Origin of the sequence: Pseudoalteromonas rubra, from assembly GCF_005887095.1 — a bacterium.
GTDB classification, from domain to species: Bacteria; Pseudomonadota; Gammaproteobacteria; order Enterobacterales; family Alteromonadaceae; genus Pseudoalteromonas; species Pseudoalteromonas rubra_E.
In genome coordinates this window covers 57,672-114,343 of sequence record NZ_PNCI01000008.1, presented here as the reverse complement: position 1 = coordinate 114,343, position 56,672 = coordinate 57,672, and the positions used below count along the sequence as shown (strand labels likewise).

Annotated in this window: 58 protein-coding genes and 2 pseudogenes (2 of these 60 cut by a window edge); 32 read left to right on the top strand and 28 right to left on the bottom strand. The window is 47.6% G+C overall.

Features of this window, described 5'->3' with window-relative positions; genetic code table 11:
• Positions 1-813: the 3' portion of a tyrosine--tRNA ligase gene (gene tyrS / locus CWB99_RS03930; protein WP_054014985.1), read on the top strand. Its footprint begins 387 nt before the window's first position; only the last 813 of its 1,200 coding nucleotides appear in the window; its start codon lies beyond the left edge, outside the window; it ends in the stop codon at positions 811-813.
• Between the two features lie 60 nt (positions 814-873).
• Here tyrS and CWB99_RS03925 read toward each other — a convergent pair whose 3' ends face one another.
• The 4 genes from CWB99_RS03925 to folE2 all read right to left on the bottom strand — a co-directional run bounded on the left by CWB99_RS03925 (position 874) and on the right by folE2 (position 4,314).
• Complete coding sequence (locus CWB99_RS03925; RefSeq protein WP_249331675.1) at positions 874-1,824, bottom strand: cobalamin biosynthesis protein CobD/CbiB; 951 nt, start codon at positions 1,822-1,824, stop codon at positions 874-876.
• A gap of 1 nt (position 1,825) precedes the next feature.
• Positions 1,826-2,533, bottom strand: a complete 708-nt coding sequence (mtnN, locus tag CWB99_RS03920) for a 5'-methylthioadenosine/S-adenosylhomocysteine nucleosidase (RefSeq protein ID WP_138545356.1) — start codon at positions 2,531-2,533, stop codon at positions 1,826-1,828.
• Between the two features lie 126 nt (positions 2,534-2,659).
• Positions 2,660-3,250, bottom strand: a complete 591-nt coding sequence (locus CWB99_RS03915) for a DUF2726 domain-containing protein (RefSeq protein ID WP_138545357.1) — start codon at positions 3,248-3,250, stop codon at positions 2,660-2,662.
• A 143-nt stretch (positions 3,251-3,393) separates the two neighbouring features.
• Complete coding sequence (gene folE2 / locus CWB99_RS03910; protein WP_138550689.1) at positions 3,394-4,314, bottom strand: GTP cyclohydrolase FolE2; 921 nt, start codon at positions 4,312-4,314, stop codon at positions 3,394-3,396.
• 271 nt (positions 4,315-4,585) lie between these two features.
• Here folE2 and arcB point away from each other — a divergent pair, with 271 nt between their 5' ends.
• The gene (gene arcB, locus CWB99_RS03905; protein ID WP_138550688.1) at positions 4,586-6,913 is read left to right on the top strand and encodes an aerobic respiration two-component sensor histidine kinase ArcB; all 2,328 of its coding nucleotides are present in this window, start codon (positions 4,586-4,588) and stop codon (positions 6,911-6,913) included.
• 7 nt (positions 6,914-6,920) lie between these two features.
• On the opposite strand, the gene arcA is transcribed toward arcB, so the two are convergent.
• The 5 genes from arcA to trmB (CWB99_RS03880) all read right to left on the bottom strand — a co-directional run bounded on the left by arcA (position 6,921) and on the right by trmB (CWB99_RS03880) (position 11,882).
• The gene (arcA, locus tag CWB99_RS03900; protein WP_054014736.1) at positions 6,921-7,640 is read right to left on the bottom strand and encodes a two-component system response regulator ArcA; all 720 of its coding nucleotides are present in this window, start codon (positions 7,638-7,640) and stop codon (positions 6,921-6,923) included.
• A 107-nt stretch (positions 7,641-7,747) separates the two neighbouring features.
• On the bottom strand, positions 7,748-8,266 hold the full coding sequence (locus CWB99_RS03895; protein ID WP_249331703.1) for a YfiR family protein: 519 nt from the start codon (positions 8,264-8,266) through the stop codon (positions 7,748-7,750).
• A 5-nt stretch (positions 8,267-8,271) separates the two neighbouring features.
• Complete coding sequence (locus CWB99_RS03890; protein ID WP_138550686.1) at positions 8,272-9,894, bottom strand: ATP-binding protein; 1,623 nt, start codon at positions 9,892-9,894, stop codon at positions 8,272-8,274.
• A 176-nt stretch (positions 9,895-10,070) separates the two neighbouring features.
• A complete protein-coding gene (locus CWB99_RS03885; protein ID WP_138550685.1) occupies positions 10,071-11,108 on the bottom strand; it encodes a methyltransferase in 1,038 nt (345 codons plus the stop codon).
• Positions 11,109-11,156: 48 nt separating this feature from the next.
• Positions 11,157-11,882 carry a tRNA (guanosine(46)-N7)-methyltransferase TrmB gene (gene trmB / locus CWB99_RS03880; RefSeq protein WP_138550684.1) on the bottom strand — a complete coding sequence of 242 codons (726 nt, stop codon included), beginning with the start codon at positions 11,880-11,882 and terminating at the stop codon, positions 11,157-11,159.
• A gap of 131 nt (positions 11,883-12,013) precedes the next feature.
• Here trmB (CWB99_RS03880) and mutY point away from each other — a divergent pair, with 131 nt between their 5' ends.
• Positions 12,014-13,072, top strand: a complete 1,059-nt coding sequence (gene mutY, locus CWB99_RS03875) for an A/G-specific adenine glycosylase (protein WP_138550683.1) — start codon at positions 12,014-12,016, stop codon at positions 13,070-13,072.
• 34 nt (positions 13,073-13,106) lie between these two features.
• Complete coding sequence (locus CWB99_RS03870; RefSeq protein ID WP_054014731.1) at positions 13,107-13,379, top strand: oxidative damage protection protein; 273 nt, start codon at positions 13,107-13,109, stop codon at positions 13,377-13,379.
• A gap of 57 nt (positions 13,380-13,436) precedes the next feature.
• On the opposite strand, the gene ispB is transcribed toward CWB99_RS03870, so the two are convergent.
• A complete protein-coding gene (gene ispB, locus CWB99_RS03865) occupies positions 13,437-14,408 on the bottom strand; it encodes an octaprenyl diphosphate synthase (RefSeq protein WP_138550682.1) in 972 nt (323 codons plus the stop codon).
• Positions 14,409-14,765: 357 nt separating this feature from the next.
• On the opposite strand from ispB, the gene rplU reads away from it, so the two are divergent.
• The 6 genes from rplU (at position 14,766) to galU (ending at position 18,793) form a co-directional block, all read left to right on the top strand.
• Positions 14,766-15,077 (top strand): 50S ribosomal protein L21, encoded by a 312-nt coding sequence (gene rplU / locus CWB99_RS03860; protein WP_010383520.1) that lies wholly within the window; start codon positions 14,766-14,768, stop codon positions 15,075-15,077.
• 17 nt (positions 15,078-15,094) lie between these two features.
• Entirely contained in the window at positions 15,095-15,352 is a 258-nt protein-coding gene (rpmA, locus tag CWB99_RS03855; RefSeq protein ID WP_010383519.1) for a 50S ribosomal protein L27, read from the top strand.
• Positions 15,353-15,545: 193 nt separating this feature from the next.
• On the top strand, positions 15,546-16,694 hold the full coding sequence (gene cgtA / locus CWB99_RS03850) for an Obg family GTPase CgtA (RefSeq protein WP_138550681.1): 1,149 nt from the start codon (positions 15,546-15,548) through the stop codon (positions 16,692-16,694).
• Positions 16,695-16,784: 90 nt separating this feature from the next.
• Positions 16,785-17,276, top strand: a complete 492-nt coding sequence (gene folA, locus CWB99_RS03845) for a type 3 dihydrofolate reductase (RefSeq protein ID WP_171045253.1) — start codon at positions 16,785-16,787, stop codon at positions 17,274-17,276.
• 131 nt (positions 17,277-17,407) lie between these two features.
• Positions 17,408-17,728 carry a DUF3718 domain-containing protein gene (locus CWB99_RS03840; RefSeq protein ID WP_432760819.1) on the top strand — a complete coding sequence of 107 codons (321 nt, stop codon included), beginning with the start codon at positions 17,408-17,410 and terminating at the stop codon, positions 17,726-17,728.
• 189 nt (positions 17,729-17,917) lie between these two features.
• The gene (gene galU / locus CWB99_RS03835) at positions 17,918-18,793 is read left to right on the top strand and encodes a UTP--glucose-1-phosphate uridylyltransferase GalU (RefSeq protein WP_138550679.1); all 876 of its coding nucleotides are present in this window, start codon (positions 17,918-17,920) and stop codon (positions 18,791-18,793) included.
• A gap of 62 nt (positions 18,794-18,855) precedes the next feature.
• Here galU and CWB99_RS03830 read toward each other — a convergent pair whose 3' ends face one another.
• Positions 18,856-19,539 carry a hypothetical protein gene (locus CWB99_RS03830; protein ID WP_171045252.1) on the bottom strand — a complete coding sequence of 228 codons (684 nt, stop codon included), beginning with the start codon at positions 19,537-19,539 and terminating at the stop codon, positions 18,856-18,858.
• Between the two features lie 134 nt (positions 19,540-19,673).
• The gene (locus CWB99_RS03825) at positions 19,674-19,949 is read right to left on the bottom strand and encodes a ribbon-helix-helix domain-containing protein (protein WP_138550678.1); all 276 of its coding nucleotides are present in this window, start codon (positions 19,947-19,949) and stop codon (positions 19,674-19,676) included.
• 14 nt (positions 19,950-19,963) lie between these two features.
• Between CWB99_RS03825 and CWB99_RS03820 the strand changes: the two genes are divergently transcribed.
• Complete coding sequence (locus CWB99_RS03820) at positions 19,964-20,359, top strand: VOC family protein (RefSeq protein WP_138550677.1); 396 nt, start codon at positions 19,964-19,966, stop codon at positions 20,357-20,359.
• A 7-nt stretch (positions 20,360-20,366) separates the two neighbouring features.
• Here CWB99_RS03820 and recG read toward each other — a convergent pair whose 3' ends face one another.
• From recG to asnC, 3 genes are read right to left on the bottom strand one after another with little or no spacing between them, the layout of a single operon-like run.
• Positions 20,367-22,451 (bottom strand): ATP-dependent DNA helicase RecG, encoded by a 2,085-nt coding sequence (recG, locus tag CWB99_RS03815; RefSeq protein WP_138550676.1) that lies wholly within the window; start codon positions 22,449-22,451, stop codon positions 20,367-20,369.
• A 2-nt stretch (positions 22,452-22,453) separates the two neighbouring features.
• Positions 22,454-23,152: a tRNA (guanosine(18)-2'-O)-methyltransferase TrmH gene (trmH, locus tag CWB99_RS03810; protein WP_138550675.1), complete on the bottom strand. Its 699-nt coding sequence runs from the start codon at positions 23,150-23,152 to the stop codon at positions 22,454-22,456.
• A gap of 53 nt (positions 23,153-23,205) precedes the next feature.
• Complete coding sequence (gene asnC / locus CWB99_RS03805) at positions 23,206-23,664, bottom strand: transcriptional regulator AsnC (RefSeq protein WP_010383506.1); 459 nt, start codon at positions 23,662-23,664, stop codon at positions 23,206-23,208.
• A gap of 179 nt (positions 23,665-23,843) precedes the next feature.
• Between asnC and asnA the strand changes: the two genes are divergently transcribed.
• Complete coding sequence (asnA, locus tag CWB99_RS03800; RefSeq protein ID WP_138550674.1) at positions 23,844-24,839, top strand: aspartate--ammonia ligase; 996 nt, start codon at positions 23,844-23,846, stop codon at positions 24,837-24,839.
• 42 nt (positions 24,840-24,881) lie between these two features.
• Here asnA and CWB99_RS03795 read toward each other — a convergent pair whose 3' ends face one another.
• The 6 genes from CWB99_RS03795 to CWB99_RS03770 all read right to left on the bottom strand — a co-directional run bounded on the left by CWB99_RS03795 (position 24,882) and on the right by CWB99_RS03770 (position 31,822).
• Positions 24,882-26,492 carry a DUF342 domain-containing protein gene (locus CWB99_RS03795; RefSeq protein ID WP_138550673.1) on the bottom strand — a complete coding sequence of 537 codons (1,611 nt, stop codon included), beginning with the start codon at positions 26,490-26,492 and terminating at the stop codon, positions 24,882-24,884.
• 229 nt (positions 26,493-26,721) lie between these two features.
• On the bottom strand, positions 26,722-27,114 hold the full coding sequence (locus CWB99_RS03790) for a RidA family protein (RefSeq protein ID WP_010383501.1): 393 nt from the start codon (positions 27,112-27,114) through the stop codon (positions 26,722-26,724).
• A gap of 10 nt (positions 27,115-27,124) precedes the next feature.
• The gene (spoT, locus tag CWB99_RS03785; RefSeq protein ID WP_138550672.1) at positions 27,125-29,227 is read right to left on the bottom strand and encodes a bifunctional GTP diphosphokinase/guanosine-3',5'-bis pyrophosphate 3'-pyrophosphohydrolase; all 2,103 of its coding nucleotides are present in this window, start codon (positions 29,225-29,227) and stop codon (positions 27,125-27,127) included.
• 250 nt (positions 29,228-29,477) lie between these two features.
• Positions 29,478-29,753 carry a DNA-directed RNA polymerase subunit omega gene (gene rpoZ, locus CWB99_RS03780; protein ID WP_054014719.1) on the bottom strand — a complete coding sequence of 92 codons (276 nt, stop codon included), beginning with the start codon at positions 29,751-29,753 and terminating at the stop codon, positions 29,478-29,480.
• A 162-nt stretch (positions 29,754-29,915) separates the two neighbouring features.
• Positions 29,916-30,539, bottom strand: a complete 624-nt coding sequence (gene gmk, locus CWB99_RS03775) for a guanylate kinase (RefSeq protein ID WP_138550671.1) — start codon at positions 30,537-30,539, stop codon at positions 29,916-29,918.
• Between the two features lie 110 nt (positions 30,540-30,649).
• Positions 30,650-31,822: a MerR family transcriptional regulator gene (locus tag CWB99_RS03770; RefSeq protein ID WP_138550670.1), complete on the bottom strand. Its 1,173-nt coding sequence runs from the start codon at positions 31,820-31,822 to the stop codon at positions 30,650-30,652.
• A gap of 320 nt (positions 31,823-32,142) precedes the next feature.
• Here CWB99_RS03770 and CWB99_RS03765 point away from each other — a divergent pair, with 320 nt between their 5' ends.
• The 4 genes from CWB99_RS03765 to CWB99_RS03750 all read left to right on the top strand — a co-directional run bounded on the left by CWB99_RS03765 (position 32,143) and on the right by CWB99_RS03750 (position 35,067).
• Complete coding sequence (locus CWB99_RS03765) at positions 32,143-32,436, top strand: helix-turn-helix transcriptional regulator (RefSeq protein WP_249331672.1); 294 nt, start codon at positions 32,143-32,145, stop codon at positions 32,434-32,436.
• 3 nt (positions 32,437-32,439) lie between these two features.
• Positions 32,440-32,976, top strand: a complete 537-nt coding sequence (locus CWB99_RS03760; RefSeq protein WP_138550668.1) for a hypothetical protein — start codon at positions 32,440-32,442, stop codon at positions 32,974-32,976.
• A 466-nt stretch (positions 32,977-33,442) separates the two neighbouring features.
• Entirely contained in the window at positions 33,443-34,315 is an 873-nt protein-coding gene (locus tag CWB99_RS03755; protein ID WP_138550667.1) for an ABC transporter ATP-binding protein, read from the top strand.
• Positions 34,312-35,067: a hypothetical protein gene (locus CWB99_RS03750; RefSeq protein ID WP_138550666.1), complete on the top strand. Its 756-nt coding sequence runs from the start codon at positions 34,312-34,314 to the stop codon at positions 35,065-35,067. Before CWB99_RS03755 ends, CWB99_RS03750 begins: the two co-directional genes overlap by 4 nt.
• Before the next feature lie 183 nt (positions 35,068-35,250).
• Here CWB99_RS03750 and CWB99_RS03745 read toward each other — a convergent pair whose 3' ends face one another.
• Complete coding sequence (locus CWB99_RS03745) at positions 35,251-35,859, bottom strand: DUF4377 domain-containing protein (RefSeq protein WP_138550665.1); 609 nt, start codon at positions 35,857-35,859, stop codon at positions 35,251-35,253.
• 179 nt (positions 35,860-36,038) lie between these two features.
• Between CWB99_RS03745 and CWB99_RS24860 the strand changes: the two are divergent.
• The 6 genes and pseudogenes from CWB99_RS24860 to CWB99_RS03720 all read left to right on the top strand — a co-directional run.
• Positions 36,039-36,191 (top strand): annotated as a pseudogene (locus CWB99_RS24860) (HEAT repeat domain-containing protein); the annotation flags it as partial.
• Positions 36,192-36,395: 204 nt separating this feature from the next.
• The gene (locus CWB99_RS03740; protein WP_249331668.1) at positions 36,396-37,304 is read left to right on the top strand and encodes a HEAT repeat domain-containing protein; all 909 of its coding nucleotides are present in this window, start codon (positions 36,396-36,398) and stop codon (positions 37,302-37,304) included.
• A 298-nt stretch (positions 37,305-37,602) separates the two neighbouring features.
• Positions 37,603-37,893 carry a helix-turn-helix domain-containing protein gene (locus CWB99_RS03735; RefSeq protein ID WP_138550664.1) on the top strand — a complete coding sequence of 97 codons (291 nt, stop codon included), beginning with the start codon at positions 37,603-37,605 and terminating at the stop codon, positions 37,891-37,893.
• Entirely contained in the window at positions 37,883-39,232 is a 1,350-nt protein-coding gene (locus CWB99_RS03730) for a type II toxin-antitoxin system HipA family toxin (protein WP_138550663.1), read from the top strand. Before CWB99_RS03735 ends, CWB99_RS03730 begins: the two co-directional genes overlap by 11 nt.
• Positions 39,233-39,251: 19 nt before the next feature.
• Positions 39,252-40,256 carry a YecA family protein gene (locus tag CWB99_RS03725; protein ID WP_138550662.1) on the top strand — a complete coding sequence of 335 codons (1,005 nt, stop codon included), beginning with the start codon at positions 39,252-39,254 and terminating at the stop codon, positions 40,254-40,256.
• A 10-nt stretch (positions 40,257-40,266) separates the two neighbouring features.
• Positions 40,267-41,384 (top strand): annotated as a pseudogene (locus tag CWB99_RS03720) (hypothetical protein).
• 336 nt (positions 41,385-41,720) lie between these two features.
• Here CWB99_RS03720 and CWB99_RS03715 read toward each other — a convergent pair.
• Positions 41,721-42,008, bottom strand: coding sequence for a HipA N-terminal domain-containing protein (locus CWB99_RS03715; protein WP_249331659.1), 288 nt, complete (start codon positions 42,006-42,008; stop codon positions 41,721-41,723).
• Positions 42,005-42,379: a helix-turn-helix domain-containing protein gene (locus tag CWB99_RS03710; RefSeq protein WP_249331656.1), complete on the bottom strand. Its 375-nt coding sequence runs from the start codon at positions 42,377-42,379 to the stop codon at positions 42,005-42,007. Before CWB99_RS03710 ends, CWB99_RS03715 begins: the two co-directional genes overlap by 4 nt.
• 585 nt (positions 42,380-42,964) lie before the next feature.
• On the opposite strand from CWB99_RS03710, the gene CWB99_RS24855 reads away from it, so the two are divergent.
• Positions 42,965-43,099: a zinc ribbon-containing protein gene (locus CWB99_RS24855; RefSeq protein WP_138550661.1), complete on the top strand. Its 135-nt coding sequence runs from the start codon at positions 42,965-42,967 to the stop codon at positions 43,097-43,099.
• 310 nt (positions 43,100-43,409) lie between these two features.
• Here the strand turns inward: CWB99_RS24855 and CWB99_RS24540 are convergent, their stop codons facing one another.
• Both CWB99_RS24540 and CWB99_RS03695 read right to left on the bottom strand, forming a co-directional pair.
• A complete protein-coding gene (locus CWB99_RS24540; RefSeq protein WP_349304471.1) occupies positions 43,410-43,781 on the bottom strand; it encodes a hypothetical protein in 372 nt (123 codons plus the stop codon).
• 158 nt (positions 43,782-43,939) lie between these two features.
• On the bottom strand, positions 43,940-44,800 hold the full coding sequence (locus CWB99_RS03695; protein WP_130244905.1) for a YicC/YloC family endoribonuclease: 861 nt from the start codon (positions 44,798-44,800) through the stop codon (positions 43,940-43,942).
• A 225-nt stretch (positions 44,801-45,025) separates the two neighbouring features.
• Here CWB99_RS03695 and rph point away from each other — a divergent pair, with 225 nt between their 5' ends.
• From rph to trmB (CWB99_RS03660), 7 genes are all read left to right on the top strand, one after another.
• The gene (gene rph, locus CWB99_RS03690; RefSeq protein ID WP_010383487.1) at positions 45,026-45,739 is read left to right on the top strand and encodes a ribonuclease PH; all 714 of its coding nucleotides are present in this window, start codon (positions 45,026-45,028) and stop codon (positions 45,737-45,739) included.
• A 25-nt stretch (positions 45,740-45,764) separates the two neighbouring features.
• Positions 45,765-46,409: an orotate phosphoribosyltransferase gene (gene pyrE / locus CWB99_RS03685; RefSeq protein ID WP_054014710.1), complete on the top strand. Its 645-nt coding sequence runs from the start codon at positions 45,765-45,767 to the stop codon at positions 46,407-46,409.
• Positions 46,410-46,601: 192 nt separating this feature from the next.
• Positions 46,602-47,951, top strand: coding sequence for a UDP-N-acetylmuramate:L-alanyl-gamma-D-glutamyl-meso-diaminopimelate ligase (mpl, locus tag CWB99_RS03680; protein WP_138550660.1), 1,350 nt, complete (start codon positions 46,602-46,604; stop codon positions 47,949-47,951).
• A gap of 4 nt (positions 47,952-47,955) precedes the next feature.
• On the top strand, positions 47,956-48,573 hold the full coding sequence (locus CWB99_RS03675) for a flavin prenyltransferase UbiX (RefSeq protein WP_138550659.1): 618 nt from the start codon (positions 47,956-47,958) through the stop codon (positions 48,571-48,573).
• A gap of 75 nt (positions 48,574-48,648) precedes the next feature.
• Entirely contained in the window at positions 48,649-49,569 is a 921-nt protein-coding gene (locus CWB99_RS03670; protein ID WP_138550658.1) for an ABC transporter ATP-binding protein, read from the top strand.
• Positions 49,570-49,571: 2 nt separating this feature from the next.
• Complete coding sequence (locus CWB99_RS03665; RefSeq protein WP_138550871.1) at positions 49,572-50,339, top strand: ABC transporter permease; 768 nt, start codon at positions 49,572-49,574, stop codon at positions 50,337-50,339.
• Positions 50,340-50,447: 108 nt separating this feature from the next.
• Complete coding sequence (gene trmB / locus CWB99_RS03660) at positions 50,448-51,113, top strand: tRNA (guanine(46)-N(7))-methyltransferase TrmB (RefSeq protein ID WP_138550657.1); 666 nt, start codon at positions 50,448-50,450, stop codon at positions 51,111-51,113.
• Positions 51,114-51,157: 44 nt separating this feature from the next.
• Here trmB (CWB99_RS03660) and CWB99_RS03655 read toward each other — a convergent pair whose 3' ends face one another.
• A complete protein-coding gene (locus tag CWB99_RS03655; protein WP_138550656.1) occupies positions 51,158-53,056 on the bottom strand; it encodes an EAL domain-containing protein in 1,899 nt (632 codons plus the stop codon).
• 313 nt (positions 53,057-53,369) lie between these two features.
• Between CWB99_RS03655 and panP the strand changes: the two genes are divergently transcribed.
• A complete protein-coding gene (gene panP / locus CWB99_RS03650) occupies positions 53,370-54,998 on the top strand; it encodes a pyridoxal-dependent aspartate 1-decarboxylase PanP (protein ID WP_138550655.1) in 1,629 nt (542 codons plus the stop codon).
• Positions 54,999-55,143: 145 nt separating this feature from the next.
• Positions 55,144-56,178, top strand: a complete 1,035-nt coding sequence (locus CWB99_RS03645; RefSeq protein WP_138550654.1) for a sensor domain-containing diguanylate cyclase — start codon at positions 55,144-55,146, stop codon at positions 56,176-56,178.
• On the opposite strand, the gene CWB99_RS03640 is transcribed toward CWB99_RS03645, so the two are convergent.
• Positions 56,175-56,672, bottom strand: the final stretch of a protein-coding gene (locus CWB99_RS03640; RefSeq protein ID WP_138550653.1) for a PAS domain-containing hybrid sensor histidine kinase/response regulator. The gene runs 2,931 nt beyond the window's last position; 498 of the gene's 3,429 nt are visible here — the last part of the coding sequence; its start codon lies off the right edge, out of view — the gene reads right to left on this strand; it ends in the stop codon at positions 56,175-56,177. The genes CWB99_RS03645 and CWB99_RS03640 overlap by 4 nt on opposite strands.

Genomic DNA, 56,672 nt, shown 5'->3' with positions numbered 1-56,672 from the left:
AGTGCGGGCATGATCAAGCTTGCAGCGCGTCAAACGGTTGCCCGTATGCTGGAACGTGATGATTTCAAAAAGCGTTACGCCGGCGGTCAGTCAATTGCCATCCATGAATTCCTCTACCCACTGGTTCAGGGTTGGGACTCGGTAGCGCTTGAAGCGGATGTTGAGCTGGGTGGTACCGATCAACGCTTTAACCTGTTGATGGGCAGGGAGTTACAAAAAGAAGAAGGTCAGAAGCCGCAGACCGTGCTGATGATGCCGCTGCTTGAGGGTACCGACGGTGTGCAGAAGATGTCTAAGTCTTTGGGTAACTACATTGGTATCACAGATGCACCAAATGATATGTTTGGTAAAGTGATGTCGATCTCTGATGAGCTGATGTGGCGCTACTATGAGTTGCTCAGTGCTAAATCTCTGGAAGAGATTGCGGGTCTGAAAGAAGAAGTGGCTGGTGGTCGCAACCCACGAGACATTAAAATCGAGTTTGCCAAAGAAATGATTGCCCGTTTCCACAGTGAAGCGGATGCCGAGGCGGCGCATCAGGACTTTATCAAACGCTTCCAGAAAAATGCACTGCCAGATGATATTCCTGAAGTGACTATTACCATCGCGGAATCAGCGACTTTCATTACCAACGTGCTGAAAGAAGCAGGCCTGGTAGCCAGTACCTCAGAAGCAATGCGCATGATTAAGCAAGGTGCGGTTAAACTCAATGGTGAAGAGAAAGTCACCGACTCTAAACTGAGTGTGGAAAAAGGCTCCACGGCGATTTATCAGGTTGGTAAACGCAAATTCGCTAAGATCAGCGTTGAATAATCCGACGAGCTGAGCAAACGAATACGAACATGAAAAAGGCGAACCATCTGGTCGCCTTTTTTAATGAGTCAGAATATTAACGGTTAGCCAGCATAAACACAGGGCGCAGAGGAAAAACCAGCGCATGGTCGCCAGTAACTTCAGCATCAGTGCTATGGTTTCGGGTTCAGGTGGGGTATCGCTGCCAATGCGCATATTGTCAAAGCGTTGTTGCTGATAAAAGCGCGGCCCCGCCAGTTGTGTGTTCAGACTCGCCGAGAATAACGTCAAAATCCAGCCTGAGTTACCGGGCCGATAAAACTGGCCATAATGCCTGAGGTAATGGAGTGTTTTATTGAGGTTTTGTGTCAGCGCCATCATTAAGACTAACGTCCTCACGGGCAACCATTCTAATATCGTCAGACACACTTGCAGAGGCTTCATAAACGAGGTATCCGGTCGCATTTTGCTGCGCCAGGCCTGATCGCATACTAGCATCAGCTTATAGCTCAGGGCCAGCAAAGGTCCACCAATGAGATAGAAGATAATCACCACATAAAAGTGTCTGATCCCCCGTAGTGCCAGACTATCCAGGCAAGCCTTGCAAATGCCCATGGCAGAGAGCTGCTCGACATCCCGTTTGACCATGGCACTCAGCAACTGACGCGCGGCAGCCTTTTGTTGTTGTTTTACTAAGATGGCAATACGCTTTGCACGGCGCTCATGTTGGATATCAAGACAAAGAAACAGTACCAGGCCACCAAGCCACTGGGGGTAGAAAGACAAATAGCCGAGTGTGGCGAGTAATATCAAGGTGGTCAGGATTGGCAGTACAAATGCGAGACTACCGGATAGCAATTGATAACCCGCTGCGGCTTTTGGTCGGTAGACTTTCTGCGCGAGATTGGCAAACAGCAAGGTCATAAGCACGTTGGGGTGATACAGGCTGGAGGTTCTGAATCCTATTGCGCTGAGTGTAGCCAGTAAAAATATCAGCAAGCCCGTATGGGCTTGCAATTGTTCAGTTAACACCTTAGAGCGAAACCTGATCCAGCTTAGCCAACAGGGCTGTCACCAGCTTTGAGGAGTTCACTGAGGCAATTTCCAGGTAAGCCTCGAATGATTGCGGCGACTCTTTGCCTGCGATATCAGACAATGAACGGATCACAACAAAAGGGGTGTTTAACACATGGCAAGCCTGTGCGATTGCTGCGCCTTCCATCTCAACGGCAAGCATTTCAGGGAAATCCTGACGCGTTTTGTCGATACGTACTGGATCGCACATGAAGGAATCACCAGTACAGATAAGACCAACTTTCGTCTGAATGTCAGCCAATTCGCCGACACTTTGCTGAGCTGCATCAACCAGAGCCGAATGTGCGCTGTAACCTGCCGGCATTTGAGGAACCTGACCCAGTTCATAGCCAAATGCGGTAACGTCTACATCGTGGTGCTTTACTTCTGAAGAGATCACCACATCACCGACATTGAGTTCAGGATCGAAACCGCCGGCAGAGCCTGTGTTGATCACACAATCCGGCGTATAGTTGTCGATAAGTAAAGTGGTCGCAACGGTTGCAGCGACTTTACCGATACCAGACTGAACCAGCGTGACTTCATGACCACCCAGTTCACCGTGGTAAAAGGTAAACCCGCCCTTGGTTGCGGTTTGTGTGTTTTTCATTGCGCCACGCAGGATAGTGACTTCCTGTTCCATGGCGCCAATAATGCCTACTTTCATAGTCTTCTCTTATTTTTTAATAGTGCTGCTCATTATATATCATAAATGGGTGCTGAGAATATGGAGTTAGGTGGGGAAAGGGTTTTGCTGTCAGCCCATATGATGGGTGACAGCAAATAGGCTTCGCTATATCTCGGCTAACTGAGTGGCAGCGGCTTTGGCCTGAGAGGGCGAGAGTACCGCAGGCTTGTAATTACGATTACGCGGCTTGCTTTGTGGTTCTGGCTTTTTACCCAGTTTGAACAGAATTGCAGCACGCACTTCTGCACTTTTATAACCACTTTTGACCTTCATGCGAATGTGTGGAATACCGGCAGATTCCAGAGCCCCACTAACAAACCAGTCTTTCTGCGCTTTGTGGCCGTTTTTATTGGCGTTATTAACCAGATCGACTGCGGCAACAATATTTAGGGTTTCTTTATCAACCAATACGTAATCAAGCTGTTTGTTTTGCGCCTTGGTGATGGCTGAGCGACGCGCCTTTTTAGACAAGCCTGGTTTGCACTCGATGATCTCGATCAGCTTGACCCGGCTCACAACTTTAAACTTGTCACCCACTGAACGCTCTAATAGTTGCAGGAACGAAGCCTCAACCGTAGTAAACACAGAATCTTTTCGATTAAACGGATAGGGGTTACCGCCGGTATCCGTATACTTTGAAATAACAATGGAAGCAATAACGACCAGCGCCAGAATAGATAGTAATGTTAGTTCCATAAATCACTCCACGACAACAATTTGACTTGGTGATTAATAAGCAAAGAGTGTGCCTAAAGTGATTTTTGACGAAGATAATGAGGTGGTGTGCTCGGCGGCGTGCTGTCACCGAGCTCAAATGAGGCCAATAGCATTTAGCAGGGTCAGACGCGATAACCGTCCTTTAACCCTTTTACTGCATAAGCGACTGCATCGTGTGCATGCAGCGACTCATAATGGTTTATTTTTATATAGTAGTCCTGAAAGTTTTCTTGCTCAAACAAGGCCTTGAGTTTTCTGGCGGCATCCTCGCAGAACATCAGGTTTTGGCCATTAAGACGGGCAAACTCCTGCTCATCTTCACGTTTAACCGCTGCCTGAACTGGCGTTTTCAATTCATCTTCTACCAGGTCTACCAAACCCAGTATGTCAAACTCCTGACTGTGCTCATCCAGTTTTACTTTGATGTTAGTCACTGAGCGTTGTGAGTGTGGTGTGGCTAAAATTCCCTCGGTTGTACCTAACCAGGCATGTACACTGGCATGATCGAGAGACTGACCGGCAAACTTTTGCTCAAAGGCGTTTTGGATAAGCTGGCGAGCCAAAGCGGCAGAGCAGGGGCAGGTAGATGAATATGTAACATCAACGGCTAACTCAAGGTTAAAGTGGCCGTCCTGCAGGGTGGCTGTAATAATCACCGGGTAATTTTTCCAGCCCTGTTTACCACTTAGTAATGAAGCGCGGCGCAAGGGTAATTCGAAATTAAAGGTGACTTTGGCGCTATGACTCAGGCCTTCGTGGCTGGTGATAAAACTGTCCAGTGCCGCACGGATAGTGCTCGGAGATAGTGTCTGTTCACAGGATAGCTCGTCGAGTGCCAAAAATAGTCGTGACATATGAATGCCTTTGGCATCTTTCCTGTCCAGGCTGACAAACGCATCTGCTTTGGCTGTCACAGGCGTGTCATTCAACCCTTTGCTGGATAACAATAAAGGCAGCTCGATATTTCCCATTCCGACCCAGTCCAGCTTGCCTTCTTGTAAGGCGTCGGCAGAATGTGCAATGTCAGGCATTGAAGTTGGCATTTGAACTCTCTTAATCACGACTATAAGGGGGAGGCATGTTACACCAAAATGTCACAACTTGCCGAGCCCATTGGAAATTAACTGGTAAAAAAATCGCCCAAGTGTGCAAAAAATCATACGCTTAAGTCGACTTTCTAAACACCGACGAAAGACCCTGAATACGGGAGCTGGCGGGGTTATTTTGGTTTGTGCAATGTCGCTTGCTACTTTTGGTCACTCGCTTCTGTGTTTGGGTCAGGTATAATGTAGAGGTTAACTAGGTGATTTTATTATGCTTGACTCTTCATTTGGGACCTGGGCCCGAATTTTATCAAATTTGATTAGGAACTACGGAGACCGTTGGGCGGGTATTGTCGCCTATGCATTTGTGCTGATCGTGTCTCTGGTGTTGGCCTGCATGTTTTATTACGTCGCACTTGGTGAAGTGACGCTGGTCAACGTGCTGTCCGTTGTATTGTTCGCGGCGCTAACCTCGCCATTGCTGCTTTCTGTTGCTATCTATGCAATGCGCCAGCTCGATGCCTCAAAGGAGTATCTGGAATCAGCCACGCAGCAGGAAAAATTACTCAACCAGACCCTCAAAGACAATATTAACCGGCTAAATAATGAAATCGATGAGCGGAAAATGGCGCTGCACGCTAAACACAGGGCAATTGCTGAGCTACGTAAAGAAATTTCGGAGCGCCGTAAGGCTGAGCAAGAGCTGGCGCAGCAAAGTATGTTGTTGCGAAGTATTGTGGATTCTTCCCCCGATTTGTTCTATTACCGTGACGAGCGCGGGGTGTTTGCCGGGTGCAACAAGAAATTCGAACAAGTCATTGGTAAAACCAGCGAAGAGCTCATCGGACATACGGTACAGCAGGTGTTTGGTGAGCAAGACATACCTGAGGTACTGCAAACCGATGAGCACGTCATTGAGGCTCAGCAATCTATCAATGTCGATGTCGAGTATCCGGTAGCCAATGAAAACTGTTGGTTTGAGATGCGTAAGCTGCCCTTTATAAATGACGATGGGCAATATATCGGGTTACTGGCATTTGGACGTGATATCACCAGCCGTAAAGAAGCGGAGCAGGCGCTTGAAACAGCGTACAAAGACAAAGGGAAATTTATTGCCACATTAAGTCATGAGTTGCGCACGCCGCTCAATGGTATTGTTGGACTGACTCGTATGTTGCTCGACACTGAGCTGACCAAGCAGCAAAAGAGCTGGTGCAACACCGTTTTTTCCAGTGCGGAAACTTTGGGTAATATCTTCAATGATATTATCGATCTGGACAAGATAGACAGGGAACAACTGGACATTGCAACAGACAGCATCAATGTTTCGGACTTTATCAATGATGTGGTCAACTTTGCAGGTCTTATTGCTGAGCAAAAAGGTCTTGAATTCAACATCAAACGCACTGGTCTGCTGGATATTCATGCTTTGTTGGATCCTACCCGACTGCGTCAGGTACTGTGGAATCTGATCAACAATGCAGTGAAGTTCACACACCGGGGTGGTGTGACACTTGAGTGTCGTCGTGAAAACCGTGAAGACGGTCCCTGGTTGTCGATCAGTGTGATAGATACAGGTATGGGGATCCCATCTGATCAGCAGGAACGGATTTTTGATATGTACTACAAAGCGCCGGATGCCAGTGGCAATAATGCCATTGGTTCGGGCATAGGTTTGGCCGTGACAAAAGCGCTGGTGCACGCCATGAAAGGCACAATTCATGTCAGCAGTATGCAAGGAGAGGGAAGTCGCTTTGATGTTGAGTTACCGTTGGAGTTGTGTGCCGCACCGAATGAGCAAAGCTATGCCGGCCGTAGCCTGTATATCCTGTTGGTTGAGGATGTGCCGCTCAACGCGGAGATAGCGACAAACTTGCTCGAGCAGCGCGGGCACGAAGTCATCTGGGCTGAAACCGGAGAAGATGCGCTGTCTATGGTTGAAACTGAAGACGAGTTGGATCTTATCCTGCTGGATATGCAGCTGCCGGATATTAACGGTGATGAAGTGGCAAGGCAGGTTCGCTCCGACAGCCATTTTGATGAGCTACCTATTGTCGCTCTGACTGCGAATGTACGCAGCGCAGAGCAAGAGCTGCAGGGCATCAATATTCAGGGGGCGCTGGCTAAGCCGATTAATACGACCAAGCTAGACAAAATGCTTGCCGAGTTGTTTGGTATTGAAGCAAGCAAAGATAAGCAGTCCTCGCCGCAGGCTGAGCCATTGCAATTGAGCGAGCAGGAGCAAGCCCTGCTGGATGTTGAAACCATCACTGACTTTGTATCATCCATGGGTATTGAAGCATTCAAACGCAGTTGTGACTTGTTTACGCGACTTAACCCGACTTACTGCAATGAGCTTGATGAAGCGAATAAGGCGGATGATACCGAGACATATGTTTCTGTCGCACATAAGCTTAAAGGCGCTGCAGGCTCAGTTGGGCTGCAAAATGTTCAGCTACATGCTAAAACAATGGAGCTTGAGGGCGCTGAAGTTAGCACGGCACAACGTGCTGAATGGTTGGTTGAATTGGAAGTAAAAATAAGAGAAGGGCAGACCGCCCTTCACTCATTAATTGCAAAACTCGCTGAAAACTCGTAACGCAAACTTATTGGCTATCGATCTTCCCAATGAAGCGGTAGCCTTCACCATGAATGGTGCTGATTAATTCAGGAGTGTTATTATCGGTTTCAAAGTGCTTACGAATACGACGAATAGTCACGTCAACTGTTCTGTCGTTTGCACGCAATTCACGACCTGTCATATGCTTAATTAGCTGCTCACGGCTAAAGATACGACCTGGCGAGTCAAGCATCAGGCGCAGCGCACGATATTCACCTTTCGGTAAGCGTTTAGACTCACCCGTTGGAGAAGTCAGGCAGCGGCTATTTTCATCCAGCTCCCAACCATTAAAGGTGATAACGCCATTGCTATCAATGCTGGTCTCTTCCGGGTTTGAGCCGGTGCGAGAGATCAGGTTGCGCACGCGAATTGTAAGCTCACGCGGATTGAAAGGTTTAGTTACGTAGTCGTCGGCACCGATCTCAAGACCAAGAATACGGTCGACATCGTTGTCACGGCCGGTTAAGAAAATTAGACCGATGTTTTTCTTCTGGCGTAACTCACGGGCCAGGATAAGGCCATTTTTGCCTGGCAGGTTAATATCCATGATCACACAGTTGACATCATCGTTAGATGTCAATTTTTCATGCATATCATCGCCATCTATGGCTTCAATTACCTTATAACCTTCGGCTTCAAATAAACTAACGAGGTTCAGTCGAGTTACGTCTTCATCCTCAACAATTAGAATGACTGGCGTTTGCATTATTAATTAACCTTTTCGGAATATTGTATTTACAAAATCTTCGGCGTTATATAATAAAACCGAATGTTAACGATTATAGGAGTATATTCAATTGTTAACAAGTAAAATCAGTTAGGATAAAACTTGGAGACGGCAAGCAACCGAGAAAGCACTTTAAAGTTGTGCTGAGTGACTTCTTGCTTGTTTATATACAGCCTTATCTTACTCCCTTCCTGGACCAAGGAAGCAATCCCACCCCCTTCCAAAAATTCGATACTTTCGCCCACAGTTACCATACTTAGGGCCATTGTATCGGTCCAAGCGGAGAGTATATCATCTTCCATTGTTTCATCAATGTATGTGATATCACATCGCATGGAAAGTTCCCGCAATGAGTCAGTCTTTTTCACTTCGATTATTTCGATCGGCTTTAAACGTATTTTTAAGGTACGATTACTAAATAAAACAGCACCTGGACCATTTTTGATATCATAAAAACAAAAACGGGTCGTTTTTTTATTTTTTTGCTCAGGGAAATCAATGAACTTTGCCATTTGATATAAAAAAGCTGATCGGATTTCCTCCGGCGATTTTGCGTAACTAAGCGTAGAAAAAAACGCAAGTGAGCACAAAATAAATAGGTACATTAATCTCACTGTGTACCTCCTTTCAGAGGCAGGCTAATCACAAATTGAGTACCTGATTTATAGTCTTCCTGCAGTGTAATACTTCCTCCAAGTGCCTGAGTAACCAGGTTATACACCAAGTGCATACCCAGACCACTGCCACCTTCCCCTCGCCTTGTTGTAACAAATGGATCAAAAATACGCTTTTTAATCGCATTAGGCACACCCACACCATTGTCGCTGTATACAATCGTTAATTGCGGGTCTTCACGGTTCACTTTTATAGCAATTTCGTTATTTTCGTTACTCACAAAGCCGTGGAGCAGAGAATTTGAAAACAATTGTTCAAACACCTGCTGCAGAAGACCAGACTTACTTCTGATAGTGAGTTCCTCAGGGCAGTCAATATGGATCTGTGGTGCCTTGAGCTCCAGTTCGGTGCGCATCGCGCCCATGACTGCGTTGAGCAATTTAGTAATATTAACGTCTGAGTTGATCTCAATATCCTGGCTTACAGCTACTTTCTTAAAGCTGGAAATAAGATCGGCCGCTCTGTTGAGATTACGATAAATGAGATCCAGGTTCTCGATCCCTTCTTTAATAAACCGTTCCAGTTGCTTGGAGGTCAGCGTTTTTTGCTGGAAGGCGACTTCTATGTCGCTGAGCTTATCGCGTAGTAATGTTGAGCCGGTTACTCCCAGCCCAATGGGTGTATTAACTTCATGCGCAACGCCCGCAACCATCTGGCCAAGTGAGGCCATTTTTTCATTTTCAACAATCTGATTCTGATACTGATGCATACGCTCCAGGGTGTTGAGCAGCTCCTGGTTTGCTTCTCGAAGCGCTATCGTACGCTGGTTTACCTTTTCTTCCAGGCTCTGGTTTAGTTGCTTTATTTCCTGCTTGTCGGCCTGATGGCGTTCAAGCTGGTTTTGCGTCCTGGTGAGCATGATGTTGAGGTTGTTGGCCAGAATATTGATTTCTTCTATGTCACTTTTTTCCGCCCGGGTGGCATAGTTGTGATTCTTTGAAACGTCCTGTAGCAGGGTTGAGAGAGATTCGATGGGGCTGGCAATACGCTTTTGGATCCCCCTTGCGACAAACATCACCAGTACTAGTACAAACAGGGTTAAGGCGATATCAACCAAGATTTTTCTGTTAATGTATTCAGCCAGGTGCTCAAGACCGCCACGCAGGTACACATATCCTTCTATATTCCCTTCGTACTCTACGGGCAGGATAAGCTCTATGTAGTCTTCAGATATCTTGGGTGTTCGGAGTTCCTCTATTTGATTGACCTTGAGCGGCACTGGGGGCGTTTTACTGGCATTGTAGCTGGTGAAAAACACGGGCCTGTTCGTCACGTCATCAATCGCATAGATGTGAATGTTCTTGACCAAATCAACCTTATCAAAGGATTTGAGGCGCTTTTCTTCGGTTTTTCTGTCATCGAAAATCAGCGTTACCTGAGCGTTAAATGCAATGATCTCGGCTATCATCTCCAGCTTGTTGATGATCAGTTGCTTTTGTTTTTTAACGTCGAGATAGGTCGAAATTGAAATAGACAGGGACAAAGACAGCGCCGTAACTAGCATGACGGCACTGATCAGCACTTTTCTTATACTTGTTTTTGTTGCGTATTTACCCATTGGGAGACCACAAATCCCGCTTGCCTGCTATTCACTCACCTTAGTTTAGCAGTATAGAACACAAAAAAGCTCACATTTTACGAAACGATTCAGCACTTTGCTCTTTCCAACGGGGTGTAAAGGAGGGAGGGTTAGGGCTGTGGCCAGTTCAAGGGTTGCTTTGAACTGGCTTCGCATTAGCTCAGAGTTGCACGATAGACAGCAAACTTGGTGTTTTTTATCTGCGTATCGCAATGCCCAAAGCGTGCCTCAATCAGTGGCGGGTACTTTAGGAAGCTGTTGGCGACAATATGCAGCTGAGCACCTTTGTTCATATGCATGGTAGCACCGTTGATAAACCCTTCGGCTATATCATAATCAGTTTTAATACCGGTGTGAAATGGCGGGTTGCTGATAATAGCATCAAAGCGGCCTTTCAACTGCTTGAGGCCATCACTGAGCACTAGTTCAGCCTTATGGCCATTCAAGCGCAAAGTTTGCTCGCAGGCGTATAAAGCCAATGCATTGACATCCAGGCAGCTGAAGCGAATTCTTGGCGACTGATTGAGTACAAAGGTGGCAATGATCCCTGCACCGCAGCCAAAGTCGAGCATGTTACCATGGGCTGGCAAATCGAGGTTTTCCAGCAGGAGTTTGGTCCCGACATCCAGCTTGCCATGATTAAACACACCCGGGACACTGACAGCATCAAACTGTTGCCCGGCAACCGTAACGGTAAAGGTTTGCTGGTAGCTGGCAATATCAAAAAGTGCCTCAGTTTGCAGTTGAGCAAATTCGTACAAAATACAATGCTTGGCGCTATCGAGTTTGTAATGTGCCTCGCATTTATCTTGCAGTTGCTTTTCCGCCGACTTAACGCCACCTTTGTTTTCTCCAACCACGAGTAAACGGGTTTGCTCAGAGCACAGCGCACGAATATTGTCGAACATCATTTGTGCTTCCGGCTTGGACTTTGGATAGTAGTAAATGATTAAGTCCAGATCATTGAGCTCAGGCAGGCTGTGTGACACATAGCTGTTGATATTTGCGACCGAGTCAGCTGCCAGGTGATCGGCAAAGTCATAACTAAATGCGCTGATGACTGCCTGCGGGTTTAATTGCTTCAGCTCAGACAGAAACCCATCACGCTGGTGATTGATCACTAAAATATGCTGGCCCGTCAGCTCTTCTTCATTGCGTAGTAATAGCAAGCTCGGGTTGGTTAATTTTTGCATCTCAGATCCAGAATAGACGGGGCGCTATGCCCCGGTAGCAATGATAAGTCAGGCTGTGCGCTCAAACATCAGGTCCCAGACGCCATGACCGAGGCGGTGACCGCGTTGTTCAAACTTGGTTAACGGGCGAAAATCGGGGCGAGGTACATAGTCATTCGTTTCGGACTGGTTTTTGAAGCCAGGCGCGGCTTGCATGACTTCCAGCATGTGTTCTGCATAGTTTTCCCAGTCCGTCGCCATATGGAAAACACCGCCAATACGCAACTTAGTACGCAGTTTCTCGACAAACTCGGCTTGTACAATACGGCGCTTATGATGGCGTTTTTTGTGCCACGGGTCAGGAAAAAACAGCTGAAGTTTTGCCAGGCTTGCGTCTGGAATGCAGTCTGCCAGTACTTCAACTGCATCATGCTCGAATACGCGCAGGTTAGTAACACCTTGCTCATCGGCTTCCATCAGGCAAGCACCAACACCTGGGCGGTGTACCTCGATGCCAATAAAATTCTGGTCCGGTGCGTTTTTCGCCATTTCTACCAGCGATTTGCCCATACCAAAACCAATCTCGACCACAACATCATTGTCGTTGCCAAACACCTCTGCAAAGTCCAGGCGACCCTGAGCATGCTCCAGGCCCATCGTTGCCCAGCATTTTTCAATGGCGGCAGCTTGCCCTTTGGTCAGGCGGCCTTCACGCTTTACAAAGCTACGCACTTTGCGAATGTATTTGCCTTCCTGCTCAGCTTGTTCCAGAGCTGTTTTACTCGATTCGTTCATGGTCTTCATCTTCGGTGTAAAAAATGGGCGCACATTATCGCTATTCACAGCGCCAAGTACAAGAGCTTGACCTTTGAAAAAAGCTTCATACACTGGCGCGTGTATTAGCAAGTAAAAAGCAGAGTCTCGCAATGACAGTAAATAATGAGCAAGCCCAGTGGTTTGCCAAGCAAGTTGTCGACTGGTACCAGTTACACGGGCGTAAAACGCTGCCCTGGCAACTTGAGAAGACCCCATATAAAGTGTGGGTGTCAGAAGTAATGTTACAACAAACTCAGGTTGTGACTGTGATCCCGTATTTTGAACGCTTTATGGCGCGCTTTCCAACCATCATTGATTTAGCAAATGCACCAGAGGATGAGGTGTTGCACCACTGGACTGGGCTTGGCTATTACGCCCGTGCAAGAAATCTGCACAAGACTGCAAAAATTGTCCGTGATGAGTATCAGGGGAAATTTCCTGAAACGCTGGAACAGGTGATGGCGCTACCAGGTATTGGTCGCTCCACGGCGGGGGCTGTGCTCTCTTTATCTCTGGGGCAGCCGCACCCGATTCTGGATGGCAATGTAAAACGTGTACTGGCCCGTTTCTTTATGGTTGAAGGCTGGTATGGCGTTAAGAAGGTTGAAAACCACCTGTGGGCATTAACCGATGCGCTGACCCCCAAAGACAGGGTGACAGAATACAATCAGGCAATGATGGATCTGGGGGCCAGTTTATGTAGTCGCAGCAATTTTGATTGTGAGGCTTGCCCATTGGTCAGTCGTTGCCAGGCGTACCAACAGGACAGAGTGAAGGAGTTTCCTAACTCCAAACCTAAAAAAGTAAAGCCTAAGAAAGCGGCATATCACCTGATAGTGCGCGCAGAGGGCAAAGTGTTAATGGAAAAACGGCCAAGCAGTGGGATCTGGGGAGGGCTGTTTGGCTTCTTTGAGTTCACAGAGCTTGCAGACCTTGACGTATTTTTGGCACAGCAGGGCATAGCGGGAAGTCGTCTAACACTGGCGTCTTTTGTTCATATATTCACGCACTTTGAGCTGACGATAACCCCTGTGGTTATCGACTTGGACCGAGTCCCTGATTGTGTTCACGATAACCCATTATTATGGTATGAGTTAGCACAGCCTGCCGAAGTCGGTCTGGCTGCACCGACGAAAAAGTTGGTTAAAGTCTTAAAGGCAATGGGGTAAACTTAACCTAAATGAATGCATAAAGGGTAAAGAGATGGCACGTACCGTATTTTGTCAAAAGTTACAAAAAGAAGCACCTGGGCTGGATTTTCAACTGTACCCGGGTGAAGTTGGCGAACGCATCTTTAACAACATCAGTAAAGAAGCGTGGCAACAGTGGCAGCATAAACAAACTATGCTGATCAATGAGAAACACCTGAACATGATGGATCCGGAGCATCGCCAACAACTTGAAGATCAGATGGTAGGCTTTTTGTTTGAAGGTAAAGACGTTGAGATTGAAGGTTATCGTCCAAAAGAAGGGTAATCACCTCAACGAAAAAAGGCTGCCTGAGCAGCCTTTTTTTAATCTCTTTTAAGTGGCTTAATAGCTGCGTTCGACTGCTAGTTTTGCCAATGAAACCAGAGCTGTTTTGTGCTCAGATTCTGCTAGTACACTGAGTTGCTCAATGGCTTTTTGCGATTCTGTGCGGGCGCGCTCCATAGTGTGTTCAAGCGCGTTGGTCTGCTCAAGCGTAGCCAGAATTTCGTTCAGGTTATCGAGGCCATTACCGTTTGCTATGGCATCACGGATCTGTGCAATCTGGTGATCAGTGCCGTGACGCATTGCGTAAATTAACGGCAGCGTTGGTTTGCCTTCGGCTAAGTCATCACCAATGTTTTTTCCTAGCTGATCTGCATTGGCACTGTAGTCGAGCACATCATCAACTAACTGAAAAGCTGTTCCCAAGTGCATACCATAGAGTTTCAGAGCTTCTTTGGTTGCCTCTGATTTGTTCAGGATAACTGCGGGTAGCATAGTTGCGGCTTCGAACAGTTTAGCCGTTTTACTATATATTACCTGCATATAGCTTTGCTCTGTCGTGTCTGGGTCGTTACAGTTCATCAGCTGTAAAACCTCGCCCTCAGCGATTACATTGGTCGCATCCGCCAGGATTTGCATGACTTCCATATTTTCGAGCCCAACCATCAGCTGAAAAGAGCGGGTGTATATAAAGTCACCAACTAGTACGCTTGCCGCGTTACCAAATTCGGCATTCGCTGTGGGTTCGCCACGGCGCAGAGCCGATTCGTCTACCACGTCGTCATGCAGCAAAGTGGCTGTGTGGATAAACTCGATAATGGTCGCCAGTGTAACGTGTTTATCGCCCTGATAACCCAATGCTTTAGCAACTAAAAGTGCCAGCATAGGGCGGATGCGTTTCCCACCACTATTGACTATATATAAGCCAAGTTGATTAACCAGTGCGACGTCAGATTGCATTTGGTCGCCTATAAGTTGATTAACGGCAAGCATGTCTTGCTCAATCAATCTCTGGATCGCTTTGATATCCATAACGCTCCGAGCTAAAGCCTCATTCAGGGATGTTCGAGTCGCAAGTGTACATTAAAAATCCCCGTGACTCGATAACTTGCCTTGATAGAGGTTAAAAAATCGATACTTTTGTTTGTTTTTTGTTCTTTGTGGCCGATTTATATCAGAATTCGTGGGTGAGAAAGCAAAAAAGAGCTTGGCTTATCACACCTTTTCGTTAGAATAAATGAAAATATTATTACGCCCTCAAGTTAGCTATTTTTTATTCATTTATTTGCGATCTAGGGCTTGCGTGAAGTAGCACATTAGCGTAAACTTCGCGCCCTATTGAAGAATATTAAGTTGCGTCGATTTGAGGGCGCACAGACGGAGTTAATTATGTACGCGGTTTTCCAAAGTGGTGGTAAACAGCACCGTGTGACTGAAGGTCAAACAATTCGTCTAGAGAAACTAGACGTTGAGACTGGTGCATCAATTGAATTTGATTCAGTACTTCTTGTAGCTGATGGTGAAAAAATCGAGATCGGTGCGCCGTTCGTAAACGGTGGTAAGATTACAGCTGAAGTTGTATCTCACGGTCGTGGCGAGAAAATTAAGATCGTTAAATTTAGACGTCGTAAGCATTCTCGTAAGCAGATGGGCCACCGTCAGTGGTTCACTGAAGTTAAAATCACTGGCATTAGCGCTTAATTTAGAGGTACAGAGAGATGGCACATAAGAAGGCAGCTGGTAGTACTCGTAACGGTCGCGATTCAGAAAGTAAACGCTTAGGTGTTAAGCGTTTCGGTGGTGAATCTGTACTAGCGGGTAACATCATTGTTCGTCAACGTGGTACTAAGTTCCACGCAGGTACTAACGCAGGTATCGGTAAAGACCACACAATCTTCGCAAAAGCAGACGGTAAAGTTGTTTTTGAGCAGAAAGGTCCTTTAAACCGTAAATACGTTAGCATCATTGCTGAGTAATCGGTAAAAGAATATTGAAAAACCCCGCTTAGGCGGGGTTTTTTGTTTTTATAGAGCAGAACTCTAATTTGTTCTAACCTTATTCCTGTCAGATATGAGCCACATACCGGTAGTTAGGCATTTGCCCATGCTGATCAAGCCGCTATGAACTTGCTATAATAGCAGGTGCTGAACAACCAGTAAGAGAGTAACCATGAAGTTTGTCGATGAAGTAGAGATCCGCGCGGAAGCCGGAGACGGTGGAAGCGGTGTCGTTTCATTTCGCCGCGAGAAATTTGTACCCGACGGTGGCCCTGATGGCGGCGACGGCGGAGACGGAGGTAGCGTTTACCTTGAGGCAGACGAAAACCTCAATACCCTGATTGATTACCAGTTTGAACGGTTTCACCGTGCTGAGCGTGGCACCAATGGTCACGGTCGTAACATGACAGGTAAAAAAGGTGCTGACTTAATCCTGAAAGTGCCTGAAGGGACACGAGTGACGGATGTGGATACTCAGGAATGTCTGGGCGATCTGACAAAACATGGACAAAAGCTGCTGGTGGCCAAAGGGGGCTATCACGGGTTAGGTAATACTCGTTTCAAATCGAGCACCAACCGTGCGCCAAGACAGAAAACACTGGGTACACCTGGTGAAGTACGTAGTTTAAAGCTTGAGCTTATGCTGCTGGCCGACGTCGGTTTGCTGGGCTTGCCAAATGCGGGTAAATCTACCTTTATTCGTAGTGTATCTGCGGCAAAGCCTAAGGTTGCAGATTATCCGTTTACCACTTTGGTGCCTAACCTGGGTGTGGTACGCGCAGAAGCTAACAAGTCGTTTGTTATCGCCGACATTCCAGGATTAATCGAAGGTGCGTCGGATGGTGCCGGTCTGGGTATTCGTTTCCTGAAACACCTTGAGCGTTGTCGTGTGTTGCTGCACGTTGTCGATGTGATGCCAATCGATGGTACAGATCCGGTTGATAATGCGTTCGCAATCATCAATGAGTTGCATCAGTACAGCCCTAAGCTTGCCAACAAACCACGCTGGTTGGTGCTGAATAAAATCGACCTGCTTGCAGAAGATGAGCTGGAAGAAGTATGCCAGCGCATTGCCGAAGAACTGGATGCTGAGCATGTGTATCGCATCTCTGCTGCAAACAAGTTCAATACCCAGCAGTTGTGTTACGACATTCAGGGGCTGCTGGATAGCATGCCACGTGATAAGTTCGAAGAACAAGAGCAGGAAGAAGTCGAATTCAAGTGGGATACTTACCACCGTCAGGCAACCCAGGACAACGATGATGACTGGGATGACTGGGATGAAGATGACTACGACGTAGAAGTCGTTTACGAAAGATAGTGCAATCCGTATTAAAGCTTTATTAGTCGGATTGGCATAAAAAGGGCCTCTGGCCCTTTTTTAGTATAAAAGTATGAGTGGAGTGTAATTGTGATAATATCAATGATTGCCGCAATGGCAAACGGACGTATCATTGGCGATGACAACGCCATGCCCTGGCATTTGCCGGCTGACTTGAAACATTTTAAAGCGGTCACTCTGAATAAGCCTGTGATAATGGGGCGTAAAACGTTTGAATCTATTGGTCGCCCTCTCCCCGGCAGGCGAAATATAGTGATCAGCCGCAACCTAAATTACAGTGCTGAAGGAATTGAAGTAGTTTCATCACCACAAGACGCGTTGGCTTTAGTTGACGGATGTGAAGAAGTAATGATCATTGGAGGTGGAAATATTTATGAACAGTTTCTACCCTTAAGTAATCGGCTTTATTTAACTTACATAGATTTGGAAGTCTCAGGAGATACGCGCTTTCCGGACCATACTCAGGTCGGCGAATGGCATGAAGTAGCATGCCAAGCTTTTGAGGCAGATGAGAAAAATTTGTATAGTTATAAGTTCGTAACTCTAAATAAAGGAATATAACTTTGTTGCTAACAATTGTATTGGTTGATACAATATTGAGCGTTTGTTCTTACGAAAAAAGTACTAGGTGATTGGTGATGAAAGTAATTCCTTTAGTTATTGGTGTGAGTCTTGGCGTTTCGGCATTAACAATGAGTTTTGCGAGCAAAGCAAACGACCAGCTTGCAGTGTCTCTGTGCGAGTATATTGCAGCTGATGATAAAAGACGTATCCGTAGTACGCTAAAGAGCTCACGGGTTAAAATCCGTAACGTATACGATTCAATTCAGTGTAATGGTAACAATATGCTGCGCCACGCCATTGCAAGTAATGCAGTAGATGCTGGTGAATTTATCGTCAAGAGTCTGCCAAAGAGTGCTTTGGAAGATGGTGCTGATATCGCGTGGGCTGAAAGCAATGGTCACGGTGGTTCAGCTCTGATTGCAGCTATCAAAAAGCGTGCAGGCCTGTAACACAATACAAGCCCACTAGTTTTCATAGAAAAGCCCGTAAATGGATAATTTACGGGCTTTTTTTATTGGTGAAGATGAATATCACCCTTGGTTAGTACGCTGTTTCACTGCTATGCTAGTTGAGTAAAAGTACCTAGTTACTTGGATGTAAAAATCTTACTTAACTCATTAAATCTGAATGGATGAACTATGAAAGCTGTTATACCGGTAGCCGGTCTGGGCACTCGCATGTTGCCTATGACAAAAGCTATCCCCAAGGAAATGCTACCTATCGTCGACAAGCCCCTCATTCAATATATCGTGAAAGAATGCGCAGCAGCGGGTATTTCAGAAATCGTACTGGTGACGCATTCTTCGAAAAATGCAATTGAAAACCACTTTGATACCAGCTTTGAATTAGAAGCGACACTTGAAATGCGAGTCAAGCGTACCTTACTCGATGAGGTGCGCTCTATATGCCCTGAAACCGTTACCATCATGAGTGTACGCCAAGGTGAGGCAAAAGGTCTTGGGCATGCTGTATTGTGTGCTAAGCCCATAGTAGGTGATGACGACTTTGTGGTGTTACTGCCTGATGTGATCCTGGATGAGTATACAGCGGATCAGACGAGTGAGAACCTGGCAGCCATGGTGCGCCGGTTTAAAGACACCAAGTTAAGTCAGATCATGCTGGAACCTGTGCCCCGTGAAGACGTTAATAAATATGGTATCGCAGATATTCAGGGAGTAGACCTCAAACCGGGTGAGAGCGCACCCATTAAGCACATGGTTGAGAAACCTGCGGTTGATAAAGCACCTTCAAACCTTGCCGTTGTTGGTCGTTACGTTTTATCGCGTAATATCTGGCCTTTACTGGAGCGCACACCACTGGGGGCTGGAGGCGAGATCCAGTTAACTGACGCGATTGATATGCTGATGGAAAGCGAGAGTGTGGAAGCTTTCCATATGAGTGGCCGTGCACATGATTGCGGTGACAAAATGGGCTATCTGAAAGCCATTGTCGAATATGCGATGCGTGATGAAAAATTGGGTGAAGAGTTTAGTCAGTTCGTGAAGTCATTATAAGAGTCTGCGCTTTTATAAACATGAACCCGGTGTGAAACCGGGTTTTTTGTATCTGTCATGGTTTATTGTCCATGACGCTCCGTAAAGCGCTGCCAGTGAATATTGGGATTGATGACTCTCACTTGCGTGAGTATTTGCTTGAGCTGGTGAGCTTTGGGTTGCTCGAGGATCTGGCCATCATTTTTCAGGCCCAGCAAATACAGCATGGCGGCTTTGTTGCCCTGCTGAATGGCGGAAATGTGTACCTGCTGTTCAAAGTTCAGCCTCAGGCTGCTGATGGCCGTTTTCATGCCTTGCTGGTCGACATTGGGCAGACCACACTTTTGCAAGTAACCCAGTCGTTCACCTTCTCCTGAAAACCAGATCCTGATTTTTTCACTGAAGCGGCCTGATTTAGCGGGTAAATCAAACATCAGCCGGGTGTGGCCTTGTTGCTCTAAAAAGTGCAGATAGTCCTGTAATCCGGCATGCCAGAGCGCTGGGTGAATGGGCACAAAGCGGGGTTGGAGCTTGCCATGAGTCGTAAACGTGAAACCGCGCACCTGGTCTTGTTTGGTGATATCTGAGCGAGTTAGATTGCCAATCTCGTCACTGTAGGCACCTGTGTAGTAAGCCAGCACCGGCAACCAGAAGTGCCAATGCTTCGGCTGCTCACGCTTTTGTTTTTCATCACCATAAATGTAGCCGTTAAACAGGGTATACAATTCCATGTTTGAAAATGCACGGCGGCCTAAATGAGATTTCATAAGATAGCGCTATACCTTGTGCCTAAAGAGTTCACACAATTCAAAGGATTACTAAGACCGAATCAAATTCAGTGTATCGGCTTTTACTGATAATCAAAAGCCTAATGTTAATGTAGTAGCCAGATACTACCCCTTTAGCTGCGACTGCGCGTATGATTGGCCAGGTAGGTTAAGCAGGTGATACGCAGCAAAGAGGCAAGGTTTTTTACCTCGCCCTGACGTTCCAGTACTTCCTGATAAAGGGTCGAGACAAATTCAGCCACACTGAGTTGCTCTGCGACAGCTATCTCCTGTAACAGGTCCCAGATCTGGCGCTCCAGTGCCAGGCTGGTTACGGCCCCCTGAATACGCATCGAGCGGCGTATAACCTCATAGCTCGCTGGATTGGCCGAGGCATATAATTCACACATAAGAGGACTCCTTGATGGCAAAACTCATTCACAGCATGGTTAGGGTAATGGACTTGCAAAAATCCCTGGCATTTTATCACGATGTATTAGCACTGGGCGAGCGCAGGCGCATTGAGTTTGATGATTTTAGCCTGGTTTACCTGGGTAACGACGAGGCCGAATTTGAATTAGAACTTACCTGGAATCATGATACGCAGCAGCCCTATGAGTTAGGTAATGGCTATGGTCATATTGCTGTGGTGGTGGATGATTTAGCCCCAGTGCATGTTAAGGCACAGGCGCTGGGTTACCAGCCAAAAGAGATGAAGTCGTTTTACAACGGCGATACGCTGGTAGCACGTTTCTTCTTTGTTGCCGATCCTGACGGCTACCAGATTGAAGTGATCGAACGTTCAGAGACGTTTAAGTAAGCCATGGCTAAGCCATGGCAAATTCGCTGCGATTAGGCAGCCAGCGCTGGATCAGTGGCTCAACGGCTTGTGGGTGCTGTTGCAGCAGGGTGAAAGCCAGGCTACGCACCTGAGGCAGTAGTATTTTGTCCCGGCTGAGATCGGCAATCTTTAGTTCGGCCAGACCGGTCTGGCGAGTACCCAGTACTTCACCCGGGCCGCGGATCTCCAGATCCCGTTCGGCAATGACAAAGCCATCATTACTGTCGCGCAGCACGCCCAGGCGCTTTTGTGCCGTTGCCGATAAAGGCGCATGATAAAGCAGCAGACAATGCGACGCGATATCACCACGACCAACCCGGCCACGCAACTGGTGTAGCTGTGCCAGCCCCAAACGCTCGGGATTTTCTATGATGATCAGGCTGGCATTGGGCACATCGACACCTACCTCAATGACAGTTGTTGCAACCAGTACATGACTTTGCGCCTGCTTAAAGTCCTGCATGATCTGCTGCTTTTCCTGCGCTTTCATGCGGCCATGAACAAGGGCTATATTCAGCTCCGGCAGGGCTTTGGTGAGCTGCTCTGCGGTGTCTTCGGCCGCCTGACATTGCAAGGCTTCGGATTCATCAATCAAAGTACAGACCCAGTACACCTGTCGCTTTTGCTCAATACAGGCGCGTCGCACTCGCTCAATCACTTCTTCGCGACGAGTATCCGGAACGGCAACGGTTGTGATGGGGGTGCGCCCTGGTGGCAGTTCATCGATCACTGAGGTTTCCAGATCGGCATAGGCCGTCATGGCCAGTGTCCGTGGGATTGGCGTGGCCGTCATAACCAGCTGATGCGGATAGCAGTCGTTAAACTTACCCTTTTCACGTAACGAGAGGCGTTGATGAACGCCAAAGCGGTGTTGCTCATCAATGATGATCAGTGCCAGATTGCTAAACTGCACCTGCTCCTGAAACAGCGCATGGGTGCCCACGACCATTTGCGCCTGACCTGAGCTAATGCGCTCAAGCACACGTTCACGCTCTTTACCTTTGGTTTTACCTGCCAGCCAGGCGACTTCAATACCCAGCGTCGCAAACCAGTTCTGGAAATTAATGTTGTGCTGCTCGGATAAAATTTCCGTTGGTGCCATCAGCGCCACCTGATAGCCTTTGGCAATGGCCGTGAGTGCACTCAGCGCCGCGACCAGGGTTTTACCTGAGCCTACATCACCTTGCACCAGGCGCATCATAGGGTAGGGTTGTTGCAAATCGCCTTTGATCTCGGCCACCACCCGGCTCTGGGCCGCTGTGGGTCTAAAAGGGAGTTGCGCCAGAAATTCGGTTTCTAACAGGTTATTGGGCGGCAAAGAGACAGCCTTGACGTCTTGGCCTTGCTGCCTGAGTTGTAGCAGACTAAGGTTTTGTGCCAGTAACTCTTCAAACGCCAGGCGTTGCTGTGCCGGGTGCTGACCGAGTTCCAGCTGGTCCAGTGCCACAGTCTGAGGTGGCTGATGGAGCGTCAGCAGGGCCTCTTTTAAGCTCAGCTGATTAGGCCGGAACTGCTGTGGCAGATGATCGTCAATATCGTATTTGTGCAGTAAAGCAACGGCCTGTTCCGCAATGGCGCGAATACTGAGTTGCTTGAGCCCTTCAGTGGTCGGGTAAACCGGCGTAAGGGTATCCGCGCCTTGAGGTGTATCACTCAGTTCATCGCGAATACTGTATTCAGGGTGGGCCATTTCCAGGCCGACCCGGCCACGGCGTACTTCACCAAAACAGCGCATGATTTTGCCGCTTTGCATGGCATTTTTTTGTGCTGCACTGAAGTTGAAAAAGCGCAGGGTAATACGACCGGTGCCGTCGTTGATCTGGCACACCAGCATACGGCGCTTGCCGAAGGTGATGTTGGTCTGCTCAATTTCACCCTCCACACTCACATGAGTGTGGGGCATCAATTCGGCGATGCGGTAAGTTCTGGCTCTGTCTTCATAACGCAATGGCAGGTGAAATAGCATATCCTGAACACTGCGGATCCCCAATTTGGCCAGCCGCTCTGCGGCCTTAGGGCCGACTCCTTTGAGGTCGGTAATGGCGTACTGGGCTAAATTGGGACGAGACATAGCTATCCTTTTTGGCTGAATTTCAGTGTGTTCCAGAATGCATCGTCGGCGACGATCTCCCCAAGTTCATCCAGCGCCGGGTAGGGCAGACCTTTTTCTACGCAGCGATTGGCAATGATCGGGTGGCAGCCTTCAAACAACAGTTTGTGTTTAATTGCCGGGTCGAGCATATCATTGCGCTGATACAGCCCAGCTTCTTCACGCTGACGCTGTGCTTCATATAAGATCAGGGCAGCGGCCACTGAGACATTTAACGACTGTACCATACCTGCCATTGGGATCACGATATGCTGATCGGCATGCTCCAGTGCTCTGTCAGAGATCCCCAAACGCTCCTGCCCAACGATGACGGCAGTCGGTTTAGTATAATCAATCTCACGAAAATCTACGGCGGTATCACTGAGATTAGTCGCCAGCAGTTGGATCCCCGGGTTTTGCGCACGGATCGCGGCAACAGCCTGATCTATGTCGTCGTGCATATGGGTTTCTACCCAGTTTTTACTGCCACCTGAGGTGTTATTGGTCAGGCGTCTTTGCTCCTGCGGCCAAACCGCATGAACATGATGGCAGCCGACCGCATCGGCTGTGCGCACTATGGCCGACAGATTGTGGTGTTTGTGGACTTCGTCCAGGCACACAGTTAAATCAGTCTGGCGTTGATCCAAAATGCGCTTAACGCGCTGAAAACGGTTTTCTTCCATCAATTACAGCTCTTAACTACTAAATTGCCGCGATTATAACAAAAAGCGCCTCTCTAAGGCATTACTTCACGCATTATTGGTGCCTGCAAGGAGATCAGGGTCTCGGTTGACTGGATCGCCTCAATGGTCTGGATCTTGTTGATCAGTACATCCTGAAGATGGTCAATAGAGCGTGCCATCACCTTGATAAAAATGCTGTAATTACCCGTGGTGTAATAGGCTTCAACAACTTCTTCAAACCCTTCCAATTGTTCAATGGTGGCCGGGTAGTCCCGGGCATGTTTAAGGTTTACGCCAATAAAACAGCAGACATCATAGCCCAGCTGTTTGGCATCTATGCTGACCCGGGTGCCGACGATAATACCGGCTTGCTTCATCTTTTCGACCCGCACGTGAATGGTCCCTGCACTGACGGCGAAGCGTTTGGCCAGTTCAGCATAGGGTGTTCTGGCATTGTCCATTAATGCATGAAGGATAGAACGGTCGAGATTATCGATTTGATAATTTTCCATGGATATTTTGTACGCTAATTATTGATTCGATAATTATTAAAGCGAATTTTTAAAGAAAAAAATAGTGTAAAGGTGTTTTTGTTGTGGAGTATTGAATCTTTGCTCGTTTTTGTTGAGGATAGATTTAACGCAGCAAGCCTGCACCGTTATTCAACACCATTGGGAATGAGGAAACCGATATGTTGCAACAGTATCTGCAAACACAACAGCAAATAGCCCGTGCAAAAGCACTTTTTTCACAACAACTGACTGACAAGCTAGGCCTGATTGAAGTCCAGGCACCTATCCTGGCAAAAGTAGGAGACGGGATTCAGGATAACCTCAGCGGCACCGAAAAAGCCGTTAAGGTTAAGGTGAAAACGCTGAGTGACAGCGACTTTGAGGTTGTGCATTCACTGGCAAAGTGGAAGCGTAAAACACTTGGCGATTATGGCTTTGGCGCAGGGCAGGGACTCTATACGCACATGAAAGCGTTACGTCCGGACGAAGACAAGCTGTCACCGATCCACTCTGTGTACGTTGATCAGTGGGACTGGGAACAGGTGATCTGCGCGCAGTCAGAGCGCTCTTTGGATAAACTCAAAGAAACGGTTGAGACCCTGTACAGCGCAATTCGTGAAACCGAGCAGCAACTGGCGTCTGACTACGGGCTGACCCCGTTTTTACCGCAGCACATCACTTTTGTACATAGTGAAGAGCTGCGCCGTATGTATCCGGATTTTACGCCCAAGCAAAGGGAAAAAGCGATTGCTCAGGAGTATGGCGCGGTATTTCTGATTGGGATTGGCGCCGAGCTGGGTGATGGCAAAATCCATGACGTCAGAGCGCCGGACTATGACGATTGGTCGACGCCCACCTGCGAGCAATATCAGGGACTCAACGGCGATATCCTGGTCTGGAACCCGGTTCTTGAAGATGCCTTTGAAATTTCGTCTATGGGGATCCGCGTGTGTCCGGACAGCTTGCAGCGTCAGCTCAGCCTGACTCAGGATGAACAAAGACTCGAGCAGGACTGGCACCAGAGCTTACTGGCTGGGGCACTGCCACAGACTATAGGCGGCGGCATTGGCCAGTCTCGTTTGGTCATGCTGTTACTGCAAAAACAACATATTGGTCAGGTCCAGGTTGGTGTGTGGCCTGAGCACATTAAAACTGAAGTTTCTGGGTTACTTTAGACGCGATGGCAACACACAGTAAGGGAGCCCGCATGGGCTCCCTTACATCTTAAATTCAATTTCTATTTTTCCTTCGAGCAGCCTCGCGCTGCAGGGAGGATAACTGCGGTTGGTTTTATAAACCTTATCGAAAATATGTATTTCGACGCCAGAGTGCAACGAGGTATTAACCACCAGCTGAGTGTTGTTGAGCAAGTCGTGCAAAGTATGGTCTAATTCAGACAGCTGATGCTCCAGTGCTTCGGCTTGTTTGCAATAATGTTCCTGGGTTGCCCCTATCTTAGCCAGCAAGGTTTTTTTCTTTTCGGCGTCTTTAACATGATCGGCTTTTTCGACCGCTTTTTGCAGATTGTTGATCTGCTCATCAGTCTGACTTAACTCCTTCAGGCACAGATCGGTTCGCTCGGTGATTTCCATGCCACTGCGCGCCAGGTAGATGGCCATGGTTGCCCCTGAGCTGCTGCCAACTTCGCCCGCCACCAGCATTTTGGCATCAAAAATGGTACCGCCGATCAGTTTTCCCTTGGGCGACTCATCCAGGCCAACCTGCAACAGGTTTGCAGCTTTAATATCACAGTGATTGCTTTGCTTTTGAATAAAGACATTGTGACCTTCCAGATAGGTGTACTGACCGTGAGTAATCTGGACATCACCTTTGGCTATCAGGCGACAGGTGAGTCCCTGATCGTCGTTGCTGTGATCGAGATGACCTATGACCCCACCTTTGACTTCGATATTGCCATCTGAAATCAATTCGCCCGATTCCACAGTGCCCATAACAGTAATATCGCCATGGGCCTTGATCTTCATCCCCGGCTCCACATTGCGGGTGACCAGCACGCTGCCACTGAACTCAATATGGCCGCTACGTACATTGACATCGGCTATGGTAAAGATGTCGTCTACCCGCATGCCGTTTGGAACATCAGAGGGGCAACCCGCAATGGTGGCCACCAGTTGCAGCGGATTGGTAGGTGATATCTCCGTGCCCTCACCGGCAACAAGCTGAAAGGAGTCGCCAGGTTTGGGGGTAATGCTTTCGCCTGTAACAGTAAAGCCCTCTTTACCTGGTGTTGCCGGACGCTGGGTAACCAGTAAGGTGCCAGGCGCAACACTGGCCAGGGCACCAAAATCTCGCATATCCACGGTGCCATCTTCACGTAGCTTGGGCTGTTTCAGGCGTTCTTTCAATGTCTGAACATGGGGAATTAACTTAGCAGGGATACCATTTTCAGGTGGCCTTCCTTGTGCGACAACCCCGGTTACCTCAGAACCTGGCATGGATTCGAGCTGTTGCTTGAGTAAATTCTCGAGATAAACCTGTTTATAGCCCCGTGTTACGCCGATTTTGACGATGGCGCGTTTTGCATCCTCAAGGCTGATCATTTTGCCACCCTGAGCAGTTGTCAGTTTGGCGATTGCCTGCATTTTATCTTCGCTGAGTGCCACTTCGATATGTGCATCTTTTTGCTGGGCCACAATCAGCTGAGCAGCGGGGGTATCTTGTTTAAAGTAGGCTGCAATGGACTCGTGATCAATTGCGCAGTCCGCATAAGGTGAGCGTTCAAGTGCTTCAACCACAAACGCTGCACTGGGGGGCGACGCAGCTGCGACGTCCATCAATATATTGCCATTTTTTGCGAGTTTAAACACAGGCTTATCCTTATTGCTTATCACTTACTACGATAATGAGTACCTCAAATTGCCTTTGTAGACGGCCATAACAGAGTTAGGTCTTGCTTTGTGCGTATGACCAGATTGCTAAATTAATAGTATGCGGTCAAGTGTTTAAGATCAAAGTTAAGGCTATGAAAAATCACCGGGCAGGTATGAAAAAGCCCGCATAAAGCGGGCTGAGTAGCAATACCAATACACTAAGGTATTAGTTGGTGGAAGGCAGCTCCATGATGCCGTCAATCTCAATTTGTACGCCTTTCGGTAACTCTTTGACACCAATGGCTGCACGCGCCGGATAAGGCGTTTTAAAATGCTGGCTCATGATCTCATTCACAGTGGCAAAGTTGCTCAGGTCGGTCAGGAAGATATTTACCTTAACCATATCCTGTAGCTGGCCGCCTGCTTCTTCACATACGGCGGTCAGGTTTTTAAATACCTGCTGTGTTTGCTCCGCAAAGTCTTCAGAGATGACTTCCATTGTTTCAGGCACCAAAGGGATCTGCCCCGAAAGGTAAACCGCCGTACCGACTTTAACTGCCTGACTGTAGGTGCCGATTGCTGCCGGCGCCTGATCGGTTGAAATAATGGCTTTATTCATTGTCTTTCCTTTATCGCTTCCTGGTTACGCGTTGTACATCTGGCATTACCCGGATCCGGCGCATAATATTTGCAACGTGGATCCTGTCTTTAACGGTAACACCCAGGTCAATCACGTACAGGTTGCTCTCTTTTTCTTCGGTTGCAATCTCCACAATATTGGCTTGGGTACTTGCAACCACATTGGTTAATTTGGCCAACGCACCCTGATGGTTGATGATCTCAACCCGCAGTGCTGCGATGTATTCTTTTTCGGGGTTATCTTCCCACTTTACCACAAAGTATTTGGCACGTTCATTTCGCCAGCCTTTGATGTTTTTACATTCCTGACGGTGGACCATCAGGCCCTTACCCTGGCTGACATACGCGGTAATATCATCACCTGGTACAGGTCGGCAGCACTTGGCATAAGTGACCAGCATGCCTTCTGTGCCGATAATTGGTGCCTTCGCTTGTTGTGCCAGGCTTTCAATAGCATCATCGGCTTGTAACAGGCGTTTTGCAACCAACATACTCATGATGTTGCCATTGCCAATTTCCACCAGTAGTTCCAGTACCGTATTGAGCGAGTGCTCTTCCAGCACTCTGTCTATCTGTTCGGTTGGAATGTCATCCAGCTTGTGCTCGCCCAGTGCGGAGTCAAGTAAGCGTCTGCCCAGCAGGATAGACTCTTCCTGATGCTGACTCTTGAGGTAGTTACGCACGCCCAGACGCGCTTTACCCGTGACGATAAAGTTCAGCCAGGTGGCATTGGGATGTGCGCCTGAGCTGGTAATGATCTCAACGGTCTGACCGGTATCCAGTGCTTTACTCAGCGGGTACGGTTTGCGATTGACGCGTGCGCCCACACAGGTATTACCCACGTCGGTGTGTACCGCATAAGCGAAGTCGACGGCCGTTGCGCCCATTGGCAACTCAATAATACGCCCATCCGGCGTAAAGACATAAATCTCTTCCGGGAACAGTTCTGTCTTAACGTTTTCAACAAATTCAAACGACGAGCCGGCACTTTGTTGCAGCTCTAGCAGGCTCTGCATCCACTGTCTGGCACGTTGCTGTGCAGTGTGCCCCGAGCTGTCACCGGCTTTTTTATACATCCAGTGCGCAGCAACCCCTTTGTCGGCCATATGATCCATATCATGAGTACGAATTTGGATCTCCACCGGAATACCATGAGGCCCAACCAAAGAGGTATGCAACGACTGATAGCCATTGGTTTTGGGTACGGCAATATAGTCTTTAAAACGGGTTTCTATGGGCTTGTACAGGTTGTGTGCCACACCTAACACCCGATAGCAGGTATCTATGCTGTTGACGTTGATGCGAAAAGCATAAATATCCATCACTTCATTGAACAGCAGCTCTTTGTTAAGCATTTTTTTGTAAATGCTGTACAAGTGCTTCTCGCGGCCACTGACTGAGGCGTCAATACCAGCTTCTTCCAGGCGTGATTCAATCTCAGACTGAATATTACTGATCACTTCCTTACGGTTACCGCGTGCTTTCGCAACTTCTGATTTAAGTGCTCTGTGACGCATAGGGTATAGAGCTGCAAAACCCAAATCTTCCAGTTCATTCTTGATGTCATGGATACCCAGACGGTTCGCAATCGGTGCAAAGATCTCCAGGGTCTCGCGGGCTATCCGGCGGCGTTTTTCCGGGCGCAGGAAGCCAAGTGTACGCATATTATGGGTACGGTCAGCCAGTTTGATCAAGATAACCCGGATGTCCTGAGTCATGGCCATGATCATCTTGCGGTAGTTTTCGGCCTGAAACTCTTTTTTATCTTTAAAGTCGAGTTTGTCCAGTTTACTGACGCCGGCAACCAGCTCAGCAACCGTATCGCCGAAGATCTCGGCCAGGTCTCTTTGGCTGAAATCGGTGTCTTCGATGACATCATGCATCAATGCCGCCATCAGGGTTTCATGGTCCAGCTTCATACTGGCCAGGATCTGCGTGACTTCGACCGGGTGGGTAATATAAGGCTCGCCGCTGGAGCGGGTCTGCCCTTCATGCGCTTCGCGGGCAACCACGTAGGCTTTTTGCACCAGTTCCACGTCTTCGGGTGGCAGATACTCTGATATTTTTTTCTTTAAGCCTTCAAACAGATACATTCACACTCCAATGTTCCAGCGAAGTTATACCAATTACGCAATAGCATATCCTGAAATAAGGCTATGACGTTTGATTGGTATTAATAATAAGTTAAGTACTGAATATACGATGAATTGACTTCGAAGCCAATCGACTAACAAATTTATTAGTCTAATAAAGAGGTGGCGACACACAGGCTGTTGGCCCGGGGCGCAGAAACAATAACGCCAGCTAAAAAGCTGGCGTTATCTTATAACAGGTCGCAGTGGATTAGCGATTGCCACCCACAATTGCAGCAACAGCAGCAAGCTCAGCAGCTTCCTGAGTTTGTTGCTCTTCGCGATCGATCATGTCCAGTGAATCGCTGGTGACCATGCCTTTTTCGATCTCGCGCAATGCGATTACGGTTGGCTTGTCATTTTCAGCATCAACCATAGGGTCTTTACCACCGACTGCAATCTGACGAGCGCGACGCGCTGCAACAAGAATTAGGTCGAAACGGTTACCAATTTTATCTACTGCGTCTTCTACTGTTACGCGAGCCATCGAAGCACTCCAAAAAATTCAATACATTTAGCAAAGGGCTAGTCTACTAAAAAGCGCCGGATTCGCCAAGTATATGGTTAAAAAATATCGGGTCGTTACGGCTAAAAGGCTGGATTGGTCGGTCGCAGACCTAAACTCGATACAGCCAGCCACAGGAATCGCTTATTTTAACAGTTCGGCGATCAGTACCTGTTGGTTCTGTTGCTGTTTTTTCAGCTCCAGGCGTGCAGCCACCACAATATGCTCCAATTCGTTCAAAGCAGTATCAAAGTCATCATTGACCAGCAGGTAGTCAAATTCATTGTAGTGAGAGCACTCAGATTTGGCCTGCTCCATCCGCGAGGCAATGACTTCCTGAGAATCTTGTCCACGATTATTCAGACGCTCTTCCAGTGCCTGCTTAGAAGGTGGCAGAATAAAGATGGTTTTTACTTCGGGCATCAGCTCACGTACCTGACGCGCACCTTGCCAGTCAATGTCGAGAAATACATCGATACCCGCAGCCAACTGTGTTTCGATTGCCTGCTTAGAGGTGCCATAGTAGTTTTCGAATACCTGCGCCCACTCAAAAAAATCATTCTGATTGATTAAGGTTTTAAACTCATCGACAGACACAAAGTGATAGTGCTCGCCATTATTCTCTCCCGGGCGAGGTGCGCGGGTTGTATGAGACACGGATACCCGGACCTTATCTTGTCTTTCCAGCAGGGCTTTAATCAAACTTGACTTTCCAGCACCAGAAGGCGCCGAAAGAATAAACAAATTACCGCGATTTTGATGTGGCATACGTCAGACCTATAGGGTTGCAATACAGCGATGTGGGCGTGCGCGCATCGCTGGTTGTCCAAAAGCGTTATTTTAAAGCCATATCGTTTAACTTACCAGCACCGAGGTGCTTAATCCGTGCGTTGCAGCACAAACATCTGATAACCAAACTCGCCAAGGTACTGCTCATAAATGGCGATTTCCCGGGCCATATCCAGCAGTGCAGCTGACTCAGGCTGGTGGCTGAGCTGCCTTTTGACCTCGGTTTTGAGCGGTTCATAATAGTCTGCCCAGGCTTGTTGACTCAGTGTAAAGTGCGCTAACACCCGAAAGCCTGCCTGCTCAATTTGCACCAGACGCGCTGAAATGGCGTGCATATCCGGATATTCCTGTTGCCAGAAGGCGCTTGCTTGTTCTGAGGGCATATCCTGTAACCACACCAGATCGCTGACCATCAGGCAACCGGCCGAACGCAGAAGCGGGCGCCAGGCACTCAGCGCCGCTTCAAAGCCCATAATATAAGCCGAGCTTTCGGCCCAGAGCAGATCAAAGCTGCCAGGCGCAAAGGGCAGTGCGGTCATACTGGCGCACAGGGGCGTGACGCGCTTATCGAGCCCCTGTTGCTTTAGCCGTTGTGCCAGGCTATCGATTGCCTGCGTTTCATTATCCACCGCCGTGATCTGTGCCTGAGTTTGTGTTGCCAGCAACTCAGTCGCAAAGCCTTTACCACAGCCGATGTCCAGCACGGTTTGAGGGGCAAAGGGAACATGCGTCAACGCTTTGTGCGTATCGGTATTGCTGCCCGGTCCCCAGCGTTCCAACTGATGAAAGACCGCCATAAAGTCGGCCATATAAGAATCGTGTTCATTCATGTCTTTTGATAACCATTTTAAATAAAGGGCCTGCTGTTCATCAAACCCTTGTTGTTCAAGCCAGTTTCGGTGTGCATCGGGTGCCAGCTTATCGGCCTGTGTAAGCCAGTCGCGTAGCGAACCGCGCCCAAGCAGCGCCGATAACAAGGTATGCGCCTGTTGCTTGTGTGCTATCTCGGCTTCCAGCTCGGCGAGCCTGCGGCTCAGTACCGTACGGTCTAGTTTGGCCTCCAGTGCCTGTTTACATTCACTCAGCGTTAGCCCGCCAGCCTGTAACTGTTGCAGCAGCCGCACTCTTTGCAGGTCCTGTTCGCCATATAGCCGATAACCATTACTGGCGCGATTGCCACAGAGCAGTCCGCGCTTTTCGTAATACAGTAAAGTAGAGCGCGACAATCCAAGCTGCGCAGCCAATTCAGAAATCCGATACACCCCGTTTGCTCCCTATGTATGCCTGACTTTGTAAAACCCGGTCAGGCGGTAACGAATGAAAACGATAAACTATGAAGTTATAGACAGGTCAACGATTGAGAGCAAAAAAATTGGGATGTTTTAAAGTACCTATTTAAGCGTGTCTATGTTCGTTTAAATGCAAGAAAATTGCCTTGCAGCACATTCGTTGAATGAACTGATTAAGATCATAAAAGTATTCATAAAGAGCAGGCAGGGTGTTAATCGTGTTTCCAAAATGTTGCGTTTTGTAGTTTTGCTTGCTAGTTTAGCGACAATAATAAATAGGGAGATACATGCGCGTGAAGAACAGTCCTGACAAGCGCAATTACAAAGTGGAGAATTTCAGGCGCTATGTGCAGCGCTCAATCCGCCAGTTAAGACACCACAGAGGCTGGTCTCAGCAAGAGCTGGCCAGGCGGCTTGGTGTCGACCAGGCCACCATAAGCAACTACGAATCCGGCAAAACAGATATGAGTTATGCCCAGATGTTCGAGCTATTTCTGGTTTTCGGTAAAGACCTGACCGGCGTACTGAACTTAACCGACCTTGAAGACCAAAGTCCTTCACCAGACGAAAAACCAGAAAAGGAGTAGGTTATGAAAGAAGTATACGCCATCATGGAATATGCCCCTCTTATCGTTATTTTGTTGGGATTGGTGATTAGTTGGAATGTTGCTACAGCCCGCTGGTTTTTATTGGCTTATGGTCTTTTCGAAATTATTGACTTAGTTACTCTACCCATCACATTACAGTGGAGCACACATTATTACCTTGCTGACATTGGCATGAGCTTGATTTTCGTTTTACCCATAGTGTATCGCAGAAATCTGGCATTGCGGCTTCATGTGTTGTCGGGCAGTCAGTACTTTAAAAAAGTGTACAGACTACAAACTTTATCTGCACAGGAATGCACAATATTGCTGCTCATAGCTTTGATGTGTATTGCAAATCTAATCACCTGGCTAGAAGTCCTGGCCTACAAGTATTACGTTATTGATTCGGCACCCTTCAAACTATATATCAGAGATAACTTTATGTTAGTGATGCATATTGTATTGTGTTTGAGCATGTTTGCATTTGCAATGAGTGCAAAGGTAAGAGAAACATACGCTGAGCGTGAGAGCGCTCTTTGAAATTGCTGTTTGTCCCACATTGACTGATGTAGGTGGGCTAATTCATGTTTGATACAGACTTCATGTTTGCATTGGAAGCATGATCATCTAAAACATCGACTGAGTGAGTCGAGTATTTACGGAGGCGTTATTAAGTATGGAGCAAATACACTTAGACAAATTGAAAAGTGTGAAAGGTGGGGCTGGGATTAGTAGCCCCGATTTACCTAGTCGAGTCCAAATAGCTCAGCCTGCTCCGAAAAAGAGCTGTGGCGGCTAGAGTCAGCTTAATTGCTAAAACAAAAAGCGCGTTCAGCGCTTTTTTTATGAAGATATACATAATCTTGCTTTAGCCCGTGAATAGCGCTGGACAATCAGCTAATAACCTGTTTTATAGACCGTTTATGATCCATTAGAAAGACTTTTAGTAGTGAGTTACAAAGCAGGCTCGGCAGGCTTTGAACAAATACGCCGGGGTGAATGAAGTATGCTAACTATCACCAACTTATCTAAACATTTCGACAGTCATTGCGCGCTTAAACAGGTTTCTTTTTCCGTAGAGCCGGGCGCGGTATTAATTATTTTAGGCCCTAATGGCGCTGGCAAAACCACGTTGTTTAAAATACTGGCCGGCTTATCTCACGACTATCAGGGCAGCATCTGTTTTGGCCCGGACAAAAAGTTGCAGGCGCATGATATTGGGTTTGTATTTGACTCCTCCAGGGCGCTTTACCCCAAATTGACGGCATTTGAAAACCTTCGCTACTTTGGCGTTTTAAAAGGCTTATCACGGCGGGTTGCAAAAGACACTGCGCTGCAACTTCTTCAGAAGTTTAACTTATCAGACAAAGCCCGGCAGCAGGTTCAACTGCTATCCAGAGGCATGCAACAGCGCCTCGCATTGTGTCTTTCATTGATCTCCAGCCCTAAGGTCTTGCTACTTGATGAGCCAACTCTGGGGTTGGATATTGAGAGTCAGAAAGAGTTTGAAGCGTGTATTGAACAGGTTAAAGAGACAGGCACCATTGTCCTGATAGCGACACACCAGATGGATACGGCGCAGCGGCTCGGTAATTATTCATTGCTGCTAAACAAAGGGGAAGTCGTGCGCTTTGGCAAAACACAGACATTACTGGCAAGTGCTGTGGGTGAGCAGTACACCATTACAACGCAGCACCCGCTTCCTGAGGCGCTCCCTATGCAGTGTGAGCGATTGTCTGAGCAGTCACTCAGGTTTGACACCTCCGTGGGCAGTCTTAATGAAATGCTGACAGTGCTCACGCGTTTTAACATTGTCACCGTTGAAAAGCATCAGGCCAGTCTGGAAGGGTTGATCCGCAGGGAGTTAAATTTATTATGAATTTTATGACTTTGCTCGGGCTGGAGCTGCATCGAAAGTGGGTGACTTCAAAACGATACCCGCTGAACTTTTATGCCAGTATTGTTTTTGCTGCTGTCATTCTCATCCTGGTTATTTCGGGCGCCTCTTACCTGTCTGGCGGGGCATTATCATTGCAGCGGATGGAATCTTTGGTACTGGGGTATTATCTGTGGACACTGACGGTTGGTATTTCATCTACTGCCGCTGAAGAGATTGTTGAAGACGCCAAGTTAGGTACGTTGCCACATATTTTAACGTCAGCGACATCCCTATTTAGTATATTGCTGGCACGCAAAGTGGTGCTGGTGCTGTATCAGTTGCTGGTTGTGGGTGTTGGGTATGCATTTATCAATTGGTATTTTGACCTGCAAGTGCACTTTCATTCGTTGATGCTGCTGGTCTTTTTGCAGGTAGTCGTTGCTGGGTTTGCGGTGTCTTACCTGTTAGGCGCCATCGCTCTGGTAAATAAGCAGATGAGTACCTTTGTTGCTTTTGTTCAGCTGCTCCTGCTCATGGTGTTTTTGGTACCAATAGAGAGTGAGCTAAGCCTCTATATCCCCGTCAGTGGTTCGATGTTTTTGCTCAGATCTTTAGCCGGTGGCATACCTGTCGAAGCAAGCCAGATGGTGCTCGCAAGCCTGCCCAGTGTTATTTTATTTATGCTGAGTTCGCTGTTTTTCCACTTTATGTATAAACAGGCCAAGCGCCGGGATGTGGTCACTCAGCTGTAACGGGTAAAACCAGCGCCAAAGAGCCCAAGTTTACTGGGCTTTTTGCTCTGCCAGATACGCCTGCACACCTTCGTTTTGCGCGCAATTAGGTGTTCTCAACCGCAATGGTGAAGTCAATGGAGTCAAAGTAGCTCTCTGCGCCTAAAAATAATGTGGCATCGACTAATGCAGATGCCGCAGCTATTAATTCCAGTTGAGCAGAGCGATATTGGCGTTACCTTCGTAACGGAAGGTTAGGTTTACTTTGGCGCCTGTTGCTCGCATAGAATACAACTGGTCACAGTCTACATATTCGGTGCAGGTAAAGGGTTTACCCAAGAAACGATAGCCTTGTTCTTTGTCATCATACACCAGTGTATCTGGCTGTAAATTGACATCTGACAGAATGTATTCAGTCCCAATATTATCCTCTTTTACCGAGCTTATGGCTTTGAGTTGAACCTTTTTGCTTGATGCGTCGGCAGGCGCATTATTTACCTCAGACGCTGTCACCTCTAGCTGGTAATGGTGGCCCCATTGATATTCAAACCCTTCAATCAAGCCATAATGCAATGAATAGCTTTCCTCATCAGAGGGTTTGACCCTGAGGCATAGTTGTTGTGCCACCCCAGTACAATGTTGAGCGTAAGCATCAATGTTCCAAACTTGTGTTTTTGTTTCTGCACGCTCATTTGTATTCTGTACTGATGGTGCAGCGCTGGAGTCTGATGAGCCGCAACCTGCGAGATAAAGCACCGCCACGCTGGAGATGAGAGCTTGCCTGCTGAGAAATGTTATTTTTGTCATGTCCATATTCCTTTTTATTTGACTGCACGATGATGTTAACTGTCCCCCGATTGTGTTTCAATTGGTGTCGACAGATTAATCGGGCATATTTAAAAAGGCGCTATTGTGTATGACTTGCAGCAATTATTCAGTCAGTTGAAAAAATTAACCTTAAATAGAAATACTCAACCTGAGAGGCAGCGACCATTGAAGAGCTCATTAAGTTGAGTCAGGATTATGACGGTCACAAACGAGAAAACGCCGTTTTAAGACTAGGTATGATGGGCGATCCGGTGGCTATTCCCTGTCTAATTATCCGCGTGAATGATTGGGTGCCTCAAGTTAGAGATGCGGCAGTAAAAGCGTTGAGCAAATTGATGGTAGACGAAAATGTTGAGGCCTTTATTCAGTGCCTTCCTCAAGTATATCATCTACAGGACTGCCATAGAGCCAATCATCAAGATGTTATTCGACAAGTGGAGACTTTGCTGTTAACAGATACAAACCGAGGCCATTTGTTGGCAGCTGTGCAAAGCGCAAACAGTTATGTAGCCAGGCTCTGCTTGAATTTAGTCATTGAACATCAGGTTGTTGATGCCCAAACGCTGTTGCCTATGGCTTTTGCGAGTAAAGATGTCTTAGTCAGAGCTCATGCTTTTCGTTGGTCTGGCGTTCACTATCCGCAAGTGCTGGAGAAGTACTACCTAAGCTTATTAAATGATAAGTTTATGCCAATCCGAAAAGCCTCATTAAAGCACCTACTAATGGCCACTTACAGAGCTCAGGTTGCTGAAAAAGGGCTGGTTGATCGCCATTCGTCGGTACGTGAGCTGGCTGTAAAGCACTGCCTGGAAAATGGTATTGATGTTGTGGCATTTTACAGGGAGCACCTAACTAAAGACTCAAGTACTAAGGCGGCTATCTGGGGGCTTGGCTATCTGAAGTGTGTTGATGCACTATACAAAATAAAATGTTTTTATCAGCATGGCGCACCCTCTCTCAGAAAGCAGGCGCTAAACAGTTTATTGAAGTTAGACTCCCACAATAGTAAGGCTTATCTGTTGAACGGGCTTAAAGATCCCTCTCCTTCAGTATGTAAGGAGGCAGCAAGACTGATTGTAAAAACACAGGTCTACCTGAATGCGAAAGCGTTGATGGATATCATTTGTGGCTCAGATCATCCGCATACCGCACGAGCATGTGTCGCGCTATCTCATCAAATCAATAAGTGGGAAAGAGTGGTATTTTTACTGATGCTAATGTCAAACGAACAGGTCGTTTTTATGTTTGATGAAGGTCAGATTAAATCAGAGCTGGCGAATTGGGGGGATGACTATAACCGTTCATTTATCCAGCCTACGCAAGCGCAAATTTATGAGATCCGCGTGTTAATGGCGGGAGTGCCCACAACCAGGTTTAGTGAACATTTCCGCAGCTTTGCGCACGCCCTTAAAACTTTGGGCATTCATTAAAGAGCATACTAATCATTTTGTTATATCTGCACGAAGGGCGGCAGAGGAAATGAAACGCGGGAGTGTTGAACAAAAAAGCCCCAGCAGCTGGGGCTTGGTATAGTAAGCCAAAAGAGGCTCAAAAAAACATTGTTCAATATTCTGGATCTGCTTCTTGAGTGGTGTTCTAGACCTTGACAAATTTCAATAAGTTATTGAGTGATTTTTCAACACGTCACTCAGTATTGGATGCAATAGTATCCATTTTTAGTTTTATTTCGCTATAATGGATATTATTGTATCCATGCGGCCGTTGCGAATGAATTTTACCTTACTTGATGATACCGATGTAAGCCAAGCCTATGCAGCTTATTTGCGGGAGTCACGCCAACGCGCAAAACTGTCACGAGCTGCGTTGGCTGAACGAAGCTGCGTACCTGCGGCCACCATTAAGAAATTTGAGTTGACCGGGCAAATTTCATTTCGCCAATTGCTATTGCTATGGCAGACCCTCGATTCGCTTGAGCGGTTATACGAGCTCACAGTGCCTAACAAAGAGCGCGCTACTATGCCCTCTAGTATTGATGAGGTACTAAAAGATGAGTTTTAAACCTATTCAGAAGCTCACAGTAACTCGCACGTTAAGCTCAGGAGAGCTGGGTGCTGTAGGGGTTTTGGCTCAGAATCGGCAAGGTGTTTTTTTCCAGTATGCAGACAGCTATTTGCAGCAGTTTGGTAATTTATCACCCTATACTTTACAGGCGAGCACACAAGTTCAAGTCGCACCTAAAGCGCCGCATCAAGGTGTACATGGCGTATTTGGAGATTGTTTGCCCGATGGCTGGGGTATGTTGTTACAAGATCGTATTTTCCGGCAAAAGGGCATCCTGCCTAATCAAATAACAGCGATGGATAGACTAGCCTTTGTCGGTGATAAAGGCATGGGAGCATTGTCTTTTTCTCCGGTGTCTGAGTTCTCAACCACGACGAACGCGGATATTGATTTAGCAACCTTGGGTTTAGAAGCGCAAACGCTGTTCGATGCTTCAATGTCAGATTATATAGACGACAACCAGGATGAGTTAGATGGGCATACTCAACAGGTGTTGGCTGCATTAGTCGCCGGTGGTAGTTCGGGGGGAGCAAGGCCCAAGGCGCAGATTTATATGCCTGCTGGAGAAACTCAGCATTGTCGAACCTTCGCTCAGCCTGGAGATGAGGCTTGGCTGATTAAATTTACCTCGAAGAATCTAGCGCTCGGTCATGAAGAAGGTTTGTGTGAGGCGGTTTATTTGCAAATGGCTGAGCAAGCTAAGTGTCAACCGCCGCAATGGCGACTCATTGAAGCACCACCTACAAGCGGTGCGTCTGCCTGGTTGGCGCTTAAGCGTTTTGATTTTGTCACTCAACAGACCAATTTAAGCGGCAATCGCAGTTCAGGTCGCCTACATATGCACAGCGCTTGCGGGCTGCTGGATGCAGACTTTAGAACGCCAAGTTTAGATTATATTGACTTGATTAAAGCCAGCCGTCAGTTGTGTAAATCTCCTGCTGCTGGACAACTGCAATTTCGCCGCGCCATTTTTAACCTGCTGTCGTCTAATCAAGACGACCACAGTAAAAACTGGGCGTTTTTGCAAGCGGATGACGGTCAATGGGATCCTGCACCTTTTTACGATGTTACTTACAGCCCACATCCATTCAACGAACACGCCACTGCGTTCGGAGGTTATGGTAAAGCGCCACCGCTTAAAGTGATGCAAAAACTAGCGACCAGTGCTGGCTATCGGAGTTGGCATGATGCACAGCAAGTCATTGAAGAAGTAGCAGAAGCCATCAGCCAATTTACGTATCTTGCACAGCAGCAAGGGATCAGTAAAACAATAGTGTCTGCGATTGCTAAGACATTGGATCAGCGCAAACAAGAAAATGCAGCGCTTTTTCTATAACAATTAAGAAGGGACAACAATGAAGCTCGGCCGAAACGATCCTTGCCATTGTGGCAGTGGGAAAAAATTTAAACGTTGTTGTATGAGCAGCGTTTCCAAGCAACATGCCCAAGTTTTCGATGATGTTGAATCTATGTTGGCAATGAATCCAAATTGGAGCCTTGATGAACTCAACGCAGCTTTGCAACACAAAGTTCAGGATCGCAATAATCAACCTCATCCCGATTTTTGTGGCGTGACGCCAACGCAGATGTCCAATTGGCTGTATGCGCCTTTTACTGAATTGCAGTGGATCACAATCAGTACGCCAGACAGCCTTGCTGCCAGCCCAGTGATGCGCTATTTAGCCCTCATTCTGGATGAAGCGATGGCGCAAAGCGGCTCCTTCAAAGCCACGAGCAAAGGCAACTTGCCGACTAAATTAGTCAAACAAGCCAGTGAGTTATTGCCCGAATTTGCCGTTGCTCAATTCGAACGTAACATTAGCATCAGTGAGTTTGCGGGCAGCAACGAAGACAAGTTTAATGCCTTGCACTACACCCGAGTGCTTGCCGAAATTAGCGGTATTATTTATCGACGTAGCGGCCGCTACCATGTGAAAAAATCAGCGCAAAAGCAGTATCAGGTGTCAGGTATACAAGCATTTTTTAAACCTATGTTAGAAGCCGCCATCAGCAAATATAACTGGGGCTATTTGGACGGTTTTGAGTTTGATGCCGACTTGCGCACTTTTTGGCTGTTTATGCTGTGGCGTATTCAAAGTCACAGCAGTGTGGATCAGCTTGTGAAAGAAGTAATGACAGCTTTCCCCGATTTACTACAGGGTTTCCCAGCAGATGATTACTTCTCGCCAGAAAGAAACTTAAGCATGCTCATCGAATCACGATTTATTGAGCGATTTTTGCAGTTTTGGGGATTTGTGACCCTTGATCCAAGAAGTTTTTTAAACGCTGAACCCGTCGCCAGAGTGGTTCAGGTACAGCCTTTATTGAAACAAACTTTTCAATTCACAATAAATACATAGCAAGGTCATCGTGAGCGAATATCAATACTATAAATTTGAGTGTCTGGATGGGTATTTACACGCTAAAGCGCGACAAGCACTCAGAACGATTTCAAGCCGTGCCGAGATAAGCGCTACGTCCTTTCAGGTGTATTACAACTACGGCGACCTAAAGGCAGAGCCTTTTGAGCTGATGTTAAAATACTTTGATATCGGTTTTTACTATGCCAACTGGGGCTCAATCGATGCCTACATCAAGCTACCAGCAGGAACGCTCCCTGAAGCTGTACTTAGCTTTTCAAGTGATGGGCTTCATGTTCACGAAAACGATGAGTGGCAACTGCTGATTTTTTCCATTGAAGAGTACTACGAATATTTTGACGATGAGCATGCTGACGACTTTTTCCAGCATTTAGCCGCTTTACGCAGCGGGTTAATGCAAGGGGATTGGCGCCTTGTGTACTTTATGTGGCTCAAAGCGTTTGATTTTAATGATGACGTTGAGCGAGTGCCGTTAATCCAATTCGATTTTGAGCACCTTAATGAAGAAGTGCAGGCGTTTGCGGCACTCTATGATATTCCCTTAGCATTAGTTAAGGCTCTGGCCATGGTGCTGAAGGAGCAACCCAGTCACCAAGCCAAACAAACCCAATTTCAGTTTGATACGTGGCTCCATAATCTCTCGCAAGTAGAGAAAGACACGCTTTTACGCACGCTGTTTGAGCAAGGCCAGCTAACCCGACACCAAGCCTTAGCGCTGACGCGAAAAGAACCTGCCAACACAGGCGAGATCTATCAATACTGGTTAACCCCCGAGGTAATTTCCCCTTTCATCGAGCAAGCGAAAAGCCAATTACAGCAAGAGCAAGCCGCAGCGCTCGCAAAAAATTAGCCATCGAAAAAGCAGAAAAAGAAAAAGCGTTGACGGATGTTTACAATCGGCGTGAGCACTACTGGCAGCAAGCACAAGAGCAAGCGGATCGAACTTGCGCCAGTGGTTACGATGCGGCATCACGCTTTCTGTATCAGCTGTTTGAGGCCTACCAGTTTAAAGAGGATGAAACGGCGTTTGAACAACGTTTTAAGCGCTTTGTTGTGGCGAATAATAGTCGTAAAGCATTGTTAAATCGCTTGCGTGATTTGCTTTAAACGATGAAGCTAATAGGCTGGCCAAAGGACGTTAGCAAAAAACTGATTGAGGGGTGACTGAAAGGTTGTAAGCCCAGCAAAAGGTCTACAGGTTGTTACCCATAAAGTCACTTTATGTAGACCCCTAACTGCTGGATTTTTCCATTCATTAAAATATACAGATGACTACTCTGCTTGCATTACACGCTTTTACGCGCAGAAAAGTGTAACTTGGTTCTGATTGAGTATAAAACATCCCTTTAATAGCTATCTTTCTTCTCTGAAGCTGCCCTTGTTGGCCAAGTTTTAGTCATGTGGATATGGGCTACTGCTGTACGAATATGACGCACATATTTTTTATTCAGCAATTGGATGTCTTGCAGTTTTCTCTGAGACTCCGAGATGTTCTGACAAAAGCTGTCGTGCCTCGCCCTCTGGTAGCGCGTTATCGAGATAGTTGTAGGCGACTTCTGGTGAGTGCGTATTGTCCAGCGTTAAAGCTGGGGAAAGCGGGAAGCCTGTCAGTTTCCAATCTGGTTCGTATTCTAGTTTGAGCAGGTTTGTATTTTTATCTAGGGTTAAGGTGCCAATACGACGATCCGCCAAATAGACAAACAAGGTATATTCTGCTGCCATAGTCATCATATCCATTCATCATTACCGACCGGGTGACTATCATCTTGCGCTGTAGATAGAGGGGAAAGCGACGGTGACGTGAGTTTGATACCCAGTCCGTGTAGAACTGCAAACACAGCAGCAAGGGTGCAATTGTCATTGCCATTCTCAATGCGCGACAAGGTGTTGACCCCCACATTGCAAAGCGCAGCGCAGTCAACGAGTTTCATATTCATTGCTGTACGCTTTGCTTTAATCAGTTGCCCCAATACATTCGCATTCTCAATAAATTCTGTCTCAGGCATTTCTGAGATTGTCACTTTCTTAGCCATCGCTTTACGCCAATATTCATCAATATCAGTGATTACAGGGGAGTGTGAATAAATAACAAGTTTGTTCACCGTTAATGGTGATTTTATGTGTTGATGTTAGCTGTAACTCTATAATTCACCGTTATCGGTGAATTATAGAGTGCGGTGTTATGAGTTACGACACATAACCTGCAAGATTGAACTTGTATTGCTTGCTTGGGAGCCATTGAAATAATCGCATATTCAATACGCGCTTCTCTGAGGTGCGGAAAATGGCTCTGAAACTTGTTACTTTTCTTATTCTTAAAGTTAGCAGGTGAGATCTCAGCAACAAACGATTTCCCGTCAATCGTATACGGCCTTTCTACTGACTCTGCCACACCGTTGTTGATCCTGGTGATCAGCGGGTCATTCGGCGACACATCTTTTGGAATCGCTTCGTAGGTTTCACAAAGGTACAGAAATATAAGTGAATATCCTTCGCACTTTTGTTTTTATGGCATTGAAATTATTATATAAAATCATCATTGACAGAATTTTACAACTCACGCATTGTGGGTTTTTAGACTAAATTATTTTAGCTCTAAATAGCAGTATCAAAATGTTGGTACTTGCCTTATCCCGCCTAGGCAAGCGTAGTTACCTTACAGTCAGGGATTATTAAGGAGACTATTTATGTCTACAACTGGTGAAAAGCCCGGAACAGGTACTTACAACTGCAAAAACTGTAGTGAGCAAGTTACGTTGAATGATCACGACGATAGATTACCGCCTTGTCCACGGTGCAGCCGTACAGAGTATACACCTTAAGCTTTTTGAAGAGCACGCCTATGCAATGGAGTGAAAAATATGAATAATTACATAAAGGTACCTCTACCAAAATATACTGAGCTGACAGTTGAGCTATTTAATCAAGCAATACGAGCTTCTAGTGAGTGGGATGAGGTTACTATTATCAAAAGTATTGATGTTCATAGCACAAGTTTGAACTTAACACTGACTAAGTCGAACGGGGAGCTGTCAACGCAAGAAGATAAAGTATCCATTCATAACATACTGGAATCACTAGGCTTTATATATGAATATAACCTTTAGTATCTAGTTGAAAAGTTGGTAGTAGTTAGAAGTTATGTCTGACTACTACAGTCAGAAATATCTCTAGTTTGACTAGAAAAATTTGATATAAATACTCAGCCATCACTTCTAACGCTTCCCTTCGCCCATCCAAATAATCATATCTATCGTATACTCCTTCAACCCCTTTTAGCTTATGGTTTAAGCATCGTTCGGCGATATGGCCAGCTACACCATTGCTTGCAAGTAGGCTTCGACAGGTACGGCGTAGGTCATGGACGGTAAAGTGGGGCACAGGCATTTTGTCTTCACGGAATAGCTTTTGAATGGCGGCATTGAGTGTGTCGGGGCTGATGTGTCCAAAGCGTTTGCTGGCTCTGCGGTTTGGAAAGGCATAGTCAGAGCCAAAGGCGCGTATTTGCAGCTCTTTGAGCCATTCAATTACGACCGGGCTTAGTTACGATACTCATTCGCCCTTCGCTGATCCGGATATAGAGGCAATTCACTATTGAGCAATTGCCTACTTTGCCCGTTTTTATTAAAGACTATTTCAACGCAGAGAAACAGCCTGAAACATCACTCAATATTCTGGATCTGCTCGCGCATTTGCTCAATCAGTACCTTGAGTTCAACGGCGGCGTTGGTGATCTCGGTGTTGATGGATTTAGACGCCAGGGTGTTAGACTCGCGGTTGAATTCTTGCATCATAAAGTCCAGGCGTCGGCCACAGGCGCCGCCTTTTTTCAGGATCTTATGGGTTTCTTTAACGTGTGACTTGAGGCGGTCGAGCTCTTCTGCCACGTCCTGCTTTTGGGCAAGATAGATAAGCTCCTGCTCCAGGCGGTTCTCGTCGATTTCGGCTTTCAGGTCTTCCAGCTTAGCGGTGAGCTTCTCACGCTGCCATTTAGCGACTTCTGGCATATGGCCTTCGACGATGGCAACCTGCTCCAGAATACTATCCAGGCGGGTGGTTATCATGGTTTCCAGGTTGTTACCTTCACTGGCGCGCGCTGCTTTAAAGTCTTCAACCAGGGCATCAAAGCCTTTTAGTAGTTCGCTGTTTACTGTGTCCAGATCTACTTCTTCGGCTTCCATTACGCCTGGCCAACGCAGGATATCAGTAGGGTTGATCTCGCCACCGCTGTGCGACTGCACCCATTTGGCGTTTTCAATTAGCTGTTTGCTCAGGGTTTCGTTGATCGACAGCTGACCTACGTGCGCCGGGTTGGCGGTGAACTTTAAAAATACTTCCACTTTACCGCGCTGTAAGTGTTTGCGCAGGCGCTCGCGAATAACCGGCTCCAGGCCACGGAATTGCTCCGGTGCGCGGATAAAGGTTTCAAGATAGCGTTGGTTTACGGAGCGGATCTCCCACACACCGGTGCCCCAGTCGCCCTTGATCTCTTTACGGGCATAAGCGGTCATACTATGGATCATATAAGTTCCTAATCTAATTTAAGGTTGTGGCGTGTCTGCATGTGGTGACCAAAGGGTCAGCGCTGTCGTTGCTGAACACACACATCGCCATGAACGAAACACCGCCATTATAGCTGAAACATCGGCCAGCTCTAGTGGCTGGGCGTGAATTATTCGCGATCCGCATGGCATAGCGCCTGGGAACCCTTTATAATATCGCGAAACTTTGATCATAGGGGAAGGTGGATGCGTCCAAGCGAAAGAACTGCAAATCAAATCAGACCGGTAACTTTTACACGTAACTATACCATGCATGCCGAGGGCTCGGTGCTGGTAGAGTTTGGCAACACTAAGGTGTTGTGTACTGCTACGGTTGAAGCGGGGGTACCGCGTTTTATGAAAGGCCAGGGCAAAGGCTGGATCACTGCAGAATACGGGATGCTTCCGCGTTCTACTCACACGCGCAATGGCCGTGAAGCGGCAAAAGGTAAGCAGGGCGGCCGTACTATGGAAATCCAACGTCTGATCGCTCGTGCATTGCGTGCCGCGGTTGATTTGAGCGCGCTGGGTGAAAACACCATTACTATCGACTGTGATGTCTTACAGGCCGACGGTGGCACACGTACTGCGTCTATCAGCGGTGCTTGTGTTGCTTTGGTTGATGCGCTGACTCATATGCGTGCCAAGGGCATGATCAACGCGAACCCGCTGAAGTTTATGATTGCGGCTATCTCTGTGGGCGTTTACAACGGCGAAGCCATTACCGATCTGGAATATCTGGAAGATTCAGAAGCCGAAACCGACATGAACGTGATCATGACCGAAACCGGCAAACTGATTGAAGTACAAGGGACAGCAGAGGGCGAACCTTTCTCATTTGAAGAGCTGGATGAGCTGCTGGCACTGGCTAAGCATTCAATCCGTGAGATCATTGACCTGCAAAAACAGGCTCTGGCATAAGTATTCGTAAATAAGAAGGTATCGTATGAAACAGTATCAAAAAGACTTTATTGAATTTGCCCTGCAAAAGCAGGTGCTGAAGTTTGGTGAGTTTACGCTTAAATCTGGCCGTACCAGCCCTTATTTCTTCAATGCGGGCCTGTTCAACACCGGTCGCGACCTGGCGCGTTTAGGTCGTTTTTACGCAGCCGCATTGGAAGATGCCGGCATTGCCTACGACGTCCTGTTTGGCCCGGCGTATAAAGGGATCCCAATTGCGACTACCACTGCCGTGGCACTGGCAGATCACTACGACAAAGACGTCCCTTACTGCTTTAACCGTAAAGAGAAAAAGCAGCACGGTGAAGGTGGCAACCTGGTAGGCTCTGAGCTGGCTGGTCGTATCATGCTGGTGGATGATGTGATCACGGCGGGCACGGCTATTCGTGAATCGATGGAAATCATCGCAGCCAACGGTGCTGACCTGGCGGGTGTATTGATTGCCCTGGATCGTCAGGAAAAAGGCAAAGGTGAGCTGTCTGCCATTCAGGAAGTTGAGCGCGACTTTAATACCGCTGTGGTATCTATCGTGAAACTGGCTGACTTAATCACTTACCTTGAGCAACAAGGTGATATGGCAGAGCACCTGGAAGCGGTTAAAGCGTATCGCGACCAGTACGGTGTTGCTTAATTAAGTAGACCGATAAAATCGTATTTAAAAACCGGCTTAGGTGATGCACTTAAGCCGGTTTTTTTATGTCTGCTGTGGCGACTTTATACCAGCTGCAAAAGTGTTTTGTGTGGTTCTGCTCACAAAACCAGCCAAGGTTCAGGCGAGTATGATAACCTAAGCGGGTTAGTCAGCTTATTAGTTAATAAAATCATGCATATTCACATTCTTGGGATCTGTGGCACCTTTATGGGTGGCATTGCGGCGATTGCGAAGTCGCTGGGCCACAAGGTGACGGGATCCGACCAAAACGTTTATCCACCTATGAGCACTCAGCTGGAGTCGCTTGGTATTGAATTAACCCAGGGCTATGATCCAGCCCAGCTGGACCCGGCACCCGATATGGTGGTGATTGGCAATGCCATGAGCCGCGGGAACGCCTGTGTGGAATATGTACTGGAGCGCGGCTTACCTTATACCTCAGGCCCCGAGTGGCTAAAACATCATGTGCTGCAAAACAGCTGGGTACTGGCGGTGGCCGGTACGCATGGTAAAACCACCACCGCCAGTATGCTGGCCTGGTTGCTGGAATATGCAGGACTATGCCCGGGTTTTCTGATTGGTGGCATAGTGCAAAACTTTGGCGTGTCGGCACGCACCAGTGATACCCCGTTTTTTGTCATTGAGGCCGATGAATACGACACAGCGTTTTTTGATAAGCGCAGTAAGTTTGTTCATTATCTGCCGCGTACCCTGATCATGAATAACCTGGAATTCGATCACGCCGATATTTTTGCTGATCTGGCCGCCATTCAGACCCAGTTCCACCATTTACTTCGTATCTTACCTGCGCAGGGTAAAGCAATTTACCCGGCAGCGGATAAACCCCTGTGCGAAGTGATAGACAAAGGCTTCTGGAGCCAGCAAGAAACCCTGGGTGGCGACTGGGATTATCGCCTGTGTAAAGCCGATGGCAGCCAGTTTGAGGTGTTACTGAACAACGAAAGTCAGGGCACGGTGAGCTGGCAGGCCATTGGTGAGCATAATGTGAAAAATGCCCTGATGGCCATTGCGGCTGCCCGTCATGTGGGGATTCCTGTGTCTGTCAGTATTGAAGCGCTCGGTGAATTTATCTCGCCCAAGCGGCGTATGGAGTTGCTGGGAGAGGTAAACGGTGTGTGTGTGTATGACGATTTTGCACATCACCCTACGGCTATTGAAACCACTTTGGCAGGATTACGTGCCAAAGTGGGCGATGCCCGTATTACCGCGATTTTGGAGCCGCGCTCTAACACCATGAAAATGGGTGTTCATCAGCAAACCCTGATGGAGTCACTTGCGGCAGCCGATGAGGTGATGCTGTTTGAGCCGCCCAATCTGAGCTGGTCACTGCAAGACGCTGCTAAGCAGGCAGGCTATGACTGTTATCACAACACAGATGATATCGTGGCGGCGATGGCGGCCAAAGCAAAGCCGGGTGAGCATGTCTTGATCATGAGCAACGGTGGGTTTAATGGGATCCATGCCGCAGTGTTAAGTGCGCTGCGCGAAAAGAGGTCATAAAGTTATGTCACAATTTAAGCCGGCCATTACGCTGGCATTTAGCGGCGCATCGGGCGCACCTTACGGATTGCGTTTACTCGAAGTACTGGTGGCGCTGGATTATCAGGTGTATGTGCTGATCTCCAGTGCGGCGCGAGTGGTGCTGGACACCGAATCTAACATTAAGTTATCTGGCAACGAAGACAAAGCCACAGCACAGCTTAGTGAGCTGTTTCAGGCCAGGGCTGGGCAGATCCAGGTGTTTGGTAAAGACAACTGGTTCAGTCCGGTGGCGTCGGGCTCTGCGGCGCCGAAGAAAATGGTGGTTTGTCCGTGCAGCGCGGGCAGTGTGTCGGCGATTGCTATGGGCGCATCCGATAACCTGTTAGAGCGCGCGGCAGATGTGGTGATCAAAGAGCGCGGCGAGCTGATCCTGGTGCCCAGAGAAACGCCGTTCAGTGCCATTCATCTGGAAAATATGCTTAAACTGAGCCGCTTAGGGGTCACTATTATGCCTGCGGCGCCCGGGTTTTATCATCAACCACAAAGCATCGAGGATCTTGTCGATTTTATGGTGGCGCGTATTTTAGACCATTTAGGTATAGAGCATCAGCTGGCGAAACGCTGGGGCTATGGCGATTGATGTCGCTCGGTTAAGCAGCGTATCGGTACAAACAAGTGAAAACAACAACATGGGGATGTGAGGAAAAACAATAAGATGACAAAGGCATTAAATATATCTGGCCTGCGCAAGGTCTACAGTAACGGCGTTGAAGCCGTTAAAGGGATTGATTTACAGGTGGAGCAGGGCGACTTTTTCGCATTGCTTGGCCCAAATGGTGCGGGTAAGTCGACCACCATAGGCGTTATTTCATCTTTGGTAAACAAAACGGCGGGTCTGGTTGAAGTCTTTGGCCAGAGCATAGATACCGATCTGGAAGCGGCCAAGTCTCACCTTGGTCTGGTGCCGCAGGAGTTCAATTTTAACCAGTTTGAAACCCTCAATCAGATTTTGGTGAATCAGGCCGGTTACTATGGCGTGCCGCGTGCACTGGCCCACGAGCGCGCCGAAAAATACCTGAAGCAACAGGGCTTACTGGATAAAAAAGACAAGCAGGCGCGCACCTTGTCTGGCGGTATGAAACGCCGCCTGATGATTGCCCGGGCGCTGATGCATGAGCCAAAGCTGCTGATTCTGGATGAACCCACTGCCGGGGTAGATATCGAGCTGCGACGCTCTATGTGGGATTTCCTGCGCGAGATCAACGCGCAGGGGATCACCATTATCCTGACCACTCATTATCTGGAAGAAGCTGAGCTGCTGTGCCGCAATATTGCCATTATCGATCAGGGCAAAATTGTCGAACACACCACCATTAAAGCCTTGCTGGCGAAGCTGGACAAAGAAACCTTTGTACTGGACCTTAAAGCACCAATTAACCCGGTAAAACTAGATGGCTATGAGTATACCCTGACTGATGACCACACGCTGGAAGTCGAGGTGGCTAAGTCTCAGGGTCTGAACGGGGTATTTACCCAGCTCAATGAGCAGGGCAATACGGTGCTGAGTATGCGAAATAAGGCTAACCGCCTGGAAGAGTTGTTTGTCGGATTACTGGAACAGGGGCGCAGCGAATGAAAATCTTAAACTATGGCGTAGCACTGAAAAGTATCTGGATCAAAGAGTGTATCCGTTTCCTGCGCATTTGGGTGCAAACCCTGGTGCCACCGGCCATCACCATGACCTTATACTTTGTGATATTTGGTTCTCTGATCGGCTCACGCATTGGTGAAATGGGCGGTTTCAGCTACATGGAATTCATTGTGCCGGGTCTAATCATGATGTCGGTGATCACCAACTCGTATTCCAATGTGGCATCCAGCTTCTATTCCACCAAGTTTCAAAAAAGCATCGAAGAGCTGTTAGTGGCTCCCGTGCCTAACTACATCATAGTGTTGGGATACATAGGTGGCGGTATGGCCCGTGGTATGCTGGTGGGGTTGATAGTCACTTTGGTTAGTCTGCTGTTTGTCGACATTCAAATTCACAATCTGGCGGTGATAGTACTGACGGTATTACTGACCTCGGCAGTCTTTGCGCTGGGTGGTCTTATTAATGCGGTCTTTGCTAATAGCTTTGATGACATCAGCATCATTCCAACCTTTGTACTGACGCCGCTCACTTATCTGGGAGGGGTGTTTTACTCCATCACTTTGTTGCCGGAGTTCTGGCAGGGCGTGTCTCAGATAAATCCGATCATCTACATGGTGAATGCCTTCCGCTATGGTTTTCTGGGCGTCTCTGATGTCGATATCACACTGGCATTTTGTGTGTTAATTGGTTTTATCACTGTGCTGTTTGCGGTGGCATTGAATCTGATCAAGCGTGGTGTTGGCCTGCGCCATTGATCTGAAAGGTGGCAGAGGCGACTCTGCCACACAACCGCTTACTAAATCAGGCGGACTGAGATAAAATACCCCCATTATATTTCAGACTATGAGCCACAATTCGCTGTTATGTCAGACGCAAACTCCAGAAGCATCACCAGTAATCAGGCCGGACTCCACGAAAAGTTAGACGAAGTGGTCCAGAAACACCTCAATACACCGTTCAAAAAGCCCATTGCGGCCCATACTCAACAGGCTTTTGAGCAGGTAAATGAAAAAGTGCAGGCATTCGATGGTCCCGTTATTTTGGACTCCTGTTGTGGTGTAGGCGAGAGTACGGCGAATCTGGCAAAGCGGCATCCGGATGCGTTAGTCATTGGTATCGACAAGTCGGAACATCGCCTTGAAAAGCACGATATTGAATACAAACAGACGGAGTCTGGTCAGTACATTCTGGTTCAGGCGGATCTGAACGACTTTTGGCGTCTGGCCTGTGAGGCCAGGTGGCAGCCAAGTCATCACTATTTGCTCTATCCTAACCCCTGGCCGAAAGCCAAACATCTGCAAAGACGCTGGCACGGTGCGGCGGTGTTCCCTTATATCGTTGAGCTGGGTGGCCGACTTGAGTTACGTAGTAACTGGTCAATTTACGTTGAGGAGTTTGCCCGCAGCCTGGAACTGGCCGGCAAAAAGGCTGAGGTCAGTGCCTATGAAAGCGACACTGCTATGACGCCGTTTGAGCGTAAATACTGGGCCAGCGGACAACAAAGCACCCGACTTATCGCGCAATTGTAATTTATGCGGCCATGTCTCTAGCGCCAGTGATGTGGCTGTCTAAATCAGGCGCTGGCCCGAATGTCTTTACCCATATTACCAGGGGTGATATTGATGTGTGGCCCCGGCGTGCCAATCAGGCTTCCCTCAACCAGTTTTACGTTACAATCCAACAGTTGTTCAAGCTGATGTTTGCTTTGTACGCCATCCACAAGCAAGGTGATTTGGCGTTCATGACATAGTTTGGCAATGTGCTCAATATATTCATGAAGCTGAGTATCTTCGCTCAGTTGCTCAATCACGCTGGATGTCAGTTTAACGCTGTCTATGGTGAGTTTTAGCACCCGGCTGATAGTCAGCAAGCCGCTGTTACTCGACGCCACCATGATATTCACGCCTTTGCTTTTCAGGACATTAATATACACCCGCATATCGGCAAAATGTTCAATCACTTCTTGCTCTTCCAGTTCAAAGGTGATTTTGCCCGGTTGCGGGTAGCGCCTTATCTGAGCAAAAATAAACTCCATCATTTGCGGATCCGCCAGGTCCTGCCAGCTCAGCTGCATGCTCCAGGCATGATGCGATTTACGAAAATGTGCGGTGCACAACTCTAGCATCACTTTGGTCAGTTGCGAGCTCAATCTGGAGTGGCGGATAACGTCTGAAAAGGAGTCAGGCCGTAAGATCAGACCCTGTTCAGTCAGCACCCTGGGTGTGCAGTGGTACTGTTCAACCACTTTGCTCTGTGTGCCCATACGTGGTGTAAAGTAGGGAAGAATGCGGTGCTGCTCAAACGCACTTTGCACCGTTTTTGCAATGGCAATATGCGACTCCTGAATGGTCTTTATCTGTGTCGGGTCCTGGCCATACAAGCATACGCGTTGCTGCTTTTGCTGTGCCTGACGACAGGCTATAAACGCATTTTCCAGTAACAGGCGTTTATTGCCACTGGCGATCCCTGCGGTGACCTGAATATATAAATGTGGATCCTGCAGGATAGGCGTAGTGGTTGGGAACTCATTAATCAGACTACTCAGATAATGCTCCCCTTTATTGGCATCACTGAGCAGCACCAGCTTGGCGGTCGCAAGGCGATAGACTTTAAATGGCACGGTAAACTCACTGAAGTGGGTCATCACTCTGCGCATGATCTCATCGCCAACATCGGTACCATAAAAGCTCACAATTTCTTCCAGCTCTTTAATTGCGATAATGGCCAGGCTCAGATGCTGATTTGGGTTTTTGGCCAGATCCTGCTCCAGAGCCAGGCGATTCGGGAACCCGGTACGCGCATCGGTAGTTAGCGTTTTTCTGAGTATTAATAAATACATACCGGCAACCAGCAAAGCAATTGCAAAGAAAAAACAAGCCGTAAATAAGGCTTCTTTTACGCTTTTAGCCAGTTCAGTTTGAATATGCGAGGTTTTAATGTCTGCGCCGGTGAGATAAACCCGTCCGTCACGCGTTACATAAGGAATAAAAATGGTTTTAAAGTGACCCCATTTGTCTTGTGAGACTTCGTATAAAGGCTGAGTTGAGCGAAAGGCGCTTTTATTTACCGCGGTGGCTTCTGCATACAGGTCCAGTTTGCGGGTGACTTTGTCCTGTAAAACATCATTCTGAGTATAACTGGAGGCGCTGAACCGTACAGAAGGGGCATCATAAATCATGGCATAGACATATTCGACACCCAGGTGCTGAGCAAGCTGTGACAATTGCGCGCTTTTATGACGGTATTCTTCGTTGCTGACTTCATTGAGTCTGTCATGATAATCGTCGCCCAGTATCAGCTGAGCGCTGCGTGCGGCCATCATTAGCTTTTGATCTATGCTCTTAACTATGGTGGTGCGAGTCTGATGGTAGGTATAGAGCACGTACGCCGACAAAGACGCAACAAAAATCACAAAACCAATGACTATCCAGGTCAGAGATAGCGCCTTTAGGGCAAAATTCCGTTTATTCATGTCAGTTTCCGTTTGAGTCTTCAAGTCTGATGGCGTGGATTGTTCCTAATACTATCCATTTCTCGCATTGCTGACAAAATATTTAACGAATTTGCGCTAGTTTTGAACCCTAATCCTTACATGAGTCGTACTAAAGGGTTGGGTTGACTCTCTTTACTGTGTCATCAGAGGTTCATCAAAATATCAAGCAGAGTTCATTTTTTTTGACAGCATTGCAGACTTTCCCATCGCTTTACAGTAAAGTTAGTCATTTCGTATCAACTTGGCAAGGTAACTCCCGACATCAGTTACCCATGCATGATTAGGTATTAAAATGGGTCCAAAGCGTTGTGCAGTCGCTTCTGAAGAAAGCTTAATGCGTATCTTTACCGTTCCAGAAGCACCCAGCTCCACGTTAAGTGTGATAGAGCAGGAAATTTCCAGTAATCTGGCTGGCTTTCTGAATGAAAACATCGCCGCAATCGAAAAACCATTGCACGAGATAGAGAAAGACTTTCAGTCGGCAATGATCCCGGAAGAACCGATGTTTGTGTCTGATTATGCTCAGGATATTATGGAGCAATTGGTTGCGCATTCTGTTCATACCGCGTCGCCAAGTTTTATTGGCCATATGACATCCGCATTGCCGCACTTTGTTCTGCCGCTGTCTAAATTGATGGTGGGGCTTAACCAAAACCTGGTAAAAATAGAAACTTCAAAGGCTTTCACGCCATTGGAGCGCCAGGTGCTGGGCATGATGCACCATCTGGCCTATGGCGAAAATGACGGCTTTTATGAAAAGTGGATGCACAGTGCTAAGACAGCTCTGGGGGCATTTTGCTCTGGCGGCACCATTGCCAACATCACGGCTTTGTGGATTGCCCGCAACCGTTTGCTGGGCCCGGATGGCAACTTTAAAGGTCTTGCCAGCGAAGGCATCATGGCTGCGATGCTGCATTATGGCTATAAAGGCCTGGCAGTGTTGGTGTCTGAGCGTGGTCACTACTCATTGGGTAAAGCCGCGGATGTACTGGGCATTGGCCGTAGTAACTTTATTGCCGTCAAAACCGACGACAATAATAAAGTGAATGTTAATGCGATGCGCGCTAAAGCGCAGGAACTGGCTGAAAAAGGCATCAAAGTAATGGCGATTGTCGGGGTCGCGGGTACCACAGAAACGGGTAACATAGATCCACTGCCAGAAATGGCGGCGCTCAGTCAGGAGCTTGGCTGTCATTTTCATGTTGATGCTGCCTGGGGTGGTGCCACCTTACTGTCTGCCAATTACCGTCACTTACTTAACGGTATTGAGCAGGCTGATTCCATCACGATAGATGCGCATAAACAAATGTACGTGCCTATGGGCGCTGGCATAGTGTTGTTTAAAGACCCCACAGCAACAGACGTGATTGAACATCATGCTGAGTATATCCTGCGTAAGGGCTCAAAAGATTTAGGCAGTCATACACTCGAAGGCAGTCGGCCCGGTATGGCGATGCTGGTGCACGCCTGTTTACGCGTGATCGGGCGCAAAGGCTATGAGATGCTGATCGATAAAGGGATCGAAAAAGCGCGGTACTTTGCAGAGCTGATCCGTGAAGAAGAAGATTTTGAATTGGTGTCGGACCCTGAGCTGTGTTTGCTGACCTATCGCTATGTACCAAAGCAGATCCGTCAGGCAATTGAGCATGCAGATGAGCAAGAGCGCATCGACATTTATGCCGCGTTAAACCGCTTTACCGCCAGTATGCAGAAGCGTCAGCGCGAATCGGGACGTTCGTTTGTTTCCCGTACCCGCTTAACGCCGCCTCAGTATCAACATCAGCCCACCGTGGTATTCCGAGTGGTACTGGCCAACCCTTTGACCTCAAAACAGATGTTAAAAGAGATTTTGGCAGAGCAAAAGGGGCTGGCGCAGAGTGACCCGGTATTTAAAAAATATCTTGCAAAATACATGGCCTAGTTCGGTCATCCGTTCTGGTGCATACGCTCTGGGCAAGAAAACAATGCATTTTGTCGCAGGCGAGATATTATTAGAGTATAACAACGGTATGGCATCGCAATAAGACGATGCCCTAATTCATCAGCTTTGCGACTTGGTAGTACCTTTGAATCGATTAACTCAGAGCACGCAAAAATTGCGGCGGATCAGCTCGCAAGAGGTCGATGTTTCCGGCGAACATCAGAGCTTTTTGCGAGATATCATTTTTGAGGCAAAATCCTTGCTTCAGGTCGATCGTGTGTCGGTGTGGTTGTTTGACGACATGCATCAGCCGACCAAGTTACTCAATTACGCCAATACTGACTGGCAGGCGGTGCCGCAGCAGTTGCCAGTGTTGACGATTGAAGATTTCCCTACTTATTTTGCAACCATTATCAGCGGCCAGTCTATTGCTGCTGAGGATGCATGCACCGATCCTCGTACCTGCGAATTTACCGATATCTACCTCAAACCTCACAACATAGCGACTATGCTGGATACGGCCATTTTTAAAAATGGCATTGCACTGGGAGTGGTTTGCTGTGAAGGGCTTGCTGATGTGCGTCAGTGGCAGGAGTGGGAAGTGACCATCACGGAAATGGTTGCTGATTGTTGTAGCCGTCGTTTGTTGGTACATGAGCTATATCAGATGCAGCAAAAGCTCACCAAAATGGCGTTTCAGGACATGCTTACGGGTCTGAACAACCGTCGTTTCCTGATGGAGCATGCTAAGCGTGAGATGAGCCGTCATCAGCGCACGGAGCGGCCGATGAGCTTGATCATGATGGACCTTGACCGTTTCAAGCGGATCAATGACGACTTTGGCCATGATGCCGGCGATAAAGTGTTGCAAAAGTTTGCCCAGTGTTGCCTGGATGTGGTACGCGTGGAAGACTGTTTTTGTCGCTTAGGCGGCGAAGAGTTTGTCGTGTTGTTACCAGAAACCTCGGTCAGTGATGCGCATATGGTGGCCAACCGGCTATGTACGGCTGTCCGGGACATGGAAGTGCGCCAGGAAAACATGTTGATCCATGTCACAGCCAGCTTTGGAGTCGCTGAGGTAAACCCCAGTATGCCGTTTAGTCATGCCCTTAAAATGGCTGATCAGGCGGTGTACCGCGCTAAGGCCAATGGCCGTGATCAGATCCAGCTCGCCTATTAACTGCTGTGGCTAAGTAGCGCCTTGAGCTTAGCAGGTTTTAGCGGTTTACTCAGGTAGTGGATCTGTGCCTGCTTGGCCTGTAGTTTTAAACTGTCATCACGGACCGCAGTAATGAGCACGGCCGGGGTCTTTGCATCCCAGCACTGCCTTAACTCCTGGATCAGGCTGACGCCATTTTCACCATTATCGAGCTGATAATCCATCAGGATAAAATCCGGTGCCGGGTTGTTGGCGGCATATTCCCGGGCTTTGTTTGCCCTTTCAAACATCTGATAACCTAATTGCCACTTATCCAGCAAACTGGCCATGGCAGCCAGATTTTTGGGGTCGTCATCCACTACCACCAGATTGAGTTGTGCCTTACTGGCAGTCTTTTGCTCTATACTGTCTGCTTTTTGCTGCAGCTGCTGATGATCTCCCAGTGGCACTTCTACACTGAAGCGACTGCCTTTGCCTGGAATGGAGTGCATTTCCAGTGGCATGCTAAGGAGCTC

What these genes read in the sequence shown, in the direction of transcription:
- mtnN (WP_138545356.1), bottom strand. Translation starts at nt 2,533, where the DNA reads ATGAAAGTAGGCATTATTGGCGCCATGGAACAGGAAGTCACTATCCTG.
- CWB99_RS03915 (WP_138545357.1), bottom strand. Translation starts at nt 3,250, where the DNA reads ATGGAACTAACATTACTATCTATTCTGGCGCTGGTCGTTATTGCTTCC.
- folE2 (WP_138550689.1), bottom strand. Translation starts at nt 4,314, where the DNA reads ATGCCAACTTCAATGCCTGACATTGCACATTCTGCCGACGCCTTACAA.
- arcB (WP_138550688.1), top strand. Translation starts at nt 4,586, where the DNA reads ATGCTTGACTCTTCATTTGGGACCTGGGCCCGAATTTTATCAAATTTG.
- arcA (WP_054014736.1), bottom strand. Translation starts at nt 7,640, where the DNA reads ATGCAAACGCCAGTCATTCTAATTGTTGAGGATGAAGACGTAACTCGA.
- CWB99_RS03895 (WP_249331703.1), bottom strand. Translation starts at nt 8,266, where the DNA reads ATGTACCTATTTATTTTGTGCTCACTTGCGTTTTTTTCTACGCTTAGT.
- CWB99_RS03890 (WP_138550686.1), bottom strand. Translation starts at nt 9,894, where the DNA reads ATGGGTAAATACGCAACAAAAACAAGTATAAGAAAAGTGCTGATCAGT.
- CWB99_RS03885 (WP_138550685.1), bottom strand. Translation starts at nt 11,108, where the DNA reads ATGCAAAAATTAACCAACCCGAGCTTGCTATTACTACGCAATGAAGAA.
- trmB (WP_138550684.1), bottom strand. Translation starts at nt 11,882, where the DNA reads ATGAACGAATCGAGTAAAACAGCTCTGGAACAAGCTGAGCAGGAAGGC.
- mutY (WP_138550683.1), top strand. Translation starts at nt 12,014, where the DNA reads ATGACAGTAAATAATGAGCAAGCCCAGTGGTTTGCCAAGCAAGTTGTC.
- CWB99_RS03870 (WP_054014731.1), top strand. Translation starts at nt 13,107, where the DNA reads ATGGCACGTACCGTATTTTGTCAAAAGTTACAAAAAGAAGCACCTGGG.
- ispB (WP_138550682.1), bottom strand. Translation starts at nt 14,408, where the DNA reads ATGGATATCAAAGCGATCCAGAGATTGATTGAGCAAGACATGCTTGCC.
- rplU (WP_010383520.1), top strand. Translation starts at nt 14,766, where the DNA reads ATGTACGCGGTTTTCCAAAGTGGTGGTAAACAGCACCGTGTGACTGAA.
- rpmA (WP_010383519.1), top strand. Translation starts at nt 15,095, where the DNA reads ATGGCACATAAGAAGGCAGCTGGTAGTACTCGTAACGGTCGCGATTCA.
- cgtA (WP_138550681.1), top strand. Translation starts at nt 15,546, where the DNA reads ATGAAGTTTGTCGATGAAGTAGAGATCCGCGCGGAAGCCGGAGACGGT.
- CWB99_RS03840 (WP_432760819.1), top strand. Translation starts at nt 17,408, where the DNA reads ATGAGTTTTGCGAGCAAAGCAAACGACCAGCTTGCAGTGTCTCTGTGC.
- galU (WP_138550679.1), top strand. Translation starts at nt 17,918, where the DNA reads ATGAAAGCTGTTATACCGGTAGCCGGTCTGGGCACTCGCATGTTGCCT.
- CWB99_RS03830 (WP_171045252.1), bottom strand. Translation starts at nt 19,539, where the DNA reads ATGAAATCTCATTTAGGCCGCCGTGCATTTTCAAACATGGAATTGTAT.
- CWB99_RS03825 (WP_138550678.1), bottom strand. Translation starts at nt 19,949, where the DNA reads ATGTGTGAATTATATGCCTCGGCCAATCCAGCGAGCTATGAGGTTATA.
- CWB99_RS03820 (WP_138550677.1), top strand. Translation starts at nt 19,964, where the DNA reads ATGGCAAAACTCATTCACAGCATGGTTAGGGTAATGGACTTGCAAAAA.
- recG (WP_138550676.1), bottom strand. Translation starts at nt 22,451, where the DNA reads ATGTCTCGTCCCAATTTAGCCCAGTACGCCATTACCGACCTCAAAGGA.
- trmH (WP_138550675.1), bottom strand. Translation starts at nt 23,152, where the DNA reads ATGGAAGAAAACCGTTTTCAGCGCGTTAAGCGCATTTTGGATCAACGC.
- asnC (WP_010383506.1), bottom strand. Translation starts at nt 23,664, where the DNA reads ATGGAAAATTATCAAATCGATAATCTCGACCGTTCTATCCTTCATGCA.
- asnA (WP_138550674.1), top strand. Translation starts at nt 23,844, where the DNA reads ATGTTGCAACAGTATCTGCAAACACAACAGCAAATAGCCCGTGCAAAA.
- CWB99_RS03790 (WP_010383501.1), bottom strand. Translation starts at nt 27,114, where the DNA reads ATGAATAAAGCCATTATTTCAACCGATCAGGCGCCGGCAGCAATCGGC.
- spoT (WP_138550672.1), bottom strand. Translation starts at nt 29,227, where the DNA reads ATGTATCTGTTTGAAGGCTTAAAGAAAAAAATATCAGAGTATCTGCCA.
- rpoZ (WP_054014719.1), bottom strand. Translation starts at nt 29,753, where the DNA reads ATGGCTCGCGTAACAGTAGAAGACGCAGTAGATAAAATTGGTAACCGT.
- gmk (WP_138550671.1), bottom strand. Translation starts at nt 30,539, where the DNA reads ATGCCACATCAAAATCGCGGTAATTTGTTTATTCTTTCGGCGCCTTCT.
- CWB99_RS03760 (WP_138550668.1), top strand. Translation starts at nt 32,440, where the DNA reads ATGAAAGAAGTATACGCCATCATGGAATATGCCCCTCTTATCGTTATT.
- CWB99_RS03755 (WP_138550667.1), top strand. Translation starts at nt 33,443, where the DNA reads ATGCTAACTATCACCAACTTATCTAAACATTTCGACAGTCATTGCGCG.
- CWB99_RS03750 (WP_138550666.1), top strand. Translation starts at nt 34,312, where the DNA reads ATGAATTTTATGACTTTGCTCGGGCTGGAGCTGCATCGAAAGTGGGTG.
- CWB99_RS03745 (WP_138550665.1), bottom strand. Translation starts at nt 35,859, where the DNA reads ATGGACATGACAAAAATAACATTTCTCAGCAGGCAAGCTCTCATCTCC.
- CWB99_RS03735 (WP_138550664.1), top strand. Translation starts at nt 37,603, where the DNA reads ATGAATTTTACCTTACTTGATGATACCGATGTAAGCCAAGCCTATGCA.
- CWB99_RS03730 (WP_138550663.1), top strand. Translation starts at nt 37,883, where the DNA reads ATGAGTTTTAAACCTATTCAGAAGCTCACAGTAACTCGCACGTTAAGC.
- CWB99_RS03725 (WP_138550662.1), top strand. Translation starts at nt 39,252, where the DNA reads ATGAAGCTCGGCCGAAACGATCCTTGCCATTGTGGCAGTGGGAAAAAA.
- CWB99_RS03715 (WP_249331659.1), bottom strand. Translation starts at nt 42,008, where the DNA reads ATGATGACTATGGCAGCAGAATATACCTTGTTTGTCTATTTGGCGGAT.
- CWB99_RS24855 (WP_138550661.1), top strand. Translation starts at nt 42,965, where the DNA reads ATGTCTACAACTGGTGAAAAGCCCGGAACAGGTACTTACAACTGCAAA.
- CWB99_RS03695 (WP_130244905.1), bottom strand. Translation starts at nt 44,800, where the DNA reads ATGATCCATAGTATGACCGCTTATGCCCGTAAAGAGATCAAGGGCGAC.
- rph (WP_010383487.1), top strand. Translation starts at nt 45,026, where the DNA reads ATGCGTCCAAGCGAAAGAACTGCAAATCAAATCAGACCGGTAACTTTT.
- pyrE (WP_054014710.1), top strand. Translation starts at nt 45,765, where the DNA reads ATGAAACAGTATCAAAAAGACTTTATTGAATTTGCCCTGCAAAAGCAG.
- mpl (WP_138550660.1), top strand. Translation starts at nt 46,602, where the DNA reads ATGCATATTCACATTCTTGGGATCTGTGGCACCTTTATGGGTGGCATT.
- CWB99_RS03675 (WP_138550659.1), top strand. Translation starts at nt 47,956, where the DNA reads ATGTCACAATTTAAGCCGGCCATTACGCTGGCATTTAGCGGCGCATCG.
- CWB99_RS03670 (WP_138550658.1), top strand. Translation starts at nt 48,649, where the DNA reads ATGACAAAGGCATTAAATATATCTGGCCTGCGCAAGGTCTACAGTAAC.
- trmB (WP_138550657.1), top strand. Translation starts at nt 50,448, where the DNA reads ATGTCAGACGCAAACTCCAGAAGCATCACCAGTAATCAGGCCGGACTC.
- CWB99_RS03655 (WP_138550656.1), bottom strand. Translation starts at nt 53,056, where the DNA reads ATGAATAAACGGAATTTTGCCCTAAAGGCGCTATCTCTGACCTGGATA.
- panP (WP_138550655.1), top strand. Translation starts at nt 53,370, where the DNA reads ATGGGTCCAAAGCGTTGTGCAGTCGCTTCTGAAGAAAGCTTAATGCGT.